This is a genomic window from Streptomyces sp. NPDC005496, from assembly GCF_042872045.1.
Classification (GTDB): Bacteria; Actinomycetota; Actinomycetes; order Streptomycetales; family Streptomycetaceae; genus Streptomyces.
Map to the genome: position 1 here is coordinate 115,344 of NZ_JBIAJQ010000003.1, position 56,129 is coordinate 171,472.

The window sequence follows — 56,129 nt, forward strand, 5'->3', positions numbered from 1 at the left end:
GGCGTCGATGAATTCCTGCTCGTGCCGCAATTCATCGTCTGGAAATTCGGTGTTTGACAATTCCGCTCCCGGCCGGATATACTGTGCGCAGTGAACCTCATTCGCGACCTCAATTACGAAGTCGCGAATCATTGAATATACGCAGAGAAATCCCCCGAGCGCAATTGCTCGAGGGATTTTTTCGTTCCCGGCACCAGGCGGAATCGGTCCGGGACCGCTCCGGGTTCAGAGCACGTCGGACAGCTCCTCCAGCAGCCGCCGCTTCGGCCGGGCGCCGACCATGGAGCGCACCGGCTCGCCGCCCCGGAACACCATGAAGGTCGGCATCGACAGCACCCCGTAGGCGAGAGCGGTCTGCGGATTGGTGTCCACGTCGAGCTGGACCACCTTCAGCCGGCCGTCCTCCTCGGCGGCGAGGGCGCTGAGCACCGGGCCCATCTGCCGGCACGGCGGGCACCAGTCGGCGGTGAACTCCACCAGCACCGGCAGCTCCGCCCCGATCACCTCCGCCGCGAAGTCCGCGTCCGTCACCTCGGCCACTCCTGCCGCTCTGATCACTGCGTCCGTCCTCCCAGTTCGCACACCGGTTCCGGGCCGCCCGGAACCTCCGCGTCCGCCGCCAGCTCGTCGCGCGCCCGCTCGGCCCTCGCCAGCTGGGCGCCGACGTGGGCGCGCACTTCCTGCAACTCGCCGATCAGCGCGTCGAGTTCGCCGAGCTTGCGGCGGTACACGGCGAGCGAGGCGGGGCAGGAGTCGCCCTCGGGGTGCCCGGCCCGCAGGCACTCCACGAAGGGCCGGGTCTCCTCCAGGTCGAACCCGAAGTCCTGGAGGGTCCTGATCTGCCGCAGCAGCGTCAGGTCGTCCTCGTCGTAGGTCCGGTACCCGTTCTCGCCCCGCCGCGCGGGCAGCAGCCCCCGCGTCTCGTAGTAGCGCAGGGTCCGCGTGGTCGTCCCGGCCCGCGCCGCCAGCTCGCCGATTCGCATGTCCACGACGGTAGACCTTGACGCCGACGTCAGGGCAAGCGGTTCACCGCGGCGGGGGCGGGAGCAGCGGTTTCCGTTCCACCGGGGAGGACAGGACGATCGACGTCGTGGTCCGGCCGAGGGCGGAGGTCTGGGCCAGGACGTCCTCCAGGTGGACGGTGTCCCGTACCGCCACCTTGAGGATCCAGCAGTCCTCGCCGACGACGTGGTGGACCTCGACGACCTCGGGCCGGGCGAGGAGTTCGCGGGTCCTCGGGTGCCCGAGGGTGTAACCGCCGTGCGGGTTCACGCGGACGAAGGCCTGGATGCCGTAGCCGAGGCGGGCGGGGGCGACATGGGCGCCGTACCCGGTGACGGCCCCGGCGGACTCCAGCCGCCGGACGCGCTCGGCGACCGCCGCCGGGCTCAGGCTGACCCGCCGGCCCAGTTCGCTGAGCTTGATCCGGCCGTCGGTCTGCAGCAGTTCGAGGATGCGACGGTCCAGCCCGTCGAAGGCCGCCGACGTTTCGTCGGTGACGCCGCGCTGGGACCGTGGTTCCTTCGGTGCGACGGCCTGATCTCCCATGACTCCCCCTTCAGCGCCGCTGTCCGCGACGGAAGAATTATGACCGCACGGCCGGCGGCCGCCGGGTGCGGACAAAGGGAATTCAGGAGGGCGTCGTGCGTGACGTGTGTGTCATCGGCGGAAACCGCTATTTCGGAAAGCGGCTCATCGCCCGGCTGCTGGCCGCCGGGGACCGCGTCACGGTCGTCAACCGCGGCTCCGCGCCGCCGCCCGACGGCACGGTCCACCTCATCGCCGACCGCCGGGACGAGCGGGCCCTGACGGCCGCGCTCGGTCCGCGCACCTTCGACGTCGTCGTCGACCAGGTCTGCTACTCGCCCCGGCAGGCGGAGGTCGCGCGCCGCGTGTTCACCGGCCGCACCCGGCGGTACGTGATGACCTCCACGGTCGAGGTGTACGAGTACGAGGACTCGCCGACGCCGGTGCGCGAGGGGGCCGTCGACCCGCGGACGGTCGCGGTGGACCTCGGCCTCCCCTGGGACGACCCGGCGTTCCTCGACGCCCACTACGGCGAGGGCAAGCGGCAGGCCGAGGCGGTGTTCGCCCGGGACCCGGACTTCCCCCACGTCAGCGTGCGGGTCGCCCATGTGCTGGGCGGGGACGACGACTTCACGGGTCGGCTCGACCACTACGTCCGGCGGATCGAGGCGGGTGAGCCGATCGCCGTACCGGCGGTGAACCGTCCGGCGACGTACATCCACGTCGAGGAGATCGCCGACTTCCTGATGTGGGTGACCGGCGCGGACTTCACCGGGCCGGTGAACGCCGCCTCCCACGGGACGCTGACCACCGAGGAGTTGTGCCGCGCGGTGGCCGCGCACGTCCCCGGCGGCAGGACCGTGTTCCGGACCGTGGACGCCGGAGAGGTCTCGCCGTTCTCGTTCGCGCGCTCCTACGCGATGGACAACTCCCGTGCCACCGGGCTCGGTTACTCGTTCGGGCAGGCCCGGGAGTGGCTGCCGGGGGCGGTCGCGGAGACGGTCGGCGCCACGGCTCGCGGCGCCGTGCCGCTCGGGAAGGGGGACTGATGTACGGCGGCACACCCTCGGCGGTCTTGGTGTGGGGCGGCCTGGCGGGCGCGACGCCGCTGTCCGTCGGGGGCGGTCCAGGCGAGGCGCGCGCCGTGGCCACCGTGCACGCCGCGCCCGACGCGGGCGCCATCCTGCCGGACACCGCCGACTCCTGTCCCCTGCCCGGCGGGGAACCGGGGCACGACGAGCGGTTCAGGGCCCGACCGTGCCGGATCAGGGGCGGGTCGGCACGGCGCCGGTCAGGCGGGGCAGCGCCGCCGCCGTACGTCCCGTCAGCAGGAGCAGCAGGGCCGAGACCGGGCCGTGGATCTCCTCGCCCGAGCCGCGCGTCCAGTCGGCGTCCGTGGCGACCAGCCGGGCGCGCGGCAGCGGCCACGGGCGCGGCGGGAACCGCATGGTCCACACCCGGTCGGCGGCGTCGCACGCGGCGGCGACGGGCATGACGCGCGCACGGCCGACGGCCAGGGCGATGTCCTGGCCGTGGACGAGGATGTCGAGGAGGGGCTCGCGCCGGGTGGTGCCGGGCGCGAGACGGCGGGAGCCGACGGTGGCACGGATGTCGGCGAGGATCTCCTCGACCGGCCGCCGCCCGGCGCGCACGGCGGTGTCGTGGATCATCCGGTCCGTGCTCCCCCGGGCGCGGACGAACTCGCGTACCGCCGTGCCGTACGTGATGTGCGGGGCCAGCGCCAGATGCGCGGCGACGTCGCGGACCCGCCAGTCGCCGCACTGGGTGGGCCGGTCCCACTCCTCGGGACGCAGCTCCTGGAGCAGGGCGGCGAGACCGGCCCGTTCGCCGTCGATCACCTGCCACCGCTCCTCGGTGCCGAGGACGACGCCCATGGGAATCACCGCCTACTCGAAATGGTAAGCTTCTCTGACCAAATTAGTCAGAGAGACTGACCGAAGTCAAGGAGCGGGACGGCTCACGATGGAGTGGCGATCATGGTGACGGAGAGCGAGCTCAACACCGGGCTGCTCCTGTTCATCCCGTACCGGGCGCTGGAGAACCGCGTGTTCGCCGCGCTGGCCGCGTCGGGCTTCGACGATTTCACCCCGGCCCAGGCCCGCGTCATGCAGCGCATCGGCCCGGACGGCACCCGGCTGACCGACCTGGCCGAGCAGGCCCAGGTGACCAAGCAGACGGCCGGCTTCCTGGTCGACCAGCTGGAGCGGGCGGGGTACGTGCGGCGGGTGCCGGACCCGACCGACCGGCGGGCCCGGCTGGTGTGCGTCGCCGAGCGCGGGCTCGCGGCCGTTCCCGTCGCCGCCGCCGCGGTGGCCGAGGTGGAGGCGGAGTGGGCCGCGCACCTCGGCAGGCGTCGGATGACCCAACTGCGGGAAGCGCTGACGATGCTCCGGGAGATCACCGACCCCTACGCGTGAGACACGGCAGGGCCGGAGCCCGGGAAGCCCCCCGGCTCCCCGGACCCCGGCCCGGGTCCGTGCGACTCGTGCGTCAGGCCCGGTCGCGTCCGCCGACGGTCTCGGACTTCTCGTCGGTGGCCTTCTCGCCGTCGGAGCCCGCGTCGGCCGGAGTCCCGTCACCGCGCGAAGTCCTGTCGGCCTTCGGCGCCTTCGGCTCGTCGGCGTCCGTGAGCTGCGCCGCCGCCGGCTCCGGCTCCGGCTCCGTCCGCGCCGTACGCCCCTTGCGCGGCAGCATGACCGCCACCAGCACCGTGCCGACGCCGAGGACCACCGCGCCGACCAGGCTGGTGTGAGCGACCGCGTCGGAGAAGGACGCGCCGACCGCGTCGGCCATGTGCCGGGCGCCTTCGGCGAGTTGGTCGGCCTGCGACTTCAACTGGGCCGCCTGCTCGGCGTTCTGCGCGTGGGCCGCCTGCTCGCCCGCCTGCCGGGCCTTGTCGCCGATGCCCTGGGCGACCGCGTAGCCGGCGCCCACCGAGTCCTGCGCGGTGGAGAGGGCGCCCGCCGGGAGCCCCTGGCCCGCGGTGGCGTCGGACAGCTGGGAGGAGTACGAACTCGCCAGCACCGAACCGAGGATGGCGATCCCGAGGGAGCCGCCCAGCTCCAGCGAGGTGTCGTTGACCGCACCGCCGACGCCCAGCTCGGACTCGGGGAACGCGCCCATGATGGCGTCCGTGCAGGGCGAGAGCGCCAGCCCGATCGCGAGCCCCAGGACCACGAGCGGCAGCACGAAATCGCCGTACGAGGACGAGGCGTCGATGCGGGTGAGCAGCGCGAGGGCCGCCGTGCCGCCGACCATGCCCGCGGTGACGGTGATCCGCATGCCGACGCGCGGGGTCAGGTACCCGGTGAGCGCCGAGCCGACGAAGACGGCTCCGGCGAGCGGCAGCATGCGCACGCCCGTGTCCAGGGCGTCGTAGCCGAGGACGAACTGGAGGTGCTGGGTGAGGAAGTAGAAGGCGCCGAACACGGCCAGGAAGAAGAGCGCGACCGCGAGGTTGGAGCCCGCGAACCCGCGGTTCGCGAAGCGGCGCACGTCGACGACCGGGTGCGAGTGGTGCAGCTCCCACAGGACGAAGAGGACGAGACCGAGGCCGGCGACGACCGCGGCGGTCACGGCCTTCACGCCCCAGCCGAAGTGCGGTCCCTCGATGATCATGTAGACGAGCGCGCCGATCCAGATTACGGAGAGCAGCCCGCCGATGTAGTCGACACGATTGTGGTGCGCGGCGGCGGACGGCGGTACGAGGACGAGGGCGCCGACGATGGCCACGGCGGCGACCGGCACGTTGATCAGGAAGGTCGAGGACCAGCCGTGGTGCTCCAGGAGGGCGCCGGCGACGAGCGGTCCTGCCGCGATGGCGAGTCCGGCGGTGGCGGTCCACAGCGTGATCGCCTTGGCGCGCTCGGCGCGCGGGAAGGTCGCGGCGAGCAGCGAGAGCGTCGCGGGCATGATCAGCGCCGCGCCCACGCCCATGACGGCCCGGGCCGCGATGACCCCGGTGGAGCTGCCGACGAGGGAACCGGCGACGGCCCCGCCGCCGAAGACGACGAGCCCGAGGACGAGGGCGCCGCGGCGGCTGTACTTGTCGCCGATCGCGCCGAGCAGCAGCATCAGCGCGGCGTACGGGACGGTGTAGCCGTCGATGACCCACTGGAGGTCGGCACTGGACAGGCCGAGGTCCTGGGTCATGTCCGGGGCGGCGACCGTGAGCGCGGTGTTCGCCATCACGATGATCAGCAGGCTCAGGCAGAGCACCAGCAGGGCCCACCAGCGCCGGGCGTAGGGCCGGTCCATCCTCTCGACCGGTTCGTTCATGACGAGACGCATGGGTACGGGTCGCCCTTCCTGTGTCGACTCGCGCGGGAGCGGACGGTCGGCCCGCCGCCGCGATGGACCTGCGCGGTGGCCCTCTCACCTGACCACTTGCACAGCACCGTGCAATTGCACGACACTGTGCAACGTACGTCATTGCACAAGGCTGTGCAAATCCGGGAGGCAGGGACGCAGACCGGGCGGACACGGCGAGGGCCGAGGACGAAGGGCAGGCAGAATGACAGCCATGACCACGGGTAACGCCAGCCGCGCCGACGTGAACCGACGGCGCATCCTCGATGTCGCACTGGCCGAACTGCTGCGCGACCCCGACGCGTCCATGGACCAGATCGCCCGGGCCGCGGGTGTCGTCCGGCGCACGGTGTACGGGCACTTCCCGAGCCGCGAGGCACTGATCGGCACGCTCTTCGAGGGTGCGGTGGAGGCGGTGGAGGCGGCGCACGCGGCGGGACGCGAGGGCGTCGAGGACCCCGCGGAGTCGCTGGTCCGCTCGACGCTGGCGGTCTGGGAGATCGCCGACCGCTACCGGCTGCTGGTCGCGCTCGCCCAGCGCAGCGTGACCGTCCAGGGCATCCGGGACCGCCTCACGCCCGTCCGGGAGGCCAGCGCCGAGCTGATCGGACGCGGTCTGGAGCAGGGCGTGTTCGAGTCCCCGCTGCCGCCGCGGGCGCTCGCCTATGTGCACGAGCAGATGCTGTTCGCCCTGATGGAGGCGGTGAACGACGGCCTGCTGGCAGCGGAGGAGGCGGGCCGCTCGGCCGCGGTCACGATGCTGACCACGGCGGGCGTACCCGCCTCCCGGGCCACCGGCCTGGTGGCGGAGCTGAGCAAGTAGGTCCTGATGGTGGGGCGGGCCTGCGGAGCGGAGTCCGCTCGGTTCGGCCTGGACGTCCGAACGGCAGGTCCCGGACGGCGGCTCGGCGCGGCGTCCGTGCCGCACCGGGCGGCCGGGCCTACGGGGGGATGGCCCGGCCGCTCGGCGTTCTCGGGGCACCCGGCGCCGTCGGCGCCCGGGCCCGGTTCCGCCGGGCCCCCATCAGGGAGGGGCCCGGCGAAGCTCTACGCCTTGACCAGTTCCTTCTCGCCGCCCTGCTCGGGCAGCCCGGCCGGGGAGGCGTCCTCGTCGTGGTCCAGGAGCGTCTCCTCGTCGAAGGGGAGCTGTCCGGCGAGCACCTGGTCGACCCGCTCGCGGTCGATCTCCTTGGTCCAGGTGCCGATCAGCACGGTGGCGACCGCGTTGCCCGCGAAGTTGGTCAGGGCGCGCGCCTCGCTCATGAAGCGGTCGATGCCGACGATCAGACCGACGCCGTCCACCAGCGCGGGCTTGTGCGACTGCAGTCCACCGGCCAGCGTGGCCAGACCGGCACCGCTGACACCCGCGGCGCCCTTGGAGGCCACCAGCAGGAAGAGCAGCAGCGGGATCTGCTCCCCGACGGACATCGGCTTGCCGAGGGCGTCGGCGATGTAGAGCGACGCCATCGTCATGTAGATCATCGTGCCGTCGAGGTTGAAGGAGTAGCCGGTCGGGACGGTGATGCCGACCACCGGCTTGCTCACGCCCAGGTGCTCCATCTTCGCGATGAGCCGCGGCAGCGCGGACTCGGAGGAGGAGGTGGACAGGATCAGCAGGAACTCACGGCCGAGGTACTTGAAGAACGTCAGGATGTTGAGGCCCGCGACGATCCGCAGCAGCGCGCCGAGCACGATGAAGACGAACAGGAAGCACGTGACGTAGAAGCCAAGCATCAGTACGGCCAGGCTCTTGAGGGCGTCCAGGCCCGCGGAACCGGTGACCGCGGCGATCGCGCCGAAGGCGCCGAGGGGCGCCGCCCACATCACCATGGCGAGGATGCGGAAGACGAGCCGCTGGATGTGCTCGATGCCGCGGAGCACCGGCTGGCCCGCCGAGCCCATCGCCTGGAGCGCGAAGCCGGCGAGCAGCGCGACCAGCAGGGTCTGCAGGACCTGGCCCTCGGTGAACGCCGACACCATCGTCGTCGGGATGATCGACAGGACGAACTCCACCGGCGGCAGCGCCTCGGCGGACACCTGTCCCTGACCGGCCTCCTTGACCGACTCGGTCACCGCGAGCCCGGTGCCCGGCTCCAGGATGTTGCCCACCACCAGGCCGATGGCGAGCGCGACCAGCGACATGACCAGGAAGTAGCCGAGCGCGATACCGCCGACGGCGCCGACCTTGGCGGCTTTGCGCACGGAGCCGATGCCCAGCACGATCGTGCAGAAGATGATCGGCGAGATCATCATCTTGATCAGGTTCACGAAGCCGGTGCCGATGGGCTTCAGCTCGACCGCGAAGTCGGGGGCGATCAGGCCCACGGCGATGCCGAGGACCACGGCGACGATCACGGCGATGTACAGATAGTGCGTGCGGTCCCGCTTGGCTGCGGGTGCGGCAGGTGCCGTTCCGGGTGTGCTGGTCACGGCTGCCCTCCTTGACGACGTCGTCGGCATCATCCGGCGTGCGGCTCACGTCCGGGCGGAACCGGGAGCGGGGGAGCTCCCGGACGTAGCCGGGAGTGGGGTCCCGGGCGGTGCCGGGAGTGGGGACTCCCGGTGGTGCCGGAAGCGGGGCTCCCGGGCGTAACCAGGAGTGGGGGGGCTCCCGGTGATGCCGGGAGCGGGGCTCCCGAGCGGTCCGGGAGTGGGGCTCCCGGTGGGGTGGGGCCGGCGGACGCGGCCCCTGCGCGACCGGGAAAGCGACTCCCCGGTGCGGTGACTATCTCCCGGCCTGTGAGGGCGGTCACCCTTCCGTTCATTTAGTTCACGCTCATCGCGCGAGGCAGACTGACGGAATGCGCCTCCCCCGCGTCCCGACCCCCCGCAGCCTGGCCGGCCAGCTCTTCGCGATGCAGGCCGTGCTGATCGCGGTCCTGGTCGCCGGATACGCGCTCTTCACGTACATCAGCGACCGCAGCCAGGCCGAGGAGGCCGCGGGCCGCCAGGCCATGGCGGTCGCCCGCTCGGTCGCGGACGCCCCTTCCGTACGCGCGGCCATCCGCACCCCCGACCCGACGCGGAGCCTGCAGCCGTACGCGACGCGGGTGCAGCGGCACACCGGCGTGGACTTCGTGACGATCATGGATCCGCGGGGCATCCGCTGGACCCACCCGGACGAGGACCTGATAGGGCAGCACTTCCTCGGCCACACGTCCCGCGCCCTGGACGGCCAGTCGTTCACCGAGACGTACACCGGCACCCTCGGCCCGTCCGTACGCGCGGTCACCCCGATCAGCGACGGCGGCCGCATCGTCGGCCTGGTCAGCGCCGGCATCAAGGTCGAGGCCATCACCGCCCGGGTCCAGGACCAGGTCACCGCCCTGCTCGGGGCCGCCGCCGGGGCGCTCGCCCTGGGCGCCGTCGGCACGTACGTGATCAACGCCCGGCTGCGCCGCCACACCCACGGCATGAACGCCGCCGAGCTGAGCCGCATGCACGACTACCACCAGGCCGCCCTGCACGCCGTACGCGAGGGGCTGCTGATGCTGGACGGGCAGTACCGGGTGGCGCTGATCAACGACGGCGGCCGGGAACTGCTGGGCGTCAGCGGCGAGGTCGTCGGCCTCTCGGTCGCCGGACTCGGCCTGCCCGCACCGCTGACGGGGGCGCTGCTGTCCTCCGAGCCCCGGATGGACGAGGTGCATCTGACGGAGACCCGGGTGCTGGCCGTCAACACCTCGCCGGTGTCGGGCGGCGAGCGCCGGGGCACGGTCGTGACCCTGCGCGACGTCACCGAACTGCAGTCCCTGATGGGCGAGCTGGACTCCGAGCGCGGCTTCACGCAGGCGCTGCGCTCGCAGGCGCACGAGGCCGCGAACCGTCTGCACACGGTGGTGTCCCTGATCGAACTGGGGCGTGCCGACGAGGCCGTCGACTTCGCCACGGCGGAGCTGGAGCTGGCGCAGGCGCTGACCGACCAGGTGGTGGCCGCCGTCAGCGAACCGGTCCTCGCCGCGCTGCTGCTCGGCAAGGCCGCGCAGGCGAACGAGCGGGGCGTGGAGCTGGTGGTGTCGGAGGAGAGCGGCCTCGACGACGGCCTGCTCCCGCCCTCGCTGCCCGCCCGTGACCTCGTGACGATCCTCGGCAACCTCATCGACAACGCGGTGGACGCGGCGCAGGGTTCGGTGGGGGCACGGGTGACGGTGACGGCGTGCACGGACGAGGAGGGGCTGGTCCTGCGGGTCGCGGACACCGGCGCGGGAGTGGCCCCGGCCCACGCGGAGGCCGTCTTCGAGCGCGGCTGGTCCACGAAGCCCGCGGGGCCCGGCGGCCGGGGGCTCGGGCTCGCCCTCGTGCGCCAGGCGGTGAGCCGTCACGGCGGCACGCTGACGGTGACGGAGGCGGCCGGGGGCGGGGCGGAGTTCGAGGTGCGGATGCCGTTGCCTACGGTGGGCTCCGCCCCGGGCGCGGCGGGTCGGTCCGGGGCGGAGTCCGCCGCGGCCGTCCTGCTCGCGGACCGGGTGCCCGGACCCGCCCGGCCCGCCCGCACCCCCCGCACCGCCCTGCCTGGAGGCGACGCATGACCGAGCCCATCCGCGTACTCGTGGTCGAGGACGACCCGGTCGCCGCCGACGCGCACGTCATGTACGTCGGCCGCGTGCCCGGCTTCACCGCGGTCGGCAAGGCCCGTACGGGCGCGGAGGCGCGGCGCGCGCTGGACCGTACGCCGGTGGACCTGCTGCTGCTCGACCTGCATCTCCCGGACGTGCACGGCCTTCAGCTCGCCCGCTCCCTGCGCGCCGCCGGCTACCAGGCGGACGTCATAGCCGTCACGTCGGCGCGCGACCTCGCCGTGGTGCGGGAGGGCGTCTCGCTCGGAGTCGTGCAGTACGTACTGAAGCCCTTCACCTTCGCCACCCTGCGGGACCGGCTCGTGCGCTACGCCGCGTTCCACGCGGCCGCGGGTGAGGCCAGCGGGCAGGACGAGGTCGACCGCGCGCTCGCGACCCTCCGCGCACCGGGTCCGGCGGCGCTGCCCAAGGGGCTCAGCGCACCGACGCTGGAACGGGTCACGCGGACGCTGCGGGACTCCGGGGAAGGCCTGACCGCGGCGGGCGTCGGCGAGGCGGTCGGCATCTCCCGGATCACCGCCCGCCGGTACCTGGAGCACCTGGTGGACGCGGGGTGGGCCGGCCGGAGCCCGCTGTACGGTCAGGTCGGCCGGCCGGAGCTGGTGTACCGGTGGGTGGAGGCGGCCAGGTAGCGCGGTCGGGGGCTGGGCGTAAACGCTTGCGTAAGCGTTTACGCGAACGCTTACGTACACACTCGCCCCCGACCCCGACCCCGGAGGCACCTACGGAGGCGCCCCCAATATTCCGCCAACGCTGGCTCCGGGACTGCGGTGACGCGTAAACGTTTACGTAAGCGCTTACGCGAACGTTCACGTGGAAGCTTGCCTCCCCGCTCCCGGAGACGCTTACGGCGGCGCCCCCGGCGTTGCGCCCACGGCCGCCCCGGTGTTGCGCCCACGCCGGCCTCGGTATTGCGGCGACGCGTAAGCGTTTACGTAAGCGCTTACATGGAAGCTCACCTCCTGAACCCCGGAGGCGCGCACGGTGACATCCCCAGCATTGCACCCACGCCGACCTCGGTTCCGCGGCGATGCGTGAACGCCTACGTAAGCCTCCACGTAAGCGCTTACGCGAACGTTTACGTACACACTCGCCCCTCCCCCGACCCCGGAGGCACCTACGGCGGCGCCCTCAGCATTCCGCCGACGCTGGCCCCGGAACTGCGGTGCCTCGCAAACGCTTACGTAAGCGCTTACGCGAACGTTTACGGACCTACAGGCCGCCCCCGACCCTGGAGGACCGCAGGTGACATAACGGCCCATCCTCGGGAACATGCGCCCCTCTCCCAAGAAACGGAGCCCCCCAACCATCCACCCCTGCAAGGTCATTGACCTGACTAGACCATTCCTCTTACGTTCACGGGGCAGACAGACTCGGCCGACGAAGGCCCGTAGGAGGTCGTGCCCGTGCGTCCCATCGCCGCCCGTCCCCGTACCAGCGCCCCGCTCCTCGCCGCCCTGCTCACCCTTTCCGCCGCCGGCACCCTGACCGCCTGCGGCAGCGGATCCGGCAGCGATCCGGACACGGTGAAGGTGTCCTTCAAGCAGTCCACGGACAACTCCGTCAAAGTGATGGACACCTATCTGGCGGACGTCAAGAAGCAGTTCGAGAAGGCGAACCCGGGCAAGAAGGTCGAGCTGGTCCCGATCAAGGCCCCGGACTCCGAGTACTACACGAAGCTCCAGCAGATGCTGCGCTCGCCGAAGACGGCGCCCGACCTGGTCTACGAGGACACCTTCCTCATCAACTCCGACATCACCAGCGGGTACTTGAAGCCGCTCGACGGCTACCTCGCCAAGTGGGACGACTGGGACCGGTTCGTCGACACGGCCAAGAGCGCGGCCAAGGCGCAGGACGGCAAGACGTACGGCGTCCCGGACGGCACGGACACCCGCGGGCTCTGGTACGACAAGGGCGTCTTCGCGAAGGCGGGACTGCCCGCCGAGTGGAAGCCCAGGACGTGGGAGGACGTGCTCGACGCCGCCCGCACGATCAAGAAGAAGGTCCCCGGCGTCACCCCGCTGAACGTCTACACGGGCAAGCCCGCGGGCGAGGCGGCCACGATGCAGGGCTTCGAGATGCTGCTGTACGGGACGAACGACGGGACGGCGGACCCGCTGTACGACACGGCCGCCAAGAAGTGGATCGCCGGGAGCCAGGGGTTCGAGGACGCCCTGACCTTCGTGGAGACGGTCTACAAGGAGAAGCTCGGCCCCGACGTCTCGGACGCCCTCGACCCGAACTTCGGCACCAAGGTCCGCGGGGAACTCCTGCCCGCCGGCAAGCTCGGCATCGACCTCGACGGCAGCTGGCTGCCGCAGGACTGGGGCGAGGGCGCCGGGCACGAGTGGCCGGAGTGGTCGCGCGAGCTGGGCCTCGCCGCGATGCCGACCCAGCACGGCCAGGCGCCCGGCAAGGTGAGCATGTCCGGGGGCTGGACGTGGTCGATCCCGGCCAAGGCGGCCAACCCCGACCTGGCCTTCGACTTCATCAAGACGATGCAGACGAAGGCGAACGCGCAGAAGTGGTACATCGCCAACTCCGGTATCGCCGTGCGTGAGGACGTCGCCGCCGACCCCGCGTACGTGAAGGCGCAGCCCGGCATCAAGTTCTTCACGGACCTGGTCGCGAGCACCCACTACCGGCCCGCGTACCCGGCGTACCCGAAGGTCTCCACCGCGATCCAGGAGGCCATGGAGGGGGTGACGACGGGTGACAGCTCGGTCGAGGAGGCGGCGCGCGGCTACGACGAGGAGCTGAAGTCCGCCGCCGACGGACAAGTGACCACGAAGTGAGCGTCGGTACGCGGACGGACCGGCATCCGGGGCCCGGCAGGCGTCCGCGCCGCGTCCCGGCGGCCGCCCATACGGCCGGTCCGCGGTCCGCGGTGCCGCGCCGCGGCGGGGCGGGCCGCTCCCTGGTCCGGTTGCTCCCGCTCTCCCCCGCGGTCGTCCTGCTGCTGCTGTTCCTCGCGGGGCCGATCGCCTACTGCGCCTGGATCGCCTTCACCGACCTCCAGCTCACCGGGCAGGCGCGGTCGTCCTTCGTCGGCGTCGACAACTTCCGTACCGCGTTCCGGGACGAGGCGTTCCTGAACGCGGTCTGGCTCACGCTCGTCTTCACCGTGCTCTCGTCCCTGGTCGGCCAGAACACGCTGGGCCTCGCCCTCGCCTCGCTCATGCAGCGCGCGTCGAAGCCGGTGCGCACGCTCGTCGGCGGTGTAGTCATCACGGCGTGGGTGCTGCCGGAGGTGGTGGCGGGTTTCCTGCTGTACGCGTTCTTCCGCCGCGAGGGCACGCTGAACGCGATCCTGGACTGGCTCGGTCTGCCGTCCCAGAACTGGCTGTTCACGCTGCCGATCCTCGCGGTGTCCTTCGCGAACGTGTGGCGGGGCACGGCGTTCTCGATGCTGGTGTACTCGGCGGCGCTGAACGAGATCCCGAAGGAGATCACGGAGGCCGCGGAGGTGGACGGCGCGGGCGGCTGGCGGCGGATGTGGCACATCACGCTCCCGATGATCCGCCGTTCCATCGGCACGAACCTGATGCTCAACACCCTGCAGACGCTCTCGGTGTTCGGGCTGATCTGGGTCATGACGCGGGGCGGGCCGGGCGACCGCAGTCAGACGTTGCCGCTGTTCATGTACGAACAGGCCTTCCAGAAAAGCATGATCGGCTACGGGACGGCGGTGGCCCTGCTGCTCCTGGTGGTCGGTTCCCTCTTCTCGCTGGTGTACATGCGCCTGCTGCGGACGGAGGTCTGAGATGGCACTGCCGGCCTGGTCCGCGATGGGCGGCCCGCGGTCCCGGCGTACGGCCAGGCGGCTGGCGGCGGACGCGGGGCTGCTCGCGGTGGCGGCGGCGTTCGCGCTGCCGCTGGCCTGGGTGGTCCTGTCCGCGCTGGACGCGCACGCGGACCTGCGGGTGAAGGCTCCGGACGGGGTCACCCTGGCCAACTTCGACGCGGTCCTGACGCGGGACATCGTGTTCACCCCGCTGCTCAACAGCCTGATCCTGTGCGGCGGCGGCACGCTGCTGACGGTGGTGTGCGCGGCGCTGGCGGCGTATCCGCTGTCGCGCTTCCGTTCCCGCCTCAACCGCCCGTTCCTGCTGACGATCCTCTTCGCGACGAGCCTGCCGATCACGGCGATCATGGTCCCGGTGTACGCGCTGTTCGTCCAGGTGAACCTGATCGACACGGTGCACGGCACGATCTTCTTCTTCGCCGCCTCCCAACTCCCCTTCGCCATCTGGCTGATGAAGAACTTCATGGACGGGGTGCCGAAGGAGCTGGAGGAGGCGGCCTGGACGGACGGGGCGTCGTCGTTCCAGTCGCTGCTGCGTATCGTGCTCCCGCTGATGGGGCCGGGCGTCGCGGTGGTGACGGTCTTCTCGTTCGTGATGATGTGGGGGAACTTCTTCGTCCCGTTCATGCTGCTGCTGACGCCGGACCAGATGCCGGCGTCGGTGAGCATCAACGAGTTCTTCGGGAACCGGGGGATGGTGGTGTACGGGCAGCTGGCGGCGTTCTCGGTGATCTACTCGACGCCCGTGCTGCTGCTGTACGTGCTCGTGGCCCGGCGGCTCGGCGGCGGGTTCGCCCTCGGCGGGGCCGTGAAGGGGTGAGGCGTATTCGCGCCGCGCGGTCGCGCCCCCCGGCCGGGACGACGGACGCACGGGAGCGGTGGACAGCCGGTCACGGGAGCGGCCTCCGGGTCCGGCGGCCCGGTGTCGCCGGGTGGCCCCGCATCTCCGGACAGCGGAGGTCAGGGGCCGGTCCCGGCCGCGCATATGCCCCGCCACCTTGCCGTTCGCCCCGTCACGGCCTCTGCGGACACCCCGCCGCGGAGGCCCTGTCGGCCCCAGCGGGCCCGCGCGGGAAGCACCGCACGATCTTCGGCCATCACGAACGGACGGCCGAAACCGTATGTTCCTACAATCTGTGATTGTGGCCGAACAGACCGTAGTCATCCCAGCCACACCCCCATAGCTTGTGCGCGTGCACCAGCTGCCTGCCCCCCAGCCCACCCCGCCCTTCAACGCCCTCGCCGCCCGCCGGCTGCGCGCCGGGCTCGGCATGGGACCCGAACACGTCGCGTACGGCATGCGCGTCTCGTACGGGCTGCCCTATGTCACGCCCGATCTCGTCGTCGCCTGGGAGCGGGGCATCTCCGCACCGAGCAGCCCCGAACTCACCGCGCTCGCCGCCGTGCTGTGGTGTTCCCCGGGCGAACTCATCGGCGCCCCGCGCACGTTGCGGGAGCACCGCGTCGCGCGGGGGCTCGCCCCCGAGGACGTGGCGCGCACCGTCGGCCTGGAACTCCTCGCGTACCAGCGGATGGAGGAGACCGAGGAGTGGCGGGGCAACGAGCGGCAGTCGGCCGCGCTCGCCGAGCTGCTCGACCTCTCGCTGCCCGACTTCATCACCGTGACCGGGCGCGACGGGAGACTCGGGGAGCTGCTGCGCAGCGCGGTGACGACCCGCTGGCAGGCCTACGTGCGCCCGCTCGCCAAGACGGTGCCGCTGGACCGTCGGCTCCTGGAGGACGCCCTCCAGGAGCTGCACGCGGACTACCAGGGGCAGATGGCGGCCACGCTGAGCTGGGCCGACGGCGCTGCGGCGGGTGACGCCGGTGACGCGGGGCGGGACTTCATGGACCGGATCGTCGACCACTTCTGGGCGACGGTCCAGCGCAGCACGTACTGAGCGGGCACGGACAGGTCCGCACCCGCTCTCGTACGTGCGGCGGGGTCTAGAAGACCGACTCCGCCTCGTCCATGCGGTCCTTGGGCACGGTCTTCAGCTCGGTGGTCGCGTCCGCGAGCGGGACCATCTCGATCTCGGTGCCGCGCAGCGCCGTCATCCTGCCGAAGGCGCCGCGGTGGGCGGCCTCGACGGCGTGCCAGCCGAAGCGGGTGGCGAGCACCCGGTCGTACGCGGTCGGCGTGCCGCCGCGCTGGATGTGGCCGAGGATGACCGGCTTGGCCTCCTTGCCCAGGCGCCGCTCCAGCTCGTACGCGAGGGCCGCGCCGATGCCCTGGAAGCGCTCGTGGCCGAACTGGTCGATGGCGCCGTGGCCGTAGTCCATGGTGCCCTCGGCGGGGTGGGCGCCCTCGGCGACGCAGATGACGGCGAACTTCTTGCCGCGCGCGAAGCGCTCCTCGACCATGGCGACGAGGTCGGAGGGGTCGAAGGGCCGCTCGGGCAGGCAGATGCCGTGGGCGCCGGCGGCCATGCCGGACTCCAGGGCGATCCAGCCCGCGTGCCGGCCCATGACCTCGACGACCATGACGCGCTGGTGCGACTCGGCGGTGGTCTTGAGGCGGTCCATCGCCTCGGTGGCGACGCCGACCGCGGTGTCGAAGCCGAAGGTGCGGTCCGTGGAGGAGATGTCGTTGTCGATGGTCTTCGGCACGCCGACGACCGGCAGGCCCGCGTCCGACAGCATCCGGGCGGCGGTCAGGGTGCCCTCGCCGCCGATCGGGATGAGCACGTCGATGCCGAACTCGCGGGCCATGTCCTGCGCGTTCTCGCAGGCCTCGCGGAGCCGGTCGCGCTGGAGCCGGGAGGAGCCGAGAATGGTGCCGCCGCGGGCGAGGATGCCGCTGACGGCGTTCAGGTCGAGGGTGCGGTAGCGGCCGTCGAGCAGTCCGGCGTAGCCGTCCTCGAAGCCGATGACCTCGTCCCCGAAGTTGGTGACCGCTCGGTGCACGACCGACCGGATCACTGCGTTCAGCCCCGGGCAGTCTCCGCCTGCGGTGAGAACTCCGATGCGCATCGTGCTGTGTCTCCTGCTCGCTGTTGGTACGTGTGAGCCAGTCCGATTGTTTCACGCCCCACAGGCGGCCGCCGCTGCCGTCCGGCGCGCGTGAAGCGGACCACGCCCCGCCGCCCCGACCCCCGTGGAACCCTTGTCCCGCCTCACCAGGACCTTCCATCTGGCGGGCGTCCTAGCCAGCCGCGGAGGTATTGTCAAGAGGGTTCTGCTCACCATAGCGGGTATTTTTCCCGAGCCACGAGAAGCACCAAGCCGGCCCAGTGATGAAACGGAGAGCACGCGTGACGCGCAGCGTGTACGTGACCGGGATCGACCGCGGCGACGGCCGCCAGGTCGTCGAGCTGGGAGTCATGGAACTCCTGACCCGCCAGGTGGACCGGGTGGGGGTGTTCCGCCCGCTCGTCCACGACGGCCCGGACCGGCTCTTCGAGTTGCTGCGCGCCCGCTACCGGCTGACGCAGGACCCGGCGACGGTCTACGGCATGGACTACTACGAGGCGTCCACCCTCCAGGCCGAGCAGGGCACCGACGAGCTGGTGTCCACGCTCGTGGACCGCTTCCACCTGGTCGCCCGCGACTACGACGTCGTCCTCGTCCTCGGCACCGACTTCGCGGACACGCAGTTCCCCGACGAGCTGGCGGTCAACGCCCGGCTGGCCAACGAGTTCGGCGCCTCCGTCATCCCGGTCGTCGGCGGCCGCAAGCAGACGGCCGAGTCGGTGCTCGCGGAGACCCGCAACGCGTACCGGGCGTACGACGGGCTCGGCTGCGACGTCCTCGCCATGGTCACGAACCGGGTCGCCCCCGCCGACCGCGCGGAGATCCACGAGCGCCTCGCCGACCGGCTGCCCGTGCCCTGTTACGTGCTGCCGGACGAGCCCGCGCTGTCCGCGCCCACGGTCGCCCAGATCACCCACGCCCTCGGCGGCACGGTGCTGCTCGGCGACGACTCGGGGCTGGCCCGTGACGCGCTGGACTTCGTCTTCGGCGGTGCGATGCTGCCGAACTTCCTGAACGCGCTGACCCCCGGCTGCCTCGTCGTGACCCCGGGCGACCGCGCCGACCTGGTGGTGGGCTCCCTCGCCGCGCACAGCGCCGGCACGCCGCCGATCGCCGGCGTCCTGCTCACCCTCGACGAGCGGCCGAGCAACGAGGTCCTGACGCTGGCCGCGCGCCTGGCCCCCGGCACCCCGGTGGTCTCGGTGCCCGGCAACAGCTTCCCCACGGCGGCCGAACTCTTCGGCCTGGAGGGCAAGCTGAACGCCGCGACCCCGCGCAAGGCGGAGACGGCACTCGGCCTGTTCGAGCGGCACGTCGACACGAGCGAGCTGCTGAAGCGGGTCTCCGCGCCGAGCAGCGACCGCCTCACGCCGATGATGTTCGAGCACAAGCTGCTGGAGCAGGCCCGCTCGGACAAGCGCCGCGTCGTGCTGCCCGAGGGCACCGAGGCGCGCGTCCTGCACGCCGCCGAGGTGCTGCTGCGCCGGGGCGTGTGCGAGCTGACGCTGCTCGGCCCGGTCGACCAGATCCGCAAGAAGGCCGCCGACCTCGGCATAGACCTGGCCGGCGTCCAGCTCATCGACCCGCAGACCTCCGAGCTGCGGGACCGCTTCGCCGAGAAGTACGCGGCGTTGCGCGCCCACAAGGGCGTGACGGTGGAGCTGGCGTACGACGTGGTCGCGGACGTGAACTACTTCGGGACCCTGATGGTCGAGGAGGGCCTGGCCGACGGCATGGTGTCCGGCTCGGTGCACTCCACGGCGGCCACCATCCGCCCGGCCTTCGAAATCATCAAGACCAAGCCGGAGGCGAAGATCGTCTCCTCGGTGTTCTTCATGTGCCTCGCGGACAAGGTCCTGGTCTACGGCGACTGCGCGGTGAACCCCGACCCGAACGCGCAGCAGCTCGCCGACATCGCCGTCCAGTCGGCGGCGACCGCCCGGCAGTTCGGGGTGGAGCCGCGGATCGCGATGCTGTCGTACTCGACCGGCACCTCCGGCTCGGGCGCGGACGTCGACAAGGTGCGCGAGGCCACCGAGCTGGTCCGGGCGCGCCGCCCCGACCTGAGCGTCGAGGGCCCGATCCAGTACGACGCCGCCGTGGAGCCGTCCGTCGCGGCCACCAAGATGCCCGGCTCGAAGGTCGCGGGACAGGCGTCCGTGCTGATCTTCCCGGACCTCAACACGGGCAACAACACCTACAAGGCCGTGCAGCGCTCGGCCGGCGCGATCGCGGTCGGGCCGGTCCTGCAGGGCCTGCGCAAGCCGGTCAACGACCTGTCCCGGGGCGCTCTCGTCCAGGACATCGTCAACACCGTCGCCATCACGGCGATCCAGTCCCAGACCCCGAGCGAGAAGGCCATCGCCCAGTGAGTTCCCATCCGTCGCCCGCCGGCGCGCTGCCCGACGAGCAGCGCCAGGCCGCCCCTTCGCGCGTCCTCGTCCTCAACTCCGGTTCGTCGTCGGTGAAGTACCAGCTGCTCGACATGCGAAACCACAGCCGCCTCGCGATGGGCCTGGTCGAGCGCATCGGGGAGCGGACGAGCCGGCTCACGCACACGCCGCTCACCGGAGGTGGCGCCGAGCCCCGGGAGACGACGGGCCCGATCGCCGACCACGAGGCCGCGCTGAAGTCCGTGGCCGAGGAGCTGGCCAAGGACGGTCTCGGCCTGGACTCCCCCGGACTCGCGGCGATCGGCCACCGGGTCGTGCACGGCGGCCTGAAGTTCACGCGGCCCACCCTCGTCGACGACACCGTGCTCGCGGAGATCCAGCGGCTGATCCCGGTGGCCCCGCTGCACAACCCGGCCAACCTGACCGGCATCCTCACGGCCCGCGCGCTGCGCCCCGACCTGCCGCAGGTCGCCGTCTTCGACACGGCGTTCCACACGACGATGCCGGAGTCGGCGGCGCGCTACGCGATCGACGTGAAGACCGCCGACGAGCACCGCATCCGCCGCTACGGCTTCCACGGCACCTCGCACGCGTTCGTGTCGCGTGCGACGGCGAAGCTCCTCGGCAAGGACCCGTCCGAGGTGAACGTGATCGTGCTGCACCTGGGCAACGGCGCGTCGGCGTCCGCGGTGCGCGAGGGCCGGTGCGTGGACACCTCGATGGGGCTGACGCCCTTGGAGGGCCTCGTGATGGGTACGCGCTCCGGTGACACGGACCCGGCCGTCATCTTCCATTTGATGCGTGTAGGCGGGATGTCCACGGACGAGATCGACACTCTTCTCAACAAGAAGAGCGGGCTGATCGGTCTGTGCGGCGACAACGACATGCGGGAGATCCGGCGCCGGGTGGACGCGGGCGACGAGCAGGCGCGGCTCGCCTTCGACATCTACATCCACCGCCTGAAGAAGTACATCGGCGCCTACTACGCGGTGCTCGGCCGGGTGGACGCGGTGGCCTTCACGGCCGGGGTCGGCGAGAACGCCGCTCCGGTCCGGGAGGCCGCGGTGGCCGGCCTGGAGGGGCTCGGCCTGGCGGTCGACGCCGAGCTGAACGCCGTACGGTCGGACGAGCCGCGGCTCATCTCCCCCGAGCACGCGCGGGTCGCGGTGGCCGTCGTACCGACCGACGAGGAACTGGAGATCGCCACGCAGACGTACGCACTCGTGAGCGGGTCCGCCGAGCGGTCCGACGGCCTCACCTGAGCGGCATCCCGCCCCTTTGTATCTTCCGCCAGACGGAATATTCCGCAGCGAAACAAACCGATAGGATCGCCCTATGCGCCGTTCGAAAATCGTCTGTACTCTCGGCCCCGCGGTCGACTCCCACGAGCAGCTCGTCGCGCTGATCCAGGCCGGCATGAACGTTGCTCGTTTCAACTTCAGCCACGGCTCGCACGCCGAGCACCAGGGCCGGTACGACCGTGTCCGGGCGGCCGCCGCCGAGACCGGCCGCGCCATCGGCGTACTCGCCGACCTCCAGGGCCCGAAGATCCGCCTGGAGACCTTCGCCGAGGGCCCCGTCGAGCTGGTGCGCGGTGACGAGTTCACCATCACCACCGAGGACGTCCCGGGCGACAAGACGATCTGCGGCACGACCTACAAGGGTCTGCCCGGCGACGTCTCCAAGGGCGACCAGGTCCTCATCAACGACGGCAACGTCGAGCTGCGGGTCGTCGAGATCGAGGGCCCCCGGGTCAAGACGGTCGTCATCGAGGGCGGTGTCATCTCCGACCACAAGGGCATCAACCTGCCCGGCGCGGCCGTGAACGTGCCCGCGCTGTCCGAGAAGGACATCGACGACCTGCGCTTCGCCCTGAAGATGGGCTGCGACCTGGTCGCGCTCTCCTTCGTGCGGGACGCCCACGACGTGAACGACGTCCACAAGATCATGGACGAGGAGGGCCGCCGGGTCCCCGTCATCGCCAAGGTGGAGAAGCCGCAGGCGGTGGAGAACATGGAGGCCGTCGTGGCGGCCTTCGACGGTGTCATGGTCGCCCGTGGCGACCTGGCCGTCGAGTACCCGCTGGAGAAGGTCCCGATGGTGCAGAAGCGCCTGGTGGAGATGTGCCGGCGCAACGCCAAGCCGGTGATCGTCGCGACCCAGATGATGGAGTCGATGATCACCAACTCCCGTCCGACGCGCGCCGAGGCCTCCGACGTCGCGAACGCGATCCTGGACGGCGCGGACGCGGTCATGCTGTCGGCGGAGTCCAGCGTGGGCGCGTACCCCATCGAGACCGTGAAGACGATGTCGAAGATCGTCACCGCCGCCGAGCAGGAGCTGCTCTCCAAGGGCCTGCAGCCGCTCGTCCCCGGCAAGAAGCCGCGCACGCAGGGCGGTTCGGTGGCCCGTGCCGCCGCCGAGATCGCCGACTTCCTCGGCGGCAAGGGCCTGGTGGCCTTCACCGAGTCCGGTGACACCGCCCGCCGCCTGTCCCGCTACCGCGCCGCGCAGCCGATCCTGGCGTTCACCACGGACGAGGGCACCCGCAACCAGCTGGCGCTGAGCTGGGGCGTCGAGTCCTACATCGTGCCGTTCGTGAACAGCACCGACGAGATGGTCGAGCTGGTCGACTCCGAGCTGCAGAAGCTCAACCGCTTCGACCAGGGTGACGTCGTCGTGATGACCGCGGGCTCGCCCCCCGGCGTCCCCGGCACCACCAACATGGTCCGGGTGCACCACCTGGGCGGCACCGGCCGCGACTGACCGGTCTCCCGTACGCCACCGAGGGCGCCCCCTGCACCAGGGGGCGCCCTCGGCGCGTTCCGGGAGAGGTACGGCGGTGGCGGCCCGTCCTCGGGCGGACAGACCGCGACCCGGCCCTCGCGGTGGCGAGGAACCGGGTCGTGGCCCTGTCGCGGCTCCCGAACGGGTCCTTGGGCCGGCCTCGGCCGGCGGGTGCGGCGGTCAGCCGGTGGTGTACTGGTGCAGCCCCGGCACGTGCAGGTCTCCGCCGAACTGACCGGCCTGCACGACCTTCACCTTGGTGAAGTAGATCAGCGGGATGTTCAGCGGCGGCGGGTTGTCCGGGTCGAAGGTGACCGGGATCAGACCGAGCAGGTTGCCGGAGATGCTCTCCGTGTACATGACGGTCTTGCCGTTGCGGATGGTGGACGTCGAGCCCTTGGCCGCCTCCACGTGGTACGTCTTGCCGGCCTGCTTGTCGTCGACCGTCTGGTGCAGGTCGCCGATGTCGGTGCCGTCGGAGATGACGTACTTCAGGACCTTCTTGACGGTGCCGTTTGCGGTGCGCACCTTCACGATGCCCTGGTAGTCGGCACCCTTCAGCAGCAGCGAGCTGGCGTTGAGGTGCCACGGCTCGTCGGGCAGGGAGACGATCTTCTCGACGCCGCCCTCGTCGTCGGTGGCCGTCGGGCAGCCCTCGGCCGGGTCCTCGCTCTCGCTCGCGGAGGGGCTGGGGGACGCGGTGGCGTCGCCGGCCGTCTCCTTCGCCTTGTCCGCGGTGTCCTTCACCGTCTCGGACGCCGTGTCCTTGGTGTCCTTCGCGGTGTCCTCGACCGTACCGGTGACCTTGTCCGCGGTGTCCTTGACCGGGTCGGAGGTCTCCTTGCCCGGGCTCGCCGTGGCGGAGGCGGACGGCGTCGGGGTGGGGCTCGCCTCCTCCTTCTCGTCGGGCGTGAGGACGTCCTTGATGGCGTCGCCGATGCCCAGCGGGTCCAACGGGTTGCTGCTGCTCTGGGACGGCGAGGGGGTCGCGGTGGCCGTGTCGCCGCCACCGCTCTGGGCCGTCTTGCTGGGGGCGGGCGCCGGTGCGGGGTCGGCCTCGTCGTCGGAACCTGAATCCGGCGAAGAGGTCTTGTCCGGGGACGCCGTGGCCGTGGGAGCGGGCTCGGTCGCGGTGGCGCTCGCCGAGGCGGAGGCCGAGGGCGACGGCGAGGCCGACGGTTCCTCGGAGCCGTCCAGTGCCTCGACGCACTTCTGGTACTCGTCCGCCGTGAGGCTCTTGGACGAGGGGTGGTCCTCGGCCTGCGCGAGCGTGGGAGTCAGTCCCATCCCCATGAGGACGGCCGTCGGCATGGCCGCCAGGGCTATCGCCTTGCCGGCCGGTACGTGGAACCTGGTGAACAACGGCTTCCTGGGCGCCGCGTGACGCGGCCCGGTTCTCACACGGGACTCGTCCACATCCGTCCCGTGGGTCACCTCGTCAGCCGGCACTGTGCCTCCCGTTCGCCCCGTTCGTCGGGCTCGTTCCTGACAGATCGTTCGGCTCGTTCGGCTCGATGGGCTTGCTCAGTCCGGGGACGGGCTGGGCGGGCGCGCTCTCGGCGGGGGCCGCGCTCACGGGGACCTCGTCCTTGCGGGCCACCCCGGCGGGCTCCGTCTCCCGCGCGCCGGGCGCCCAGGAGACCGCCATCGCCCCGCCGATCAGGGCGAACAGGAAACCGATCAGGAAGCCACCCAGGTTCGACACCGGGATGGACACCAGGGCCAGAAGGATCGCCGCGACACCCGCGAAGGTGCGCACGTGCTTCTGGAACCAGAGGCTGAGCCCCAGCACCACGAGCAGCACGCCGATGATCAGGGACCCCGCGCCCGCCGTGGTGGCCATCGCCAGCGTCAGATGGCCGATCTGCAGGTTCGCGTACGGGAAGTAGGCGATGGGCAGTCCGCTGAGCAGGACGAACAGGCCGGCCCAGAACGGCCGGTCACCCCTCCAGGCGCGGAACCGCGACCTCAAGTGGCTGAACTGGCCGGGCGCGGCAGGAGTCTCGGCGCTCATGGAAAACAGCTCCCTGGAACGGCTTTGCTGTGAGAAGTACGCGTACTGCGGAAGGGATGGGGTGGACGAGGCAGCCGACGGCTCCCCCGTCCACCCCACGGAGTGCTTAGTAGCACTCCTTGACGCCCTTGGACAGCGACATCTTCAGGCCGCTGAGCTTGAACGTTCCGGCAGTGGTCGCCCACGCCGTCTGCTTCACGTCGGTCAGCGTGGCCGAGTCGGCCTGCTGCGCGAAACCGTAGGGGTTCGCCTGGTCGCCCTTGGCGATACCCGGACCCTTGCTGGCGTCCTTGGCCGCAACACCGATGTCGATGTTGCGGAACGTCGCGTCGGCCTGAAGGTCCTCGACGTCGATGTACAGGTTCTCGGCCTTGACCGGGGTGTCGCCACCACCGGCCTTCAGGATGAGACTCACGGAACCGAGCAGCGGCACGTCCGGGGTGACAACGGACTGACACATGCCCTGGATCGAGGCGGACTTGAACGCCGAGACGGCGACGGGGTGAGCCGTCTTCTTGCCGTCCAGGGTGTAGCCCGCGTCAATGGCTCCGTACTGCGAGAAGCCCGTACCGTCGAGCCGGTCCGCCGTCACCTTGAACGACTGACCGGAAACGCTGAACGACGCGGCGAGAGCGCCCTGCGCGAGGGCGACACCTATCGCTGCCGTGGCGGCCACGCTGGGCACCATCACGACGGCGAACCGCTTCCATCTGGTCCCGCCACGCACCTGGGACTCCATATTTCCTCCTTCTCGGACGTACATCTCCTGGCCCTGACTGCCCCATGACGGCGGCTCAGCCGGGCAGGGATGGGAGAAGTGCTACGTCCTCGGGAAGGAGAGCGCCCGATCTCGACAGCGCGAACTGCGCCCGATTCACCGGCGATCACCCCCGAGCGACAACCACTGGTCGCGCCTGACACACATCACGCACAACCTGCTGGACAGGCTCCGCCGTAGAGCAGAGACCCCCCTGTCCAAGAGCCGGCGCCACTGCCGCCGGCCCTACTCGGTGGGGACCCAGAGAACCCGGTGGCCCGATTGGCTGTCGGGGTACGGAAATGGACCGAGCGTCGCCGATCGTGGTGCATTCTCGCCGCCGACACAAGGGGGTTCGTTACTCGCTAGTAACGGGCGGATAACCGAACAACGACCCGCCGGTCTCGGTCGACGACTCAACGTGGCGTCAAGCGAGGGGGCAAAGTACTTGATTCACGGACGGAATCCGACAGATCAACGCCCCCGATTTACTCCAAGTAACAGCGGCCGCGTTTACCAAGTTTTGGTAAAGCGCGGCCGCGTGGTCACTCAGGAGGCGATCCCTTCACCCGGGCAACACACGTCCGGGCGTTTAGGGACTGGTCAGAACAGGGCGCGCGCCAGCGCCCTGCGCGCCGCGGTCACGCGCGGGTCGTCGGCACCGACGACCTCGAACAGTTCGAGCAACCGGAGCCGCACCGCGTCCCGGTCGTCGCCGGCCGCGCGCCGCACGGCCTCGATGAGGCGCCCGAACGCGTCCTCGACGTGCCCGCCCACCAGGTCCAGGTCGGCGGCGGCGATCTGCGCCGCCACGTCGCCCGGCTTCTCGGCGGCGTCCTTGCGGACCTGCTGCGGGTCCGCGTGCTGCACCCGCTGGAGCAGCTCGGCCTGGGCGAGGCCCAGCTTGGCCTCGCTGTTGGCCGGGTCGTCGCTCAGCACGTTCTTGTAGGCCTGGACGGCACCCGCCAGATCGCCGGCGTCCAGGGCCCGTACGGCGGCTTCGAGGAGGGCGTCGTAGGGGCCGGCCGGGATCTCCGGGGCGACGGCCGGCGCGGCGTCCGGACCGGCGGCGTCCGGGTCGACGGTCAGACCGGTGAGCCCGAAGCGCTGCTCCGCCACCTGGACGAGCTGGTCCAGCGTGCCGCGGATCTGCGCCTCGCCCGCGGCCCCCTGGAAGAGCGGCAGCGCCTGGCCGGCGACCACCGCGAAGACTGCCGGAATCCCCTGGATCCCGAACTGCTGCATCAGCATCTGGTTGGCGTCGACGTCGATCTTGGCGAGGACGAAGCGCCCGTTGTACTCGATCGCCAGCCGCTCCAGGACCGGGCTCAGCTGCTTGCAGGGCTCACACCACTCGGCCCAGAAGTCGATGACGACCGGTACCTCGGTGGAGCGCTGCAGGACGTCGCGCTCGAATCCCGCCTCGTCTACGTCGATGACGAGACTGGCGGGGGACACGGCCCCGCCTCCGCCGCCCTGCCTGGCCGCTTCGGCGCGCGCCTGCTCCGCCTTCGCCTTGGCCTCCTGGGCCGCCTTCACCGCGGCGAGGTCGACGACTCCGCTCATGGACATGTTCCGTGGCTGCATGAGTACATCCTCCCCCTTCCGCGCGCACGTGTGAAAAGCGTGCCCCGAGCCGGGCCTCCGGCATGGTCAAAGCCGGGCCCGTGATGTGCTGTTCGGCGCCGGGTCCCCACCTGGCGCCAGTGGTTGTCGCCCGTGCGGCGCGGCCGCACAAGCTTTCGCTACGAGTCGTAGCGTAACTCCCCCGGGGCGCCGCCGTACGCCATTCCCCGGTGATCTCCCTCACGACTTCCCACAACAGCCGGATATCGTCCCCGGCATGCCCGGATATGGTCGCTGACATGCAGAGTCGCACTCCGGCCCCCCGCACGGGCCGACCACGCAGCGCCGCCGCGGACGCCGCGATCCTGGACGCGACACGCGCGGCGCTGGTCGAACTGGGCTGGTCCAAGCTGACGTTGGGCGACGTCGCGACCCGCGCCGGGGTCGCCAAGACGACGCTCTACCGACGCTGGGCGGGCAAGAACGAACTCGTCGTCGACGCCGTGGCCGTCCTCTTCGACGAGCTGGAACTCCCCGACCGGGGCAGTCTCGCCGCCGACATCGAGGGCGTCGTGCTTCAGTTCGCGGCGATCCTCGGGCGCCCCGAGACGAAGACCGCGCTGATGGCGGTCGTCGCCGAGTCGACCCGCGACGAGCCGCTGCGCGAGCGCATCCGCACGTCGATCGTGGACCGCCAGAAGCGCCTCGTCGTGGAGGGCCGCGCCCGCGCCCAGCAGCGCGGTGAGCTGCCCCCCGAGGAGGACCCGGAGTCCGCCGCCCGCACGGCCGACCTGATCTTCGACGTGGTCGCCGGAGCGGTGGTGCACCGCACGCTCGTCAGCGCGGAGCCCGCGGACGAGGAGTGGGTCCGCAGCTTCACCCGCGTACTCCTGCTGGGCCTGACAGGCGCGGCGACGGAACCCTGAGGGCCCCGGGCGCCGGCCATGTGTCAGCCCGTCCGGCGATTGAGGACGAGCGCGCCGGCGCGATGCGGGGGTCCCCGGGGGCAGCGCCCCCGGGAACTGGCCCCGGCCCCGGCGGAGGCCTAGAACCCGGCCGGCTCCGTGTACACCCCCCACTCGTCCCGCAGCACCCCACAGATCTCCCCGAGCGTCGCCTCGGCCCGAACCGCGTCGAGCATGGGCCCGATCATGTTCGACCCGTCCCGCGCGGCGGAGAGCATCGCGTCCAGCGAACGCCGGACGGCCGCGTCGTCGCGCCCGTCCTTGCGGGACGCCAGCACCCGCACCTGCTCCCGCTCGACCTCGTGGCTGACCCGCAGGATCTCCAGGTCGCCGGTGACGGAGCCGTGGTGCACGTTGACGCCGACGACCCGCTTGTCGCCCTTCTCCAGGGACTGCTGGTACTGGAAGGCGGACTCGGCGATCTCGCCGGTGAACCAGCCGTCCTCGATGCCCCGCAGGATGCCGGACGTGATCGGCCCGATCGGGTGCCGCCCGTCGGGGTGCGCCCGCAGCCCGCGCTCCCTGATCTGCTCGAAGATCTTCTCCGCCTCGGCCTCGATGCGGTCGGTGAGCTGCTCGACGTACCAGGAACCGCCCAGCGGGTCCGCGACGTTGGCGACGCCGGTCTCCTCCATCAGCACCTGCTGGGTGCGCAGGGCGATCTCGGCGGCCTGCTCGGAGGGCAGCGCGAGGGTCTCGTCCAGGGCGTTGGTGTGCAGGGAGTTGGTGCCGCCGAGCACGGCGGCGAGCGCCTCCACCGCCGTCCGGACCACGTTGTTGTACGGCTGCTGCGCGGTGAGCGAGACACCGGCGGTCTGCGTGTGGAAGCGCAGCCACTGGGCCTTCTCGGAGGTGGCGCCGTAGACGTCGCGCATCCAGCGGGCCCAGATCCGGCGCGCGGCGCGGAACTTGGCGATCTCCTCGAAGAAGTCGACGTGCGCGTCGAAGAAGAAGGAGAGTCCGGGCGCGAACACGTCCACGTCCAGCCCGCGGCTCAGCCCCAGTTCGACGTACCCGAAGCCGTCGGCGAGCGTGTACGCCAGCTCCTGGGCGGCCGTGGAACCGGCCTCCCGGATGTGGTAGCCGGAGACGGACAGGGGCTTGTACGCGGGGATCTTCGCCGCGCAGTGCTCCATCAGGTCGCCGATGAGGCGAAGGTGCGGCTCGGGCTGGAAGAGCCACTCCTTCTGCGCGATGTACTCCTTGAAGATGTCCGTCTGGAGGGTGCCGTTCAGCACGGACGGGTCGACGCCCTGACGCTCGGCGGCGACCAGGTACATGCAGAAGACCGGGACGGCCGGTCCGCTGATCGTCATCGACGTCGTGACGTCACCCAGCGGGATGTCCTTGAACAGGACCTCCATGTCGGCCGCCGAGTCGATGGCCACGCCGCAGTGCCCGACCTCGCCCAGCGAGCGGGGGTCGTCGGAGTCGCGTCCCATCAGCGTCGGCATGTCGAAGGCCACGGACAGGCCGCCGCCGCCGTTGGCGAGGATCTTCTTGTAGCGCTCGTTGGTCTGCTCGGCGTTCCCGAACCCGGCGAACTGCCGGATGGTCCACGTCCGCCCCCGGTAGCCGGTCGCGTAGAGCCCGCGGGTGAACGGGTACTCCCCCGGCCAGCCGATCCGGTCGAAGCCCTCGTAGGTGTCCCCGGGCCGCGGCCCGTACACCGGCTCCACGGAATCGCCGGAGAGCGTGGTGAAATCGGCCTCGCGCTTGCGCGAAGCGTCGTACCGGGCCTGCCAGCGACGGCGGCCCTCCTCGATGGCGTCAGCGTCCATACCCTCGAATTTACTAGGACGTCCTAGTAAATGTCGATGGCTCACCGCCGTACACGCCGTACGGCGGTCCCGTCGGCCCGGCCGGACCCCGCCACGGGGGCCCTGCGACCGGGCTCGGGGAAGCGTTTCAGGCCTTGGCGACGGCGGGCGCGTCGTCCGCGATCCGCGCCTCGAGCTCCCTGCTGACCTTGCGCTCCACGAAGAAGGCGGCCGTCGGGATCGTGCCCGCCGCGAGCACCCACAGCTGCTTGCCGACCGGCCACTTCGCCTTGGAGCCCAGGTCGAAGGCGAAGAGGAGGTAGACGACGTAGAGCCAGCCGTGCGCGATGCCGACCACCTTGGTGAAGTCCTCGGCGCCGTCCATGTGCAGGAGGTACTTGGCGATCACACCGAGGGTCAGCAGGACCAACAGCACGCCGGTGACGTAGGCCATGACGCGGTAGCGGGTCAGCACGCTCTTTTTCATGCGTACGAGCGTAACCGCCGGTCGGGGGCGATCTTCGCGGGCCCCCGCGGCCGTACGCGGGCCCCTCAGTCCTCGTCGAAGTCGTGGGCCGCGATGCGCAGCGGGCGGAGCATCGCGAAGATCTCCGCGCACTCCTCGGCGTCGTACGCGCCGAGGCCGAAGTCCATCGCCATCAGGTCGCGGGTGGCCGCGTCGACCACCTCGCGCCCCTTGTCCGTGATGGAGGCGAGGGTGCCGCGCCCGTCGTTGGGGTTGGGGCGCTTGTCGACCAGGCCTGACCTGACCAGCCGGTCCACGGTGTTGGTGACCGACGTCGGGTGCACCATGAGCCGCTCACCGATCTTGGACATCGGCAGCTCGCCCTCCTTGGAGAAGGTGAGCAGCACCAGTGCCTCGTACCGCGCGAAGGTCAGCCCGTACGGCTTGACGACCGCGTCGACCTCGGCGAGCAGGATCTGGTGCGCGCGCATGATCGAGGTGATCGCCGCCATGGACGGCACGGCACCCCAGCGGCGCTTCCAGAGTTCGTCGGCGCGGGCGATGGGATCGAAGGCGAGACTGAGGGGCTTCGGCACGGCAAAGACCCTACCGGCCGGTCATATCGTGGTCAGCCCCGTCTCGCGTTTCGGTCTCCGCCGCCGTTTCGGCCGGATTTTCCCCCGGTACGAGGCTCCCGCGGGCCGGACTCTCACGCGGCCGGGAGGTCTCCGCGTGCTCCGCTCCGGCCTCCGTCCGCCGGGCCTCCGCGGCGAGCAGTACGCAGCACGCCGTGCCCAGCACCCCCGCGCCCGCGACCGTGGCGGTCACCCCGGCGAACTCGGCGGCGACGCCCGCCAGCGCCATCCCGGCCCCCTGGAGGGTCATCAGCCCGGCGGTGTTCAGGACCATCGCCCGCCCGCGCAGCTCCTCCGGCACCGCCCGCACGAACCACTGGTCGAGCCCGAGGGTGTACGCCGATCCGGCGCCGGCGAGGACGAGCAGGGCCAGGGACAAGGCGAGCCCGGGGCGCAGGGCGAAGCCGAGGTAGGGCAGCAGGGTCAGGCAGACCAGCGGCAGGGTGATCCGGCCGCGGGTCGCCGGACGCAGCCGTGACCCGGCGTACAGCTCCCCGAGGACGGTGCCGACGGGCAGGGCGCACATCAGCAGCCCGAGCCCGGCAGGGCCGGCGCCGAGTCCGTCGGCGTAGGGGGCGGCCAGCGCCTCGGGGACGACGACGAACATCGGCGGCACCCAGAACAGCAGGAGCAGCACCCGGGTGCGCCGGTCGGCGAGCACCTGCCGGGCGCCGCGCAGGGAGTCCTTCACCAGTGCCGCCCCGGTGCCCGCCCGGGCCGGGCGGCGGACGGTGCCGAGGCGCAGCAGCGCGGCCGAGACGAGGAAGGTGCACACGGTGACGAGGAGCGCCCCGCGCGGCGCCACGACGCTCAGCAGCAGCCCGCCGAGCCCGAACCCCGCGAGCAGCGCGCTCTGCGAGACGATCCGCAGCAGTGAACGGCCGAGGACGAACAGGTCGCCGTCGCCGAGGACGTCCGCCAGGGTGGCCGTCCGCGCGCCCTGGGAGACCGGCGAGACGACGGCGAGCGCGCAGCGCATCGCGAGCAGCACGGCGATGTGCGCCCCGGGGACCGCCATGACGGCCACGCAGCCCGCGCACACGAGGTCGCACACGACCAGGACCCGCCGGGCGGGGAACCGGTCGGCGATCCCGGCGAGCAGGGTCCCGCCGATCAGGTAGGGGAGGAAGCCCAGCGCGAAGGTCAGGGCGCTCAGCAGGGGCGAGCCGGTGAGGTCGTAGACGAGGACCGACAGGGAGATCTCGCTGACGACGAGGCCGAGCAGCGAGAAGGCGTGGGCGGCGAAGACGGCACGGAACTCGCGTACGGCGAAGACGCGCAGGTATCCGGTGGCGGGTTCGGGCGGGGCGGGCACGGTCGACGTGCCCTCGGACTCGTTCGGCATGGACAGCAGCGTGCCGGGAGGGTCGTGGCCCGCCGTAGAGTTTCGGCGTCAGCCGAATCTTCCGTGGGCGCCGCAGGGGGTGTGATGCCGTTCCGTCTGTACTTCGGCGAGGACGACCTGTTGCGCTGCCGGTTCGCGGTGTCCGCGCTGTGGGAGACGCAGGAGGCGGTCCGTACGCTCCACCGGCCCGAGCGGCACGGCTATCACGCGCCCTGGCTGCGCCGGATCCACGCGGCGGCGGCCGGTCTCGATCTCGCGCCGCTGCGGCTGCTCATGCCCCGGCGCGGGCACAACCCGGACTGGCTCGGCCCGCCGCCGATCGGTCCGGCCGCGACCTTCGAGGAGGAGATCGCCGCGGTCCGCGCCGCCGACCCGCAGGCCGCCCTCGACGACACGGCGCGGGCGCTGGCGGACACCCCGGGGGCCCTGGACTCCCCCCGTGGCCGCGCCCTCCTGGCGGATCCGGTCCGCATGATCGAGGAGCTGGCCGATCTCCTGGAGGCGGCCTGGCGCGCGCTGGTGGAGCCGGACTGGCCGCGGCTGCGGGCGCTGCTGGAGGCGGATGTGGCGTTCCACTCGCGCCGGCTGGCCGAGGTGGGCCTCGGCGGGCTGCTGCCGGAGCTGGACCGGCGGTTCGCGTGGAGCGCGGGGACGCTGACCGTGGACGCGCGGAGTTCGCACGAGCGGGAGCTGCGCGGCCTGGGCCTGGTCCTGATGCCGAGCGTCTTCTCCTGGCCCGACGTGGTGAGCGGCTTCGACCCGCCCTGGCAGCCCACCCTGGTCTATCCGGCCCGGGGGATCGGCGGGCTGTGGGCCGAACCGGGCGGGCACGCCCCCGACGCGCTGGTACGGCTGCTCGGGCGCGGGCGGGCCGCGGTGCTCGGCGCGCTGGACGAACCCGCCGGCACGACGACCCTGGCCCACCGCCTCGGGCTCGCGCCGTCGTCGGTGTCCGGCCATCTCTCGGCGCTGCGCGGAGCGGGGCTGCTCACCTCGCGCCGGTACGGACACCAGGTGCTCTACGAGCGGACACCGCTCGGCATGGCGCTGGCGTCGGGCGGGGTCTGAGGCGGCCGTACGGCACGCCGCCGGTGCCGTAGTCATGTCGGTTCCCCTCCGACGGTGACCGTTATGTCACGATTGCTGACGAATCATCACAAAGTCACTTCGCCCAAGGGGGCAGGATGTCCCGGCTGATCCGTACCTTCGCGGTCCTCGCGACGCTCGGGCTCGCGGCGGGCTGCTCGTCCGCGCCCGACGCCGACCGGGCCTCCGTCGCCCGGGGCGCGTCCCGGGACGGGGACTCCGTCGCACGGTCCCCGTTCTGGGTCGACCCCGCGAGCCCGGCCGCCCAGCAGATCCAGCTGTGGCGGCGGGAGGGCCGCACGCACGACGCCGACCTGCTGAAGCGGATCGCCCGGCAGCCGGCCGCGCTGTGGCCGGCCGGCGACGACCCGGGCGCCGTGATCAGGGCCGCCACGTCGGCGGCGACGCGGGAAGGGCGTACGGCGCTGTTCGTCGCCTACAACATCCCGCACCGCGACTGCGGTCAGCACTCGGCGGGCGGGGCGCCGGACGCGGACGCCTACCGGCAGTGGATCGGGCGGTTCGCGGAGGCGCTCGGCGACAGCAAGGCGCTCGTCGTCCTGGAGCCGGACGCGGTCGCGCACGTCGTGGACGGCTGCACGCCCGCCGAGTACCACGCCGAGCGCGAGCAGCTGCTGTCGGAGGCGATCGTCCGCCTCAAGCAGCAGCCGGGCACCAAGGTGTACCTGGACTCCGGCAACCCCGCCTGGATCGACGACCCCTCCCGGCTGGTCGAGCCGCTCCGGCGGGCGGGCGTCGAGCACGCCGACGGCTTCTCGCTGAACGTCTCCAACTTCCAGACGGACGGCACCACGAAGGAGTACGGCGTCCGGCTCTCCAAGAGCCTCGGCGGCAAGCACTTCGTGATCGACACCAGCCGCAACGGCAACGGCCCGCTGCGCGGCGACCGCGGCGACGCCTGGTGCAACCCGCCCGGCCGGGCCCTCGGCACCAGTCCGACGACCGACACCTCGGAGCCCGCCCTCGACGCCTATCTGTGGATCAAGCGGCCCGGCGAGTCGGACGGGCAGTGCCGGGGCGGACCGGCGGCCGGCCAGTGGTGGCCCGACTACGCCCTGGGGCTGGCGCGCAACTCCGGGGCGTAGCCGGTCCGTCGGGCTACGGCACCTGGATCCACTTCGCCTCGGACGGGGTGCCGTCCGCGTCCGTCACGAACAGCATGTACCAGCCGGGCGGCACCAGGCTCGGGTCCTTCGGCACCTGCACGGTCACCGACGACCGGTCCTTGTCGACCTTCAGGTCGATGGAGCGCTGCTCGACGTCCGTCGTGTGGGTGACCGCGCTGGGACGCATCAGCCGGGCCTTGGCGACGCGTTCCGGGTGGTCGGTGGCGAAGGTCGCGCGGTGCTGCCGGTCGAGTTCCTCGGGCCCGTCGCCGAGCACCGGACGGTTCTTGCCGTTCTTGTGCAGGGCCGGCGGGGTGAAGACCTCCATGCGCTGCTCGAAGTGGCCCAGCTTGGTGTTCTGCTGGTCGTCGAAGAGCGGGTCGGAGCCGAAGGTGGCGACCCGGCCGTCGGGCAGCAGCAGCGCCTCGGAGTGGTAGTTGCGTCCCACCCGGGGTGCTGCGGCGGCGCGGAAGGTGTTGGACTTCGGGTCGTAGAACTGCGCCTTGTGGATGTTGCTGGCGCTGCGGCCCCGGTAGTCCTTCGCCCCGTTCGTGGTGAACACCGAGTCGTCCGGCATGATCACGCTGTTCAGGTAACGGGTGCCCTGCGGCAGGTCCGGCCCGTCCTCGAAGACGGGGTTGTCCTTCTTGAGGTCGACCACCGCCGTGCGGGGCGTCGACTTCCTGGACTCGCCGACGCCTCCCCCGCCGAGGATCATCACCTTCTGGTCCTGGGCCGGCGGCAGGAGCAGCGAGGCGGACGTCTCGGTGGCGTCCGCGTCCCGCAGCCCCGGCACCTTCCGGAAGGTGTTGGACTCCAGGTCCCACAGGCCCGCCTCACGGCCCTTGTCCGCGGGGCCGTACCCGGCGTTGGACGCCGGGTAGAACAGCTTGCCGCCCTTGGTGAGGAAGAGGGCGGGGTACGTCGGGAAGTACCGCTTGGGGCCGGGCGTCCACTGCTTGGTCTCGGGGTCGTAGATCTCGTTGTCGCCCGGGTCGATCACCCCGACGTCGTCGAGACCGGAGACGGCCAGCACCCGGCCGTCGTCGAGGCCGACGAGCGTCGGGTACCAGCGGGCCTTGGCCATCGGGTCGACGGGGATGTACTTCTCCGCCTTGGGGTCGAACTCGTAGGCCGCCCTGATCCCCTGGAAGTCCTGCTTGTCCAGGGTGATCTTCTCGGAGATCCCGTACGTGTTGGCCCCGTCCTTGCCCTTCAGCCCGACGATCTCGTACTGGGCCTGCTTGTCCGTCACGGACAGCGGGCCCTTCTCGGTGGCCTCCACGAAGACGCGGGCCTCGCTCGCGGTGACCTTGGTCTTCCAGGGCTGCATGACGCCCGCCCGGTTGTACGTGATCTCCTGCGTGCGCTTGGCCCGCGGGATCGTCACCTCGAACTTGCTGACGTACTCGACGCCGGCCGGTGAGCGGAAACGGGTCCCCTTCTTCAGGACCATCGCCTTGTCGGGGTCCTCGTTCTTCACCCGCATCCCGCCGCCGGCCCGCTCCACCTCGCCGTCGAGCCGTTCGTAGCGGGCGGTGCCGCCGGCCACCAGCAGCCTGCCGTCCGGGAGCTGGGCGTGCCCGGAGCAGAAGAAGTCGTCGGGGGTCGGGATCTTCTTGAAGGTGTTCTTCCGCGGATCCCACAGGACGGTGTCGAAGGAGCCCTTGTCGAACTTCTTGATCTCGTTGCCCGAGCCCGCCACGATCAGCACCTTGCCGGTGTGCAGCAGGGCGGCGTGGATGGCGTTGGTACGGAACTCCTTGGGGATGTCCAGCTGCGACCAGGAGCCGTACCGGGCCTTGTAGGCGGGCTGGGCGATCTTGTACTCGTAGTACTGCTCCTCGGCGAAGCCGAGCGCGGCCGGGGCGTTGAGCCCGGCGAGCACGGCGATGCCGCCGATGCTCAGCACGGTCTTCTTGGTCTTCTTCGAGGGCCGGTAGGCCATGGCCTAGTTGCCTCCTGTCGTGGAACCGGAGACCGGGGTCGGGGTGCCGCCGGTGGCGAGCGCGGGCTCCTTGGCTTCGGGGATCCGGGCCGCGGCCGGCCGAGGCAGCGCACCGGCCCTGCGGTCCTTGAGCTGGGTGGTGAGCCACACCCCGACGGGCGCCAGGGAGATCCCCATGGCGAGGACGGCCCAGGTGCGCATGGCCGCGTGGGTGTGGCCGAAGACGAACGACACGAGCAGCGAGAACGCGAGGAGCGCCGCCCAGGAGAGATGGATGCGGAAGGTCGCCAGCCGGTCGGGGCTGGCGCCGCCGCCCTTGGGGGTGACCACGAACCGGCTGGGGGTGCGCTTGAGTGCGGCGCTCAGCGACTTGAGGTAGATCGGCGCCGAGAGCGCCGACATCGCCATCCCGGCGAGACCGCCGGAGCCCTCCGGTTCGTGCGGGGAGACGTTGTGCCGCCGGTTCCACAGGTACAGCCCGATCTGCAGCGCCGCCGCGTCGCTGTAGAGCATCAGCCAGACGGACGCCGCGACCTGGGTGCCCGAGGCGCCGAACCACAGGAACAGGACGCAGCTGAGGATGCCCAGGAGCCAGTTGACGGCCGTCATCGGGTAGTAGACGAGCATCATCGTGTACGAGAACAGGCGGCCGGGAGGCATCGTGAACGGCGCCTTCCAGTACTGCTTGAACAGGGTCTCGTAGGTGCCGCGGGACCAGCGCAGCTGCTGGGTGAAGAAGTCGGTCCAGGACGCGGGGCCCTCGCCGACGGCGAGCACGTCGGGGGTGTAGACCGAGCGCCAGTGGCCGCCCGTCAACGGGTTGCGGTGGCGGTGCAGCTCGAAGCCGGTCGCCATGTCCTCGGTGATGGAGTCGTACAGGCCGCCGATCTGGCGGAGCGCGGCGATCCGCACGACGTTGTTGGTGCCGACGAACATGGGTGCGCGGTAGCGGTTCCCGGCGCGCTGGATGAGCGCGTGGAAGAGGAACTGCTGCGACTCGGCGGCCTTGGTGACGGGGCTGTCGTAGTTGCCGTAGACCTGCGGTCCGACGACGAACGCGACGTCCGGGTCGCGGAAGTACCCCATCATCCGCTCCAGGAAGCCGGGCAGCGGGACGTGGTCGGTGTCCACGGAGGCGAAGAACTCGTATTCGCCGCCGTGCATCGCGATCCACGCGTTGTAGTTGCCGTGCTTGGTGCGGGCCTTGTGGACGCCCTTCTCCCGGTTCCACTCGGGGACGCCGAGCCGGGTGAAGTGCCGTACGCCGAGCTCGGCGCACAGGGCCTTGGCCTGCTCGTCGTCGCCCTCGTCGAGGAGCCAGACGTCGAGGGGGCCGGTGTGGGTGACCCTGACGGCGCCTTCGAGGGTGGCGCGGACCATCGAGAGGGGTTCCTTGCCGGGCACGTACGTGGTGAGGAACGCGACGCGGGTACCGGGCTGCGGGACGACGGGGATTGGGTCGCGGGCGACCATCGTGGCGTGGGCGATGGAGGCGACGTTGACGACCATGAACAGCTCGATCAGGCCGATCGATATGAGCATGGTGACGTCGAGTCCGATGAGCCAGCGGGCACCGCCCTCGCGCTCGACCCAGTGGGTGGGCCACACCAGGTAGACGAGGAGCAGGCAGGTGAGGAGGGGCGCCAGCGTCATCAGGAGGACGGCTCGTATTCGACGCGGCTCTCGCGAGAGGAGCTTTGTGTACTGCACCCGGTAGGCCGAGGCGGGCGGCTGCGTGAGCGGTCCCGCCAGTCGGCTGTAGGTGTCGTAGTCGTAGCCCTCGGGCCGCACAGCGCCCTCCAGTGATTGAAACGGGGTGATCGAACGAGCCGATACCCCCACACAAGTGGAGTTTCTGTGACGTGTCGAACTGGACGGGTCAGACGGAGTACGGGAGCCGCACCGGCCGGCGTCACGGCCGCGGGCACGTCCACGGGAGGCGCGGAGCCAGGCCGGCGGGCCCGCCCCCGGCGTCGGCCGCGGGGCGGGCGGGGGCGCGCTAGGGCGGCGCCGGGCAGCGGCGCCGCCTCGGGCGGGCGGAGCTCAGGGGCGGGACCGGCGCAGGTGGTGGCGGACCGCGCGCTGGGCCACCGGGCCCAGGGACTCGACCGCCGAGAGCAGGACGGCGAGCTGGTCCAGCGCGGCGAGGGCCACTCCGGCCCCCTCCGGGTCGACGCCCTCGTACAGCTCGATCCCGACGAAGGACGCGGCGACCGCCCGCGCCAGGCCCGCCGGGTCGGTGAACTCCCCGAACGGTGTGCCGGCCAGGACCCGGGTGAGGACCTGCTCGATCTCCGTGATCCACAGGTCGAGGCCGGCCGCGGTGGCCGGCGCGATCCGGGGATGCGTCTGCGCTCCGGCGAGCAGCTGCCCGAGGACGGCGACATGTCCGCCGGCGCGTTCCTCCACGTGCATCTCCCGCCCGAAGGCGAGGAGTTCGGACAGGGACGAGATGCCGGCGAGGCGTTCGCGGTGGCGGGCGACCCGCTGCTCGGCGCCGTACCGGCAGGCGGCCGCGAGCAGTTCGTCGACCGTGCCGAAGTGGTAGAAGACCAGCGCCTGGTTGACCCCGGCCGTCGCGGCGATCGTGCGGGCGGAGGTCTTGGCGATGCCCTGCTCCGTGAGCGTCCGCAGCGCGCCCTCCAGGAGTTTGGCCCGGGTCGCCTCGCTCACGCGCGGGCCTCCTCGCGCACGGGACGCAGCCCGGCCCGTACGCCGCTGGTGCGGACGTCGGCGTACGTGGCCCGGAAGGAGCCCTCGTACCCGAACAGCGGGCCGAAGCGGCGGTTCACGACCCGCACCCGGATGCGGAAGCGGCCGGTGGTGTCGTCGAAGGACTCGCGCACCTCGGCCTGTCCGCCGAGGAGTTCGGGGACCCGCAGGTCCACCGGGCCCTCACGGAAGCGGTGTTCCCCGGAGCGGATGAGCAGAGAGCCGTCGGCCTCGGCGCTGAAGTGGAGTTCGCTGGCGAGGTGTTGGTGGGTGCCGAGGTAGTCGAGGACGCGGTCGCCCCGGGGGCCGAGCACCATCTGGGCGTCGAAGCGCCGGGGGCCGCCGGGCAGGTCGAAGGTGCGCACGAACGTCACCGTCTCACGGCCGAACCCGTCGGTGTACGGCACGTTCTCGATGGTGAAGGGGACGTCGCGGCCGGCGCGCGGGACCAGGATGTGGCGGGTGCCGCCGAGGGCGAGGAACGGCTTCACGAAACCGCGGCCGTGCCAGATCCGGTCCATGACGCCGTGGCCCGTGCACGCCTCGCCGGACGTGAGGCCGACGGAGAAGCGGCGGCGCAACTGCGGGTGCAGCCGGTCGAAGTCGGCGCCCATGACGGTACGGAAGATCGAGGTCACGACGGCTGCTCCAGGGTGGCGAGAAGGCGGGGGGCGCGGGTGCGGGCCGGCGGTGTGCGCAGGCAGCGGCGGGCGGCCGGGGTGCCGGGCAGGGGTGCAGCCAGCAGGGCGAGGGCGACGGCGACCAGGCACAGCAGCGGGCAGAGGTAGGCCGCCGCGGGCGACAGCGGGCCGAACGGGCCGGTGCGCGGGGCGAGTCCGAGGCCCGCGCACCCGGCCGTGGCGAGCAGGGCCCGCGCCAGCAGCTCGGCCGCCCAGTTCCGCCGCGCCCGCTCCGGGGTGATGCCCCGCTCCACCCAGAGGCGCAGCCGGTCGAAGGACCAGGCGGTGGCCCAGCCCATCAGCGGCCGGAAGAGGAGACGGTCGGCCAGAGCGCCGGGGCGGCCCCAGCGCGGGCGGTAGTCGTACCCGGTGAGGAAGCGGACCCCGTCGCCGTCGGGCACGTAGCGCCAGTAGCCGCTGCCCTCGGCGAGCGGGGAGAGCGGGTGCGGTGAGGCGAACCGCAGCGCGGAGGTGCGGGTGCCGTCCGGGCGTTCCCGTTCGCCGGCCGAGACGCCGGTGCCGGAGACGGTCAGCAGCGGCAGCACGCGCGTGGCGTACCGGAAGTGCCGCGGTGCGCCGGGCGCGTGCGGGAGCGGGGCGATCTCGGTGAACCTCAGGTCCCAGCGCTGGTGCCGGCCGGGGTCCTGCGTGCGCTCCCACACCGTGTCGAGCGGCCCCCGGATGCGCGCCTCCACGTAGATCCCCATCACGAACCCCCCAGCTCGGCCTGCCGATTGAGCGACTGCTCAAATCAACTGGACGGGATCGTAGCGTCGTTTGAGCGATCGCTCAAACCCCTTGGCACGCGAAGAGGCGCCCCCGGGACGGACACCGTTCCCGAGCAGGCGCCCCTGTGCGGCGGCACGGAAAAACCCCGGTCCGCCGGACCGGGGTTCACGTGGAGCTGTTCGGTGGCTACGCCGACAGGTGGCGTTCCACCGTCGCCACCTTGGACGTCAGGCCGTCGGTGACGGAGGGCCTGATGTCGGCCTTCAGGACGAGGGAGACCCGGGGCGCCCGCCGCTCCACGGCGGCGACCGCACGTTTCACCACGTCCATGACCTCGTCCCACTCCCCCTCGATCGAGGTGAACATGGCGTCGGTGCGGTTCGGCAGGCCCGACTCGCGGACCACCCGGACCGCGTCGGCGACGTACTCGCCCACGTCCTCGCCGACTCCCAGCGGCGTCACGGAGAAGGCGACGATCATGACGCCTTCACGACTCCCTCGCGGCGGGCGCGGGACGCGATGACCGCGTCTTCGGCCTCGCGCCGCAGCTTGCGCTCGGCGAAGAACCCGCCGGTGGGCAGCACGGAGAGCACGAAGTAGAGGGCGGCGGTCCCCAGCGGCCACTTCGTGCGGTTCCAGGCGTCGGCCCAGAAGATCACGTACAGGATGAACAGGACACCGTGGATCGCGCCCATGACGGGCACCGCGTTGAAGTCCGTGGTGCGCTTGAGTACCGAGCAGACCAGCAGCAGGAGGAAGGACACGGCCTCGGGCGCCGAGACCAGGCGCAGGCGGCGGAGGGCGGTGGCGGTCTTAAGGTCCACGGGTCACCTTCGGGGGATTCGCTGTCGGCGGGCAGGGGCGCTTTGTGAACGCGCGCACAAGCGTTCCTTCATTGTGGCATCCGGGCCGGAGCGCCCCGGTCCGGGGGTGACGGCCCTCCCCGTCAGGGTGCGCTCGGGGTCGTTCTCCACCCTGAGGCCCTGTCGGCGGCCACCTCCGGCGGCTACCTTCACACCGTGGCGATGTTCCGACTCCAAGGCAGCAAGGTGCTGGCCGTAGACATGACCGGCGACGCCGTGAAGGCGAAGAACGGCTCGATGGTCGCGTACGACGGGCAGATGGCCTTCAAGAAGCTCAGCGGCGGCGGTGAGGGGATACGGGGGATGGTGACCCGGCGTCTCACCGGCGAGCAGATGATCATGATGGAGGTGAAAGGGCAGGGGACCTGCTATTTCGCCGACCGGGCCTCCGAGATCAATCTCGTGAACCTCCAGGGGGACAAGCTGTACGTCGAGTCCAGCAACCTGCTCGCGACGGACGCCGGCCTGCGGACGGGCACGTCCTTCACCGGCCTGCGCGGCGCCTCCCAGGGCAACGGCCTGTTCACGACGACCGTGGAGGGCCACGGCCAGGCGGCGATCATGTCCGACGGCCCCGCGGTGGTCCTGCGGGTCAGTGCCCAGTACCCGCTGACCGTCGACCCGGGCGCGTACATCGCGCACCAGGGCAACGTGCGGCAGTCCTTCCAGTCCGGTGTGACGTTCCGCACGTTCATGGGCGAGGGCGGCGGCGAGGCCTTCCAGATCCGCTTCGAGGGCGACGGCCTGGTCTACGTCCAGCCCAGCGAGCGCAACACGATCGCGGGGGATGTGTGACATGCCCTTCCGCGAGATCAACTCGAAGATGATCGAGGCGACGGTCCTGCCGGGCCAGCGGCTGTTCAGTCAGCGCGGCGCGATGCTCGCCTACAAGGGCGAGGTCTCCTTCACGCCCAACATGCAGGGCGGCCAGGGCGGGGTGATGTCCATGATCGGCCGCCGCCTGGCGAACGAGGCCACCCCCCTGATGACCGTCGAGGGCTCCGGCACCGTGTTCTTCGGGCACGGCGGCCACCACATCGAGGTCATCACCCTCACCGGCGACACCCTGTACGTGGAGGCCGACCGGCTGCTCGCCTTCGACGGCACGCTGGAGCAGGGCACGATGTTCATGGGCTCGCAGGGCGGGGTCATGGGCATGGTGCGCGGCCAGGTGACGGGCCAGGGCCTGTTCACCACGACCCTGAAGGGCCACGGCGCGGTCGCGGTCATGGCGCACGGCGGTGTGGTCCAGGTCCCGATCACCCCGCAGCGCCCGGTCCACGTCGACCCGCAGGCGTACGTGGCGCACCACGGCGACGTGCGCAACAAGCTGTCGACGGCGCTCGGCTGGCGGGACATGGTGGGCCGCGGCTCGGGCGAGGCGTTCCAGCTGGAGCTGAGCGGCAGCGGTGCGGTGTACGTCCAGGCCTCGGAGGAGAAGCTGTGAGCGCGTACGGGGCCCAGGGCCCGGTGATCTTCGACCCGGCGACCCTGCCGGTCGACGACAACGTGAACAAGTACACCTTCTGCGTGGAGCTCAAGGGGAGCCAGTGGTTCCTGCAGAAGGGCAAGATGATCGCCTACTACGGCTCGATGGAGTTCAACGGCATCGGGCACGGCCGGCTGGACCGTCTGGTGCGTACGTCGTTCCATTCGCCTCTGCACGCGAGCGACTGGGTGGTGGCCGAGGGCTCGGGCAAGATGCTCCTCGCTGACCGGGCCTTCGACGTGAATTCGTACGACCTCGAAGAGGGCAACCTGACCATTCGCTCGGGCAACCTGCTCGCTTTTCAGCCAAGTCTCGCGCTGAAGCAGTCGATCGTCCCGGGCTTCCTGACGCTCATCGGAACGGGCAAGTTCGTGGCCGCGTCGAACGGCCCCGTGGTGTTCATGGAACCGCCGATCCGGGTGGACCCGCAGGCGCTCGTCGGATGGGCCGACTGCCCCTCCCCCTGCCACCACTACGACCACGGCTACATGACAGGTGTCATGGGCGGTCTACGTGCGATGACGGGCATCGGCGGGGCCTCCGGCGAGGAGCACCAGTTCGAGTTCGTGGGGGCGGGTACGGTGCTGCTCCAGTCGTCCGAGGCACTGATGGCCGAGCAGGCCACCGGAGCGGTCCCGCAGCAGGCCGGCGTACCGGGCGGCGGCGGGGTACCGGGTCAGCCCGGAGGGCAAGCCGGCGCACCGCGTCTTCCCGGACAGCTGGGGGACCTCCAGCGTCGCTTCGGGCTGTGAGCGGTAGTCTGCGGAGTGTGACGTCGAACGCGTGCGCGTAGTCACACCGCCCTCACTAGTTCGCCTTTCAACCTTTTAGGTAGACTTCATTCATGGAGACCGAGACGGCCACGCGCTGGCTGACCGATGCGGAGCAGTGCGCCTGGCGCACCCACCTGGAGGTCAACAGGCTGTTGACGTATCAGCTCGAGAAGGACTTGCAGCCGTTCGGACTGACGATGAACGACTACGAGATCCTGGTGAATCTCTCCGAGTCGGAGGACGTCCGGATGCGGATGAGCGACCTCGCGTCCGCCACCCTCCAGTCCAAGAGCCGCCTCTCGCACCAGATCACCCGCATGGAGAACGCGAACCTGGTACGTCGTGAGAACTGCGAATCCGACCGACGAGGACTGTACGCGGTCCTCACCGACCACGGCCTGGAGACGATGCGGAAGGTCGCCCCGCACCATGTGGCGTCCGTCCGCCGGCACTTCATCGACCTGCTCTCCCCGGAGGCCCTGAACGACCTCCACAAGTCGCTGACCCCGATCGCGGAGCAGCTGCGGGGCCAGCGGGGCCGTCCCTGACCGTCACCCGACCCCGGCGCCCCGTGCCGACCGGCCCACGGGCAGCCTGAGTTCGAAGAGCGCCCCACCTCCGGGCGCCTCGCGGACGGTGAGCGTGCCGCCGTGCCGCAGCGCGACGTCGCGGGCGATGGCGAGGCCCAGACCGGCCCCGCCGTCGTCGCGGCTGCGGGCGTCGTCGAGCCGTACGAACCGCTCGAAGATCCGCTCCCGCTCCGCCACCGGCACGCCCGCGCCGTCGTCCGCGACCCCGAGCACGGCCCGGGCGCCCTCCCGGCGCAGGGTGACCGCGACCCGGGCGCGCGCGTGCCGGCCCGCGTTGTCCAGCAGGTTGGCCAGCAGCCGCGCCAGCTGCCCCCGGGAGCCGGTCACCTCGACCGCCTCGGCGTCCGCCGTGACCCCCGTGCGCCCGGCCGCCTCCTCCCGCACGAGCGCGCCCAGGTCGAACCGGGCGTCCCCGGGCCCCTCCCCCGCGTCCAGCCGCGCCAGCAGCAGCAGATCGGCGGCGAGCCGCTGCAGCCGTACGGTGTCCTCGACCGCGCCCGCGACGTCCAGCAGCCCGGGATGGGCCGCGCCCACCTCCAGCTGGGTCCGCAACGAGGCGATGGGGCTGCGCAGTTCGTGCGAGGCGTCCGCGACGAACCGCCGCTGCCGCTCCACGGACGCCTCCAGGGCGGCCAGCGTCTCGTTGGTGGTCCGGGCGAGCCGGGCGACCTCGTCGTGCGTGGCGGGCACCGGCACCCGGCGCGCAAGGTCCTCCGAGGCCGTGATCGCGGCCATCTCCGTCCGGATGCCCTCCACCGGGCGCAGCGCCCGCCGGGTGACCAGCCAGGTCACACCGGAGACCACGGCCAGCAGCAGCGGGAACCCGATCAGCATCACGGTCAGCGCGGTGCCCACGGCGCTCTGTTCGGCCGACAGCGGCGAACCGGCGTACACGGTGAGGTCGCCCTTGTCCTCGACGCTCACCTCCACGGCCGCGAAGCGGTAGTCGGCGCCGTCCCCGTCGATCGTGGCGGACCCCTCGCTGTACTCCACCTCGTCGCCGATCTCGCCCGGTTCCGGCGAGTCGTCGTCCCCGCGGTCCTCGCCGCCGTGGTCGTCGCGCCCGGCCGCCGCCGGGGACACGGGCCGCACGGTGTCGACGCCGGTGCCGCTGATCCGCTCCAGGTGCTCGCTCACGGCGACCAGCCGCCCGGACCCGTCCACCACCTGCACCGGCTGGTCGTCGTCCAGCGACAGCTCGTCGTAGGGGGTCCCGCCGGCCAGGTCGGCGGCCACCTCCCGCGCGGTGCGCTCGGCCTGCGTACCGGCCTGCACGATCAGGTTGGACCGCAGCGAGAGCAGTACGGCGGTCCCGGCGGCGACCAGCGCGATCGCGACGACGACGGTGGCGCCGAGGGTGGCCTTGGCGCGGACGGAGCCGAAGAGGCGCCTCATCGGGCGTCCAGCCGGTACCCGGCGCCGCGCACGGTCCTGATCAGCTCGGCCCCCAGCTTGCGGCGCAGCGTGCTCACGTACACCTCGACGATGTTCGGGTCCCCGTCGTACGCGAAGTCCCAGACGTGCTCCATGATGTCGGCCTTGGAGACCACCTCGCCGGCCCGCACGACGAGCTGCTCCAGCACGGAGAACTCCTTGGTGGTGAGGGCGATCTCGTCCTCGCGGAGGAACACGCGCCGGGCCGCCGCGTCCAGCCTGAGGTCGCCGACCACCCGCACCGGCGAGGCCCCGGACGTGCCGCGCCGGCGCAGCAGGGCCTTCACCCGCGCCACCAGCACCACATACGAGAACGGTTTCGTCAGGTAGTCGTCGGCGCCCGTGTCGAGGCCCTCCGCCTCGTCGTACTCGCCGTCCTTGGCGGTGAGCATCAGGATCGGCACGTCGTGGCCGGCGGCGCGCAGAGCGGCGCAGACGCGGTAGCCGTTCATGCCGGGCAGCATGATGTCGAGGATCACCAGGTCGTACGTCCCCTCACCCGCCTGGTGGAGGCCCTCCCGCCCGTCGTGGACGACGTCCACGGCGAAGCCCTCGGCGGTCAGTCCCCTCGCGAGCGACAGGGCCAGCCGCTTCTCGTCCTCCACGATCAACAGGCGCATGCGCCCAGCGTCGCAAACCGAAGCTGAAGAGGGCTTCAGGCGGCTTCAGGCCGGGTTCAGGTCCGCCGGGCAGATTGATCCCGTCGAAACACGGCGTCACAGTCCACACACACCGGGAGGAACCCCCATGAAGCGCAACCTCGTCATCGCCACCGTCGCCGCCGCGACCCTCGTCGCGGGCGGCTCCGCCACGGCCCTCGCGGTCTCGGGCGACGACGACACGCGGCGGTCGAGCGTACGGGACGCGGACGACGACCGGAACGACGACGCCCGCGACAGCGAGGACGCCGCCGCGACCTCCGCGAAGGTGAGCGCCGCCGAGGCCGTCGACGCGGCTCTGGCCCGTACGCCGGGTACCGCCGTCGGCGTGGACCTCGACGACGACGGGGGCCCCGTGGCGTGGGAGGTCGACATGCTGGCCGGGAGCGGCGCCTGGCACAGCGTCCGGATCGACCCCGGCACCGGCAAGGTCCTCGGCTCCGGGGCCGAGGACGAGGACGACGCCGCCGAGGTCCGGGTCGCGCTGAAGGGCGGCTCCACGTCCGCGGCGGAGGCGGCTCGGGCCGCCGCCGCGAAGGGGACGGTCACGTCGGTCGAGCTCGACGAGGACGCGGGTGCGTGGGAGGCGGAGACCCGCACCGACGGCAAGCCCCAGGACTGGCAGATCTCCCTGACCAACACCCAGGTAACCCCGGACGCCAGCTGACACGCCCTCAACATCTTTGAGGGAGGGCCCACTTAGCCCGCACGACCGCCTAGGTGGGCCCACTCCCCCCTCGCTCTCATCGGCACCCGGTGCCGCAGCTGGGTGGGGGTGGGTCGGCGAGCCCGGCGCTTACGGGGAGCCGCCTGCGCCCACCCGTGCCGCCCCGAGCGGCACGCATGCCCGCAGCGGGAGCGGGCGGACGGCCGCACCCGGCCAGGGGTGGGCGTCGCCCAGCGGCCCGCACCGGAGCCACCGCGCCCGCGCCCCCGCAGCTCAGCCCCCACGGCCCGCAGTCGCCCTGCGACCGAAGGGGCCGCGCCGGTACATCAAATGGCCGTCGAGACGGGGACGTACCCGACCGAGGAACGCTGGTAACGGGGGCCGGCAACGACTACCGACGGCCGGATGTACCGGCACGGCCCCGACCCACCCACCGGACCAAAGGCGCCAGGCGCCCACCGGGCCGGACGCCACACACCTCAGCCCCGCGTAAGCCCCGCCACCAGTTCGTCCGCCGCTCCGTACGGGTCCAGCTCGCCCGACACGATCCGCTCCGCCAGCGCGCTCAGGCGGCGGTCGCCGTGCAGGTCGCCGATCCGCTCCCGCAGCGCGGTGACCGCGATCGTCTCGACCTCGCGAGAGGCCCGCGCCAGCCGCCGCTCGGCCAGCACCCCGCGCTCCTCCATCCACGCCCGGTGCTTCTCCAGGGCCTCGACGACCTCGTCGATGCCCTCCCCGCGCGCCGCGACCGTCTTCACGATCGGCGGCCGCCAGTCCCCCGGCCCCCGGGACTCCCCGAGCCCGAGCATGTGGTTCAGCTCGCGGGCCGTCGCGTCGGCCCCGTCCCGGTCGGCCTTGTTCACGACGTACACGTCACCGATCTCCAGGATCCCGGCCTTGGCCGCCTGGATCCCGTCCCCCATGCCGGGGGCGAGCAGCACCACGGACGTGTCGGCCTGCGAGGCGATCTCCACCTCGGACTGCCCGACGCCGACGGTCTCGACCAGGACGACGTCGCAGCCCGCCGCGTCCAGGACACGGATCGCCTGGGGTGCCGCCCAGGCGAGCCCGCCCAGGTGCCCGCGGGTGGCCATCGAGCGGATGTACACCCCCGGGTCCGACGCGTGCTCGGACATCCGCACCCGGTCCCCGAGCAGCGCACCACCCGAGAACGGCGACGACGGGTCGACGGCGAGCACCCCGACCCGCCGGCCCAGCCGCCGGTAGGCGGTCACGAGCGCCGACGTGGACGTCGACTTACCGACACCCGGCGACCCGGTCAGCCCGACGACGTAGGCGTTCCCGGCGAGCGGAGCCAACGCCGCCATGACCTCGCGGAGCTGCTCGGACGCCCCCTCCACCAGGGAGATCAGCCGGGCCACGGCCCGCGGCCGTCCTTCCCTGGCCTGGGCCACCAGTGAGGAGACGTCCTGCATCACAGCTCCGTTCAGTCGAGTCGTACGAAAGGGGCGAACAGCGGTCCGACGGGACGAGCACCCGGGATCACCCCGCCGGCGGGACGAACCCCCGGTGTCAGGCCTTGGGTACCCGCACGATCAGCGCGTCACCCTGCCCACCGCCACCGCACAGCGCCGCCGCGCCCACGCCACCACCGCGCCGCTTGAGCTCCAGCGCGAGGTGGAGGACGAGCCGCGCACCGGACATCCCGATCGGGTGACCCAGCGCGATCGCACCACCGTTGACGTTCACCTTGTCCGAGGTCACGCCGAGGTCCTTCATCGACTGCACGGCGACCGCGGCGAACGCCTCGTTGATCTCGATCAGGTCAAGATCCGCGACGTCCAGGCCGTCCTTCTTGAGGGCGTGCTGGATGGCGTTGGACGGCTGCGACTGCAACGAGTTGTCCGGCCCGGCCACGTTCCCGTGCGCGCCGATCTCGGCGATCCACTCCAGACCCAGCTCCTGCGCCTTGGCCTTGCTCATCACGACCACGGCGGCGGCGCCGTCCGAGATCTGCGAGGAGGTGCCGGCGGTGATGGTGCCGTCCTTGGTGAAGGCGGGCCGCAGCTTGCCGAGCGACTCGGCGGTGGTGTCGCCGCGGATGCCCTCGTCCTGGCTGAAGACGACGGGCTCGCCCTTGCGCTGCGGGATCTCGACCGGCGTGATCTCCGCCTCGAAGATCCCGTTCTTCTGGGCGGCGGCGGCCCGCTGGTGGGACAGCGCCGCGATCTCGTCCTGCTCGGGACGGGCGATGCCGAGACGGGTGTTGTGCTTCTCCGTCGACTCGCCCATGGCGATGTTCTCGAAGGCGTCCGTCAGCCCGTCGTACGCCATGGCGTCGAGCATCTGGATCGCACCGTACTTGTAGCCCTCACGGGACTTCGGGAGCAGGTGCGGGGCGTTCGTCATGGACTCCTGGCCGCCGGCGACCACCACGTCGAATTCGCCGGCGCGAATGAGCTGGTCGGCGAGCGCGATGGCGTCGAGGCCCGACAGACACACCTTGTTGATGGTGAGCGCCGGCACGCTCATCGGGATGCCGGCCTTGACCGCGGCCTGCCGTGCCGGGATCTGCCCCGCCCCGGCCTGCAGAACCTGGCCCATGATGACGTACTGCACCTGGTCGCCGCCGATGCCCGCACGGTCGAGGGCGGCCTTGATCGCGAATCCTCCGAGGTCGGCTCCGGAGAAGGACTTCAGCGAGCCGAGCAACCGTCCCATCGGGGTGCGGGCACCCGCGACGATCACGGAGGTCGTGCTGTTCGTTCCAGACATGAGGTGCGATCCCCTTACCGGCTTGCACAGCCGAGGAGTGAACGAGGGTTTACTGAGAATGTACTGAGCGGTACGCCACCCGTCATCCGGCCCGCGGTGTGATCGCGCGCACGTTGCGTAACCACGCCAGGAGCGCTGCACTGACTCCATGCTGACGCGAATCGACCACATCGGGATCGCCTGTTTCGACCTCGACAGGACTGTCGAGTTCTACCGGGCGACGTACGGCTTCGAGGTGTTCCACTCCGAGGTCAACGAGGAGCAGGGCGTCCGCGAGGCCATGCTCAAGATCAACGAGACGTCCGACGGCGGCGCCTCCTACCTCCAGCTGCTCGAACCCACCCGCGAGGACTCCGCCGTGGGGAAGTGGCTGGCCAAGAACGGCGAGGGGGTCCACCACATCGCCTTCGGCACCGCGGACGTCGACGGCGACGCGGCCGACATCAAGGACAAGGGCGTACGAGTCCTCTACGACGAGCCCCGCATCGGGTCCATGGGCTCCCGGATCACCTTCCTCCACCCCAAGGATTGTCATGGCGTGCTGACAGAACTGGTCACTTCGGCGGCTGTTGAGTCACCTGAGCACTGACCTCCGTATATCTGGGCCGGTAGGGTTAGGAACGGCCGCCGCCTCATCGGGGCGGCCCGGGGCCTGTCGTTGGACCGGCCCCGGGTTCTGTCTGCGACAGGACCAGGGCCGGGGTCCAGGTTTCGGGGGGCGAGCGTCGGGGCAGCAGCCCATGCTCCGCCGTTGATCTGACACCATTCCCCGGGGGCCCCGTTCGGCGGACGGACGGAGCTCGTTCGGAAAGACTTGCGACCAGGGGACGGATGGGACCGCGCAGTGCGGGGCTACGAACGCCAGGAGCGAGAGCCGGCGGCTGACGTCGACCACCTCTCTCGGTTCGAGGCCGAGATGGAACGGCTGAAGACCGAGCGGGAGAAGGCCGTCCAGCACGCCGAGGACCTCGGCTATCAGGTCGAGGTGCTGCGCGCCAAGCTGCACGAGGCGCGCCGCAGTCTGGCGACCCGTCCTGCCTACGACGGTGCGGACATCGGCTATCAGGCCGAGCAGCTGCTCCGTAACGCCCAGATCCAGGCCGACCAGCTGCGCGCGGACGCCGAGCGGGAGCTGAGCCAGGCCCGTGCCCAGACGCAGCGCATCCTCCAGGAGCACGCCGAGCAGGCCGCGCGCCTCCAGGCGGAGCTGCACCAGGAGGCGGTGACCCGCCGCCAGCAGCTCGACCAGGAGCTGGCCGAGCGCCGGCAGACCGTCGAGTCGCACGTCAACGAGAACGTCGCCTGGGCCGAGCAGCTGCGGGCCCGCACCGAACAGCAGGCGCGCCGGCTCCTGGAGGAGTCGCGTGCCGAGGCCGACCAGGCGCTGGCCGCCGCTCGTGCCGAGGCCGAGCGGATCGCCGCCGAGGCCCGCCAGCGGCTGACGAACGACGCCGAGGCGGCCCGCGCTGAGGCCGAGCAGCTGCTGCGCCGCGCCCGCTCGGACGCCGAGCGGCTGCTGAACGCCGCGTCGACGCAGGCCCAGGAGGCCACCGAGCACGCCGAGCAGCTGCGCAGCTCCACCGCCACCGAGTCGGACGCCGCGCGCCGCCAGGCCACCGAGCTGAGCCGGACCGCCGAGCAGCGGATGGCGGAGGCCGAGAAGGCGCTGCGCGAGGCGCGCGCCGAGGCCGACAAGCTGGTCGCCGAGGCGAAGGAGGCCGCCGCCAAGGCGCTGTCCAGCGCGGAGTCGGCGAACGAGCAGCGCACGCGCACCGCGAAGGAGCAGGTCGCCCGGCTGGTCAGCGAGGCGACGAAGGAGGCCGAGACCACCAAGGCGGACGCCGAGCAGCTCGTCGCGGACGCCAAGGCGGCCGCCGAGAAGATCGTCGCGGAGGCCGAGGAGAACGCGCGCAGCCTCACCGCCGAGGAGACCGCCTCGCAGCTCGCCAAGGCGGCGCGGACGGCCGAGGAGGTGCTCGACAAGGCGTCGGAGGACGCCAAGAAGACCACCCGGGCGGCGACCGAGGAGGCCGAGCGGATCCGCTCCGAGGCGGAGGCCGAGGCGGACCGGCTGCGGGCCCAGGCGCACGACATCGCCGAGGAGCTCAAGGGCGCGGCGAAGGACGACACCAAGGAGTACCGGGCCAAGACGGTCGAGCTGCAGGAGGAGGCGCGCAGGCTGCGCGGCGAGGCCGAGCAGCTGCGGGCGGAGGCGGTCTCCGAGGGCGAGCGGATCCGCGGCGAGGCGCGGCGCGAGGCCGTCCAGCAGATCGAGGAGGCGGCCAAGACCGCCGAGGAGCTGCTGGCCAAGGCGAAGGCGGACGCGGACGAGCTGCGGACGACCGCCACGGCGGACAGCGAGCGGGTGCGCACCGAGGCCATCGAGCGGGCGACGACGCTGCGCCGGCAGGCCGAGGAGACCCTGGAGCGCACGCGCGCCGAGGCCGACCGGCACCGCGCGGATGCCGTCGAGCAGTCCGAGGGCATCAAGGCGGACGCCGAGCGGGCCGCGCGGGAGCTGCGCGAGGAGACCGAGCGGGCCGTCGCCGCGCGGCAGACCGAGGCCGCCGAGGAGCTGGGCCGGCTGCGCACGGAGGCCGAGGAGCGTGTGGCCGCGGCCGAGCAGGCGCTGACCGACGCCCGCGCGGAGGCCGAGCGGATCCGCCGCGAGGCGGCCGAGGAGGCGGAGCGGCTGCGCGCGGAGGCCGCCGAGCGGATCCGCACGCTTCAGGCGCAGGCCGAGACGGAGGCGGACCGGCTGCGCACGGAGGCGGCGGCGGACGCGTCCGCGTCGCGTGCCGAGGCCGAGAACATCGCCGTACGGCTGCGTTCGGAGGCCGCGGCGGAGGCCGAGCGGCTGAAGTCGGAGGCCCAGGACACCGCCGACCGGGTACGCGCGGAGGCGCAGGCCGCGGCGGAGCGGCTGGCGACCGAGGGCGCGGAGACGCTGGCCGCCGCTCAGGAGGAGGCCGCCCGGCGCCGTCGCGAGGCCGATGAACTGCTCGGCTCGGCGCGGCAGGAGGCGGACCAGGAGCGCGAGCGGGCCCGCGAGCAGAGCGAGGAGCTGCTGGCGTCCGCGCGCACCCGGGTGGACGAGGCCCAGGCCGAGGCCGTACGGCTGGTCGAGGAGGCCGACCGGCGCGCGACCGAAATGGTCACGAGCGCCGAGCAGACCGCGCAGCAGGTGCGGGACGCGGTGGCCGGGCTGCACGAGCAGGCCCAGGAGGAGATCGCCGGGCTGCGTTCGGCGGCCGAGCACGCGGCGGAGCGTACGCGCGGCGAGGCGCAGGAGGAGGCGGACCGGGTCCGCGCCGACGCGTACGCCGAGCGGGAGCGCGCCTCCGAGGACGCGTCGCGGGTCAGGCGGGAGGCGTCCGAGGAGTCGGAGGCCGCCAAGGCGCTCGCGGAGCGTACGGTCGCGGAGGCGATCGCCGAGTCCGAGCGGCTGCGCTCGGACGCCGCGGAGCACGCCCAGCGGGCCCGTACGGAGGCGTCCGACACGATCGCGAACGCCGATCAGGACGCCTCGCGCACCCGTGCCGAGGCCCGGGAGGACGCGAACCGGATCCGTTCGGACGCGGCGACGCAGGCGGACACCCTCATCACCGAGGCGCGGTCCGAGGCGGAGCGCCTGACCGCGGAGACGGCCGCGGAGGCGGAGCGGGTCCGTTCGGAGTCCGTCTCGAAGGCCGAGAAGCTCATCTCGGACGCGACGGGCGACGCGGAGCGGCTGCGCGCGGAGGCCGCGGAGACGGTCGGCTCGGCGCAACAGCACGCGGAGCGGATCCGCACCGAGGCGGAGCGCGTCAAGGCGGAGGCGGCGGCGGAGGCCGAGCGGGTCACGGCGGCCGCGCGGGAGAAGGCCGAGCAGACGCTCGACGAGGCCCGCAAGGAGGCCAACAAGCGGCGCTCCGAGGCGGCCGAGCAGGTCGACACGCTCATCTCGGAGACGGCGGCGGAGGCCGACAAGCTCCTCTCGGAGGCGCAGCAGGCCGCGCAGAAGACCACGGCGGACGCCGAGGCGCAGGCCGACACGATGGTGGGCGCGGCCCGCAACGAGGCCGAGCGGCTGGTGTCCGAGGCGACCGTGGAGGGCAACACCCGGGTGGAGCGGGCCCGTACGGACGCCGACGAGCTGCTGGTCGGCGCGCGCCGGGACGCGACCGCCATAAGGGAGCGCGCGGAGGAGCTGCGGGACCGCATCACCTCGGAGATCGAGGAGCTGCACGACCGGGCCCGCCGGGAGTCCGCGGAGGCGATGAAGACGGCCGGCGAGCGCTGCGACGCGCTGGTGAAGGCCGCCGAGGAGCAGCTCGCGGAGGCAGAGGCGAAGGCGAAGGACCTGGTCGCGGAGGCCAACTCCGAGGCGAGCAAGGTGCGGATCGCCGCCGTGAAGAAGGCGGAGGGGCTGCTCAAGGAGGCCGAGCAGAAGAAGACCTCGCTGGTCGCCGAGGCCACGAAGATCAAGGCGGACGCCGAGCAGGAGGCGCGGCGCATGGTCGAGGAGGGCCAGCGCGAACTCGACGTGCTGGTCCGCCGGCGCGAGGACATCAACGCCGAGATCTCCCGTGTCCAGGACGTCCTGGAGGCGTTGGAGTCCTTCGAGGCCCCGTCCGCGCCCAAGGACGGCGGGGTCAAGGCCGGCGCGGCCGTCGGAGCGCCCCGTTCGGGTGGCAAGACGTCAGAGGGCTAGCGGAGGACACCCGTTACGTGCTTGGCCAGGACCTTCCGGACTGCCCCTGGCAAGCTCTCCGGCAGGTAGCCACCCGAAAGGAGTGTCATTCTCCAGATCAAACACGTATCCGCTCGATGACACACCGCTTTGGCCCCTAGGATTCCCTCTATCACCTCACCGGTCTCATTCGACAGGAACCCCATGAGCGACACTTCCCCCTACGGCTTCGAGCTTGTGCGGCGTGGGTACGACCGCGCTCAGGTGGACGAACGCATTTCGAAGCTCGTCTCCGACCGTGACAGCGCTCTGGCCCGTATCACTGCTCTCGAAAAGCGCATCGAGGAACTCCACCTCGAGACGCAGAACGCCCAGGCCCAGGTCAGCGACGCGGAGCCGTCGTACGCGGGTCTCGGCGCGCGCGTCGAGAAGATCCTCCGCCTCGCCGAGGAGGAGGCGAAGGACCTGCGCGAGGAGGCCCGTCGCGCGTCCGAGCAGCACCGCGAGCTCGCCGAGTCGGCGGCCCAGCAGGTGCGCAACGACGCAGAATCGTTCGCTGCGGACCGCAAGGCCAAGGCGGAGGACGAGGGCGTCCGGATCGTCGAGAAGGCCAAGAGCGACGCCTCCCAGCTGCGTTCCGAGGCGCAGAAGGACGCGCAGTCGAAGCGCGAGGAGGCGGACGCCCTCTTCGAGGAGACCCGCGCCAAGGCCGCGCAGGCGGCCGCGGACTTCGAGACGAACCTGGCGAAGCGCCGCGAGCAGTCGGAGCGCGACCTCGCGTCCCGTCAGGCCAAGGCGGAGAAGCGTCTCGCGGAGATCGAGCACCGCGCGGAGCAGCTGCGCCTGGAGGCCGAGAAGCTGCGTACGGACGCCGAGCGCCGCGCCCGTCAGACGGTGGAGACCGCTCAGCGCCAGGCCGAGGACATCGTGGCCGACGCGAACGCCAAGGCGGACCGCATCCGTTCGGAGTCCGAGCGCGAGCTGGCGGCGCTCACCAACCGCCGCGACTCGATCAACGCGCAGCTCACGAACGTCCGCGAGATGCTCGCGACGCTCACGGGCGCCGCGGTGGCCGCGGCCGGCACGCCGGCCGAGGACGAGCCGATCTCGCGTGGGGTCCCGGCGCAGCAGTCCCGCTAGCCGGTAGCGAGGAACAGCGACAGCAGGGCCCGCGCCTCCGCTCCGGAGGCGCGGGCCTTCGTCGTACCCGGGCACCTCGTCTGCGGTGGCAGGCCCCGGGGGCCCGTTCTACGGTGGCCGCATGATCGAGCTCGAGGGGCTGACCAAGCGGTACGGCGAGAAAGTGGCGGTCAACAACCTCACGTTCGCCGTCAGACCGGGCATCGTCACCGGCTTCCTCGGTCCCAACGGCGCGGGCAAGTCCACCACGATGCGGATGATGCTGGGGCTCGACCGGCCCACCTCGGGCGACGTCCGGATCGACGGCCAGCGCTACGACCGGCTGAAGGATCCGCTGCGGTACATCGGTGCCCTGCTGGACGCCAAGGCGATGCACGGCGGGCGCAGTGCCTTCAACCACCTGCTGTGTCTGGCGCAGAGCAACGGCATCCCGAGCGGGCGGGTGCACGAGGTGCTCGACACGGTGGGGCTCACCTCGGTCGCCCGGAAGAAGGCGAAGGGGTTCTCCCTCGGCATGGGGCAGCGGCTCGGTATCGCGGGCGCACTGCTGGGCGACCCGCGGATCCTGATGTTCGACGAGCCGGTCAACGGCCTCGACCCGGAGGGCATCCACTGGATCCGGAACCTGATGAAGTCGCTGGCCGCGCAGGGCCGTACGGTCTTCGTCTCCTCGCACCTGATGAGCGAGATGGCGCTCACCGCGGACCACCTCGTCGTCATCGGCCAGGGCCGGCTGCTCGCGGACACGTCCATGGCGGACTTCATCGCGCAGAACTCGCGCTCGTACGTGCGGATCCGCTCGCCCCACCGGGAGGAGCTGCTCGACGCGCTGCACCGGGCGGGGGTGACGGTCCTGGAGGTGGGCGACGGTGTGCTGGAGGTGGACGGCGTGCGGTCGGAGGAGATCGGTGAGCTGGCGGCGCGG

The 56,129-nt window shown here is 71.7% G+C and carries 51 protein-coding genes (2 of these 51 cut by a window edge); 24 read left to right on the top strand and 27 right to left on the bottom strand.

What is annotated here, in order from left to right; genetic code table 11:
• The 4 genes from ACFYQQ_RS09170 to ACFYQQ_RS09185 all read right to left on the bottom strand — a co-directional run.
• Positions 1-78, bottom strand: partial view of an ATP-dependent DNA helicase gene (locus ACFYQQ_RS09170; RefSeq protein ID WP_355782557.1) — the beginning only. It extends 2,187 nt beyond the left edge of the window; only the first 78 of its 2,265 coding nucleotides appear in the window; it begins with the start codon at positions 76-78; its stop codon lies off the left edge, out of view.
• A gap of 147 nt (positions 79-225) precedes the next feature.
• The gene (locus ACFYQQ_RS09175) at positions 226-558 is read right to left on the bottom strand and encodes a thioredoxin domain-containing protein (protein ID WP_355782541.1); all 333 of its coding nucleotides are present in this window, start codon (positions 556-558) and stop codon (positions 226-228) included.
• Complete coding sequence (locus tag ACFYQQ_RS09180; RefSeq protein ID WP_355782560.1) at positions 555-983, bottom strand: MerR family transcriptional regulator; 429 nt, start codon at positions 981-983, stop codon at positions 555-557. The genes ACFYQQ_RS09175 and ACFYQQ_RS09180 overlap by 4 nt, the downstream gene beginning before the upstream one ends.
• Positions 984-1,026: 43 nt before the next feature.
• Positions 1,027-1,548 (bottom strand): Lrp/AsnC family transcriptional regulator, encoded by a 522-nt coding sequence (locus tag ACFYQQ_RS09185; protein ID WP_355782544.1) that lies wholly within the window; start codon positions 1,546-1,548, stop codon positions 1,027-1,029.
• 95 nt (positions 1,549-1,643) lie between these two features.
• Here ACFYQQ_RS09185 and ACFYQQ_RS09190 point away from each other — a divergent pair, with 95 nt between their 5' ends.
• Complete coding sequence (locus ACFYQQ_RS09190; protein WP_356169512.1) at positions 1,644-2,576, top strand: NAD-dependent epimerase/dehydratase family protein; 933 nt, start codon at positions 1,644-1,646, stop codon at positions 2,574-2,576.
• 216 nt (positions 2,577-2,792) lie between these two features.
• Here the strand turns inward: ACFYQQ_RS09190 and ACFYQQ_RS09195 are convergent, their stop codons facing one another.
• The gene (locus ACFYQQ_RS09195) at positions 2,793-3,422 is read right to left on the bottom strand and encodes a maleylpyruvate isomerase family mycothiol-dependent enzyme (protein WP_356169532.1); all 630 of its coding nucleotides are present in this window, start codon (positions 3,420-3,422) and stop codon (positions 2,793-2,795) included.
• Positions 3,423-3,524: 102 nt separating this feature from the next.
• Here ACFYQQ_RS09195 and ACFYQQ_RS09200 point away from each other — a divergent pair, with 102 nt between their 5' ends.
• Positions 3,525-3,965 (top strand): MarR family transcriptional regulator, encoded by a 441-nt coding sequence (locus ACFYQQ_RS09200; RefSeq protein WP_355792084.1) that lies wholly within the window; start codon positions 3,525-3,527, stop codon positions 3,963-3,965.
• A 73-nt stretch (positions 3,966-4,038) separates the two neighbouring features.
• On the opposite strand, the gene ACFYQQ_RS09205 is transcribed toward ACFYQQ_RS09200, so the two are convergent.
• Positions 4,039-5,838: an MFS transporter gene (locus ACFYQQ_RS09205; RefSeq protein ID WP_355792087.1), complete on the bottom strand. Its 1,800-nt coding sequence runs from the start codon at positions 5,836-5,838 to the stop codon at positions 4,039-4,041.
• A 223-nt stretch (positions 5,839-6,061) separates the two neighbouring features.
• On the opposite strand from ACFYQQ_RS09205, the gene ACFYQQ_RS09210 reads away from it, so the two are divergent.
• Positions 6,062-6,679, top strand: coding sequence for a TetR/AcrR family transcriptional regulator (locus ACFYQQ_RS09210; protein WP_355792090.1), 618 nt, complete (start codon positions 6,062-6,064; stop codon positions 6,677-6,679).
• Positions 6,680-6,903: 224 nt separating this feature from the next.
• On the opposite strand, the gene ACFYQQ_RS09215 is transcribed toward ACFYQQ_RS09210, so the two are convergent.
• On the bottom strand, positions 6,904-8,319 hold the full coding sequence (locus ACFYQQ_RS09215; protein ID WP_388904082.1) for a cation:dicarboxylate symporter family transporter: 1,416 nt from the start codon (positions 8,317-8,319) through the stop codon (positions 6,904-6,906).
• 338 nt (positions 8,320-8,657) lie between these two features.
• Between ACFYQQ_RS09215 and ACFYQQ_RS09220 the strand changes: the two genes are divergently transcribed.
• From ACFYQQ_RS09220 to ACFYQQ_RS09245, 6 genes are all read left to right on the top strand, one after another.
• Complete coding sequence (locus tag ACFYQQ_RS09220; protein WP_355779815.1) at positions 8,658-10,385, top strand: sensor histidine kinase; 1,728 nt, start codon at positions 8,658-8,660, stop codon at positions 10,383-10,385.
• Positions 10,382-11,065: a response regulator gene (locus ACFYQQ_RS09225; protein WP_355779817.1), complete on the top strand. Its 684-nt coding sequence runs from the start codon at positions 10,382-10,384 to the stop codon at positions 11,063-11,065. The genes ACFYQQ_RS09220 and ACFYQQ_RS09225 overlap by 4 nt, the downstream gene beginning before the upstream one ends.
• Before the next feature lie 768 nt (positions 11,066-11,833).
• Entirely contained in the window at positions 11,834-13,228 is a 1,395-nt protein-coding gene (locus tag ACFYQQ_RS09230; protein ID WP_355779819.1) for an extracellular solute-binding protein, read from the top strand.
• Between the two features lie 92 nt (positions 13,229-13,320).
• Positions 13,321-14,196, top strand: a complete 876-nt coding sequence (locus ACFYQQ_RS09235; protein ID WP_355779842.1) for a sugar ABC transporter permease — start codon at positions 13,321-13,323, stop codon at positions 14,194-14,196.
• Between the two features lies 1 nt (position 14,197).
• The gene (locus ACFYQQ_RS09240) at positions 14,198-15,058 is read left to right on the top strand and encodes a carbohydrate ABC transporter permease (protein WP_355779822.1); all 861 of its coding nucleotides are present in this window, start codon (positions 14,198-14,200) and stop codon (positions 15,056-15,058) included.
• A 451-nt stretch (positions 15,059-15,509) separates the two neighbouring features.
• Positions 15,510-16,139: an XRE family transcriptional regulator gene (locus ACFYQQ_RS09245; RefSeq protein ID WP_355779845.1), complete on the top strand. Its 630-nt coding sequence runs from the start codon at positions 15,510-15,512 to the stop codon at positions 16,137-16,139.
• A 46-nt stretch (positions 16,140-16,185) separates the two neighbouring features.
• On the opposite strand, the gene ACFYQQ_RS09250 is transcribed toward ACFYQQ_RS09245, so the two are convergent.
• Entirely contained in the window at positions 16,186-17,211 is a 1,026-nt protein-coding gene (locus ACFYQQ_RS09250) for an ATP-dependent 6-phosphofructokinase (RefSeq protein WP_355779824.1), read from the bottom strand.
• 281 nt (positions 17,212-17,492) lie between these two features.
• Between ACFYQQ_RS09250 and pta the strand changes: the two genes are divergently transcribed.
• From pta to pyk, 3 genes are all read left to right on the top strand, one after another.
• On the top strand, positions 17,493-19,583 hold the full coding sequence (gene pta / locus ACFYQQ_RS09255) for a phosphate acetyltransferase (protein WP_355779827.1): 2,091 nt from the start codon (positions 17,493-17,495) through the stop codon (positions 19,581-19,583).
• A complete protein-coding gene (locus ACFYQQ_RS09260; RefSeq protein WP_355779830.1) occupies positions 19,580-20,866 on the top strand; it encodes an acetate kinase in 1,287 nt (428 codons plus the stop codon). Before pta ends, ACFYQQ_RS09260 begins: the two co-directional genes overlap by 4 nt.
• Before the next feature lie 73 nt (positions 20,867-20,939).
• Positions 20,940-22,370: a pyruvate kinase gene (gene pyk, locus ACFYQQ_RS09265; RefSeq protein ID WP_355779832.1), complete on the top strand. Its 1,431-nt coding sequence runs from the start codon at positions 20,940-20,942 to the stop codon at positions 22,368-22,370.
• A 201-nt stretch (positions 22,371-22,571) separates the two neighbouring features.
• Here pyk and ACFYQQ_RS09270 read toward each other — a convergent pair whose 3' ends face one another.
• The 4 genes from ACFYQQ_RS09270 to ACFYQQ_RS09285 all read right to left on the bottom strand — a co-directional run bounded on the left by ACFYQQ_RS09270 (position 22,572) and on the right by ACFYQQ_RS09285 (position 26,749).
• A complete protein-coding gene (locus ACFYQQ_RS09270; protein WP_355779834.1) occupies positions 22,572-23,840 on the bottom strand; it encodes a hypothetical protein in 1,269 nt (422 codons plus the stop codon).
• Entirely contained in the window at positions 23,830-24,405 is a 576-nt protein-coding gene (locus ACFYQQ_RS09275) for a DUF6114 domain-containing protein (protein ID WP_355779837.1), read from the bottom strand. The genes ACFYQQ_RS09270 and ACFYQQ_RS09275 overlap by 11 nt, the downstream gene beginning before the upstream one ends.
• 106 nt (positions 24,406-24,511) lie before the next feature.
• Positions 24,512-25,144: a DUF6230 family protein gene (locus tag ACFYQQ_RS09280; protein ID WP_355779839.1), complete on the bottom strand. Its 633-nt coding sequence runs from the start codon at positions 25,142-25,144 to the stop codon at positions 24,512-24,514.
• 621 nt (positions 25,145-25,765) lie between these two features.
• Complete coding sequence (locus ACFYQQ_RS09285; protein ID WP_356169486.1) at positions 25,766-26,749, bottom strand: tetratricopeptide repeat protein; 984 nt, start codon at positions 26,747-26,749, stop codon at positions 25,766-25,768.
• Positions 26,750-27,027: 278 nt separating this feature from the next.
• Between ACFYQQ_RS09285 and ACFYQQ_RS09290 the strand changes: the two genes are divergently transcribed.
• On the top strand, positions 27,028-27,654 hold the full coding sequence (locus ACFYQQ_RS09290) for a TetR/AcrR family transcriptional regulator (protein ID WP_355786950.1): 627 nt from the start codon (positions 27,028-27,030) through the stop codon (positions 27,652-27,654).
• A gap of 119 nt (positions 27,655-27,773) precedes the next feature.
• Here the strand turns inward: ACFYQQ_RS09290 and ACFYQQ_RS09295 are convergent, their stop codons facing one another.
• From ACFYQQ_RS09295 to ACFYQQ_RS09310, 4 genes are all read right to left on the bottom strand, one after another.
• The gene (locus ACFYQQ_RS09295; RefSeq protein WP_355786953.1) at positions 27,774-29,474 is read right to left on the bottom strand and encodes a methylmalonyl-CoA mutase family protein; all 1,701 of its coding nucleotides are present in this window, start codon (positions 29,472-29,474) and stop codon (positions 27,774-27,776) included.
• A gap of 127 nt (positions 29,475-29,601) precedes the next feature.
• Positions 29,602-29,940 (bottom strand): DUF3817 domain-containing protein, encoded by a 339-nt coding sequence (locus ACFYQQ_RS09300; protein ID WP_355786956.1) that lies wholly within the window; start codon positions 29,938-29,940, stop codon positions 29,602-29,604.
• Positions 29,941-30,005: 65 nt separating this feature from the next.
• A complete protein-coding gene (locus ACFYQQ_RS09305) occupies positions 30,006-30,515 on the bottom strand; it encodes a MarR family transcriptional regulator (RefSeq protein WP_355786960.1) in 510 nt (169 codons plus the stop codon).
• Between the two features lie 10 nt (positions 30,516-30,525).
• Complete coding sequence (locus tag ACFYQQ_RS09310; protein WP_355786963.1) at positions 30,526-31,899, bottom strand: MFS transporter; 1,374 nt, start codon at positions 31,897-31,899, stop codon at positions 30,526-30,528.
• A gap of 84 nt (positions 31,900-31,983) precedes the next feature.
• On the opposite strand from ACFYQQ_RS09310, the gene ACFYQQ_RS09315 reads away from it, so the two are divergent.
• The gene (locus tag ACFYQQ_RS09315; protein ID WP_356169477.1) at positions 31,984-32,967 is read left to right on the top strand and encodes a DUF5937 family protein; all 984 of its coding nucleotides are present in this window, start codon (positions 31,984-31,986) and stop codon (positions 32,965-32,967) included.
• A gap of 116 nt (positions 32,968-33,083) precedes the next feature.
• Complete coding sequence (locus ACFYQQ_RS09320) at positions 33,084-34,091, top strand: glycoside hydrolase family 6 protein (protein ID WP_355789171.1); 1,008 nt, start codon at positions 33,084-33,086, stop codon at positions 34,089-34,091.
• Between the two features lie 13 nt (positions 34,092-34,104).
• Here the strand turns inward: ACFYQQ_RS09320 and ACFYQQ_RS09325 are convergent, their stop codons facing one another.
• The 7 genes from ACFYQQ_RS09325 to ACFYQQ_RS09355 form a co-directional block, all read right to left on the bottom strand.
• Positions 34,105-36,060: a kelch motif-containing protein gene (locus ACFYQQ_RS09325; RefSeq protein WP_355789174.1), complete on the bottom strand. Its 1,956-nt coding sequence runs from the start codon at positions 36,058-36,060 to the stop codon at positions 34,105-34,107.
• A 3-nt stretch (positions 36,061-36,063) separates the two neighbouring features.
• Entirely contained in the window at positions 36,064-37,851 is a 1,788-nt protein-coding gene (locus ACFYQQ_RS09330) for a cellulose synthase catalytic subunit (RefSeq protein WP_355789177.1), read from the bottom strand.
• Between the two features lie 252 nt (positions 37,852-38,103).
• Entirely contained in the window at positions 38,104-38,733 is a 630-nt protein-coding gene (locus tag ACFYQQ_RS09335; RefSeq protein ID WP_356169473.1) for a TetR/AcrR family transcriptional regulator, read from the bottom strand.
• Complete coding sequence (locus tag ACFYQQ_RS09340) at positions 38,730-39,410, bottom strand: DUF4166 domain-containing protein (RefSeq protein WP_356169471.1); 681 nt, start codon at positions 39,408-39,410, stop codon at positions 38,730-38,732. Before ACFYQQ_RS09340 ends, ACFYQQ_RS09335 begins: the two co-directional genes overlap by 4 nt.
• Entirely contained in the window at positions 39,407-40,159 is a 753-nt protein-coding gene (locus tag ACFYQQ_RS09345) for a hypothetical protein (protein WP_388904092.1), read from the bottom strand. The genes ACFYQQ_RS09340 and ACFYQQ_RS09345 overlap by 4 nt, the downstream gene beginning before the upstream one ends.
• A 208-nt stretch (positions 40,160-40,367) precedes the next feature.
• On the bottom strand, positions 40,368-40,661 hold the full coding sequence (locus ACFYQQ_RS09350) for an MTH1187 family thiamine-binding protein (protein ID WP_355785692.1): 294 nt from the start codon (positions 40,659-40,661) through the stop codon (positions 40,368-40,370).
• Complete coding sequence (locus ACFYQQ_RS09355) at positions 40,658-41,005, bottom strand: DUF3817 domain-containing protein (protein ID WP_355785695.1); 348 nt, start codon at positions 41,003-41,005, stop codon at positions 40,658-40,660. Before ACFYQQ_RS09355 ends, ACFYQQ_RS09350 begins: the two co-directional genes overlap by 4 nt.
• A gap of 201 nt (positions 41,006-41,206) precedes the next feature.
• Between ACFYQQ_RS09355 and ACFYQQ_RS09360 the strand changes: the two genes are divergently transcribed.
• The 4 genes from ACFYQQ_RS09360 (at position 41,207) to ACFYQQ_RS09375 (ending at position 43,854) form a co-directional block, all read left to right on the top strand.
• On the top strand, positions 41,207-41,839 hold the full coding sequence (locus ACFYQQ_RS09360; protein WP_355785698.1) for an AIM24 family protein: 633 nt from the start codon (positions 41,207-41,209) through the stop codon (positions 41,837-41,839).
• 1 nt (position 41,840) lies between these two features.
• Complete coding sequence (locus ACFYQQ_RS09365; protein ID WP_355785714.1) at positions 41,841-42,491, top strand: AIM24 family protein; 651 nt, start codon at positions 41,841-41,843, stop codon at positions 42,489-42,491.
• Positions 42,488-43,285, top strand: a complete 798-nt coding sequence (locus ACFYQQ_RS09370; protein WP_355785701.1) for an AIM24 family protein — start codon at positions 42,488-42,490, stop codon at positions 43,283-43,285. The genes ACFYQQ_RS09365 and ACFYQQ_RS09370 overlap by 4 nt, the downstream gene beginning before the upstream one ends.
• Positions 43,286-43,377: 92 nt before the next feature.
• Positions 43,378-43,854: a MarR family transcriptional regulator gene (locus tag ACFYQQ_RS09375; RefSeq protein ID WP_121406028.1), complete on the top strand. Its 477-nt coding sequence runs from the start codon at positions 43,378-43,380 to the stop codon at positions 43,852-43,854.
• Positions 43,855-43,857: 3 nt separating this feature from the next.
• Here ACFYQQ_RS09375 and ACFYQQ_RS09380 read toward each other — a convergent pair whose 3' ends face one another.
• Positions 43,858-45,291 carry a HAMP domain-containing sensor histidine kinase gene (locus tag ACFYQQ_RS09380; protein WP_356169462.1) on the bottom strand — a complete coding sequence of 478 codons (1,434 nt, stop codon included), beginning with the start codon at positions 45,289-45,291 and terminating at the stop codon, positions 43,858-43,860.
• Complete coding sequence (locus tag ACFYQQ_RS09385; RefSeq protein WP_355794075.1) at positions 45,288-45,950, bottom strand: response regulator transcription factor; 663 nt, start codon at positions 45,948-45,950, stop codon at positions 45,288-45,290. Before ACFYQQ_RS09385 ends, ACFYQQ_RS09380 begins: the two co-directional genes overlap by 4 nt.
• Before the next feature lie 127 nt (positions 45,951-46,077).
• On the opposite strand from ACFYQQ_RS09385, the gene ACFYQQ_RS09390 reads away from it, so the two are divergent.
• On the top strand, positions 46,078-46,656 hold the full coding sequence (locus tag ACFYQQ_RS09390) for a PepSY domain-containing protein (protein WP_355794076.1): 579 nt from the start codon (positions 46,078-46,080) through the stop codon (positions 46,654-46,656).
• A gap of 479 nt (positions 46,657-47,135) precedes the next feature.
• Here the strand turns inward: ACFYQQ_RS09390 and meaB are convergent, their stop codons facing one another.
• Positions 47,136-48,092 (bottom strand): methylmalonyl Co-A mutase-associated GTPase MeaB, encoded by a 957-nt coding sequence (meaB, locus tag ACFYQQ_RS09395; protein ID WP_355792008.1) that lies wholly within the window; start codon positions 48,090-48,092, stop codon positions 47,136-47,138.
• A gap of 97 nt (positions 48,093-48,189) precedes the next feature.
• Positions 48,190-49,392, bottom strand: a complete 1,203-nt coding sequence (locus tag ACFYQQ_RS09400) for an acetyl-CoA C-acetyltransferase (RefSeq protein ID WP_355792005.1) — start codon at positions 49,390-49,392, stop codon at positions 48,190-48,192.
• Positions 49,393-49,540: 148 nt separating this feature from the next.
• On the opposite strand from ACFYQQ_RS09400, the gene mce reads away from it, so the two are divergent.
• The 4 genes from mce to ACFYQQ_RS09420 form a co-directional block, all read left to right on the top strand.
• Positions 49,541-49,981 (top strand): methylmalonyl-CoA epimerase, encoded by a 441-nt coding sequence (gene mce, locus ACFYQQ_RS09405; RefSeq protein WP_355792002.1) that lies wholly within the window; start codon positions 49,541-49,543, stop codon positions 49,979-49,981.
• 255 nt (positions 49,982-50,236) lie between these two features.
• Positions 50,237-54,085 (top strand): polarized growth protein Scy, encoded by a 3,849-nt coding sequence (scy, locus tag ACFYQQ_RS09410; protein WP_388904098.1) that lies wholly within the window; start codon positions 50,237-50,239, stop codon positions 54,083-54,085.
• Between the two features lie 183 nt (positions 54,086-54,268).
• Positions 54,269-55,204 carry a cellulose-binding protein gene (locus ACFYQQ_RS09415; protein ID WP_121406020.1) on the top strand — a complete coding sequence of 312 codons (936 nt, stop codon included), beginning with the start codon at positions 54,269-54,271 and terminating at the stop codon, positions 55,202-55,204.
• A 121-nt stretch (positions 55,205-55,325) separates the two neighbouring features.
• On the top strand, positions 55,326-56,129 hold the 5' portion of the coding sequence (locus ACFYQQ_RS09420; protein ID WP_356169448.1) for an ATP-binding cassette domain-containing protein. Its footprint extends 186 nt past the window's final position; only the first 804 of its 990 coding nucleotides appear in the window; it begins with the start codon at positions 55,326-55,328; its stop codon lies beyond the right edge, outside the window.

Bases quoted from the DNA above. Each gene is read 5' to 3' on its own strand.
- ACFYQQ_RS09180 (WP_355782560.1), bottom strand. From the start codon at position 983: ATGCGAATCGGCGAGCTGGCGGCGCGGGCCGGGACGACCACGCGGACC.
- ACFYQQ_RS09185 (WP_355782544.1), bottom strand. From the start codon at position 1,548: ATGGGAGATCAGGCCGTCGCACCGAAGGAACCACGGTCCCAGCGCGGC.
- ACFYQQ_RS09195 (WP_356169532.1), bottom strand. From the start codon at position 3,422: ATGGGCGTCGTCCTCGGCACCGAGGAGCGGTGGCAGGTGATCGACGGC.
- ACFYQQ_RS09200 (WP_355792084.1), top strand. From the start codon at position 3,525: ATGGTGACGGAGAGCGAGCTCAACACCGGGCTGCTCCTGTTCATCCCG.
- ACFYQQ_RS09205 (WP_355792087.1), bottom strand. From the start codon at position 5,838: ATGCGTCTCGTCATGAACGAACCGGTCGAGAGGATGGACCGGCCCTAC.
- ACFYQQ_RS09210 (WP_355792090.1), top strand. From the start codon at position 6,062: ATGACAGCCATGACCACGGGTAACGCCAGCCGCGCCGACGTGAACCGA.
- ACFYQQ_RS09215 (WP_388904082.1), bottom strand. From the start codon at position 8,319: ATGATGCCGACGACGTCGTCAAGGAGGGCAGCCGTGACCAGCACACCC.
- ACFYQQ_RS09220 (WP_355779815.1), top strand. From the start codon at position 8,658: ATGCGCCTCCCCCGCGTCCCGACCCCCCGCAGCCTGGCCGGCCAGCTC.
- ACFYQQ_RS09225 (WP_355779817.1), top strand. From the start codon at position 10,382: ATGACCGAGCCCATCCGCGTACTCGTGGTCGAGGACGACCCGGTCGCC.
- ACFYQQ_RS09240 (WP_355779822.1), top strand. From the start codon at position 14,198: ATGGCACTGCCGGCCTGGTCCGCGATGGGCGGCCCGCGGTCCCGGCGT.
- ACFYQQ_RS09245 (WP_355779845.1), top strand. From the start codon at position 15,510: ATGGGACCCGAACACGTCGCGTACGGCATGCGCGTCTCGTACGGGCTG.
- ACFYQQ_RS09250 (WP_355779824.1), bottom strand. From the start codon at position 17,211: ATGCGCATCGGAGTTCTCACCGCAGGCGGAGACTGCCCGGGGCTGAAC.
- pyk (WP_355779832.1), top strand. From the start codon at position 20,940: ATGCGCCGTTCGAAAATCGTCTGTACTCTCGGCCCCGCGGTCGACTCC.
- ACFYQQ_RS09275 (WP_355779837.1), bottom strand. From the start codon at position 24,405: ATGAGCGCCGAGACTCCTGCCGCGCCCGGCCAGTTCAGCCACTTGAGG.
- ACFYQQ_RS09280 (WP_355779839.1), bottom strand. From the start codon at position 25,144: ATGGAGTCCCAGGTGCGTGGCGGGACCAGATGGAAGCGGTTCGCCGTC.
- ACFYQQ_RS09285 (WP_356169486.1), bottom strand. From the start codon at position 26,749: ATGCAGCCACGGAACATGTCCATGAGCGGAGTCGTCGACCTCGCCGCG.
- ACFYQQ_RS09290 (WP_355786950.1), top strand. From the start codon at position 27,028: ATGCAGAGTCGCACTCCGGCCCCCCGCACGGGCCGACCACGCAGCGCC.
- ACFYQQ_RS09295 (WP_355786953.1), bottom strand. From the start codon at position 29,474: ATGGACGCTGACGCCATCGAGGAGGGCCGCCGTCGCTGGCAGGCCCGG.
- ACFYQQ_RS09300 (WP_355786956.1), bottom strand. From the start codon at position 29,940: ATGAAAAAGAGCGTGCTGACCCGCTACCGCGTCATGGCCTACGTCACC.
- ACFYQQ_RS09310 (WP_355786963.1), bottom strand. From the start codon at position 31,899: ATGCCGAACGAGTCCGAGGGCACGTCGACCGTGCCCGCCCCGCCCGAA.
- ACFYQQ_RS09315 (WP_356169477.1), top strand. From the start codon at position 31,984: ATGCCGTTCCGTCTGTACTTCGGCGAGGACGACCTGTTGCGCTGCCGG.
- ACFYQQ_RS09320 (WP_355789171.1), top strand. From the start codon at position 33,084: ATGTCCCGGCTGATCCGTACCTTCGCGGTCCTCGCGACGCTCGGGCTC.
- ACFYQQ_RS09325 (WP_355789174.1), bottom strand. From the start codon at position 36,060: ATGGCCTACCGGCCCTCGAAGAAGACCAAGAAGACCGTGCTGAGCATC.
- ACFYQQ_RS09345 (WP_388904092.1), bottom strand. From the start codon at position 40,159: ATGGGGATCTACGTGGAGGCGCGCATCCGGGGGCCGCTCGACACGGTG.
- ACFYQQ_RS09350 (WP_355785692.1), bottom strand. From the start codon at position 40,661: ATGATCGTCGCCTTCTCCGTGACGCCGCTGGGAGTCGGCGAGGACGTG.
- ACFYQQ_RS09360 (WP_355785698.1), top strand. From the start codon at position 41,207: ATGTTCCGACTCCAAGGCAGCAAGGTGCTGGCCGTAGACATGACCGGC.
- ACFYQQ_RS09365 (WP_355785714.1), top strand. From the start codon at position 41,841: ATGCCCTTCCGCGAGATCAACTCGAAGATGATCGAGGCGACGGTCCTG.
- ACFYQQ_RS09375 (WP_121406028.1), top strand. From the start codon at position 43,378: ATGGAGACCGAGACGGCCACGCGCTGGCTGACCGATGCGGAGCAGTGC.
- ACFYQQ_RS09380 (WP_356169462.1), bottom strand. From the start codon at position 45,291: ATGAGGCGCCTCTTCGGCTCCGTCCGCGCCAAGGCCACCCTCGGCGCC.
- ACFYQQ_RS09385 (WP_355794075.1), bottom strand. From the start codon at position 45,950: ATGCGCCTGTTGATCGTGGAGGACGAGAAGCGGCTGGCCCTGTCGCTC.
- ACFYQQ_RS09390 (WP_355794076.1), top strand. From the start codon at position 46,078: ATGAAGCGCAACCTCGTCATCGCCACCGTCGCCGCCGCGACCCTCGTC.
- meaB (WP_355792008.1), bottom strand. From the start codon at position 48,092: ATGCAGGACGTCTCCTCACTGGTGGCCCAGGCCAGGGAAGGACGGCCG.
- ACFYQQ_RS09400 (WP_355792005.1), bottom strand. From the start codon at position 49,392: ATGTCTGGAACGAACAGCACGACCTCCGTGATCGTCGCGGGTGCCCGC.
- mce (WP_355792002.1), top strand. From the start codon at position 49,541: ATGCTGACGCGAATCGACCACATCGGGATCGCCTGTTTCGACCTCGAC.
- ACFYQQ_RS09415 (WP_121406020.1), top strand. From the start codon at position 54,269: ATGAGCGACACTTCCCCCTACGGCTTCGAGCTTGTGCGGCGTGGGTAC.